The following is a 57671-nucleotide window of genomic DNA, read 5'->3' as shown; positions in this document are numbered from 1 at the left end:
TTTTTCAAGATTTCTGCCCTAGTAGCGCTTGTGCCGATCCCGCTGCTCTTGATCTGGGCTCTTAATTCCTCATCCTCGATCAGCTGCCCGGCATTTTCCATTGCCAGTATCATGGAGCCCGAATTATAACGCTTCGGAGGAGAAGTCTCTCCTTCCTTTATCTCCAGGGACGCAACAGATAAGACATCCCCTTTCTTCAGCGTTTTCACCGCCTCCAACATCGCATTGTCCAGATCTTGTTCTTCCTGCTTCTGTACAGTTTTTACAACTTTTTGATACCCTTCGTCCATAAGGACTTTAAAATTAGAAAAAAATGCTTCTCCCCGGATAGCAGTAACAATAGAAACCTTCTGATATACGGCAGGCGGATAAAAAATGCTCAAGAAACGCCGCACAATGCATTCATATACTTCTTTTGCTACACGAGAAAGCGGCTCCAGCGCCGCCAGCCCCTGTCCTGTCGGTATGATCGCGTAGTGGTCAGTGATCTGCTTATCATTGACATATCGCGTTTTCACCAAGTTTTTATAACTCCCAAATTTCAGTATGTCCTGCAAATAGGGAGCCGCCTTCTTATAGCGGGACAGACCGTTTAGATTTCTTGTGATTTCCTTCGCTACTGCTGTGGAAAGTACTCTCGCATCTGTCCTTGGATATGTCACCAGCTTTTTCTCATATAACTCCTGTACGATCCTAAGAGTCTCATCCGGACTCAACTTGAATCTTCTGGAGCAATCATTCTGCAGTTCAGCCAGATTATACAAAAGCGGCGCATTTTTCTTTTCCTTCTTTTTCTCTATAGACTGTACAGTACATGTCACAGACTGTCCTTCCGACAGATATGCGATCAATTCTTCTGCCTTTTCTTTTTTCTTAAATCCGTTTTCTTTATACAGATCATACAATTCAAAATACCGCGATCCCTGTACTGCCCTCCATTCTCCTTCAAATGTTCTCTCCTGCGTACAAATGGTGCTTATAACACGATAAAACGGAGTCTTTATAAAGTTCCGTATTTCTCGTTCTCTACGCACGACCATCCCCAATACACACGTCATCACTCGGCCAACCGATATGACCGCATATTTTGTATGTAAGTAATCTGAAATACTATTCCCGTATTTTAAAGTCAGCAGCCGGGAAAAATTGATCCCCATCAGATAATCTTCTTTTGCCCTCAAATAAGCCGACGCGCTCAAATTATCATAGGCCGACAGATCCTTTGCTTCCCGGATTCCCCGCAGGATCTCCTCTTCTGTCTGGGAATCGATCCAGACACGAAGTCTTTTTTTGCCCTCCACGTGTGCCTCTTGCTCCACCAGTCGGTAAATATATTCTCCTTCCCGTCCAGAATCGGTACAGACATAGATTTTTTCTACATCCCGCCTTGTCAGGATCCCCTTTACGATTTCAAACTGCTTTGCGACATTTTGGATCACTTCATATTTAAATTTCTCCGGTATAAACGGCAGAGTATGAAGACTCCACCGCTTCAGAGCCGGGTCATATTCTTCCGGATAACTCATGGTGACAAGATGACCGACACACCAGGTCACGATCGCATCCTCTGCTTCCAGATAGCCATCCCGTCTTTTTATATTTAATTTCAATGCCTTTGCAAATTCCTGTGCCACACTCGGCTTTTCTGCTATATATACTGATTTTCCCATTCTTTCTACTGCTGTCCTATCGCTTCAGCCAACGCCTTATCTTATCAAGCGCTGTCATTTTTTTCTTCGGACATACCCGCCTGAAATTCATCGCTTCCTTCATAAATATCTCCTGCGAATTGACAGCTCTTTCATCGCCTTTCTTCTTTCTGTATGTGCCGTCGCTTGTCATTTCTCTTGCCTTTACATTATCCGACAGCATAATATTTAAATTCCGTATCAAACGTTTCTTAATATCTTTGTCATAGATTGGGCAGGCAATCTCTACCCGTTTTTCCGTGTTTCTTGTCATCATATCCGCAGACCCGATATAGACATTTGCCGCTTCCCCGCTTCCAAACACAAACACTCTCGGATGCTCCAGATACCGGCCCACGATACTGGTCACTCTTAGATTCTCCGTCTTCCCCGGTATTCCGGGAAGGATGCAGCATATTCCTCTCACGATCAGATCAATGCGCACGCCTGCCTGAGAAGCTTTTGCTGTCTTGCGTATAAAGTCGATATCCGTAACCGAATTCATCTTCATCACAATCCTGCCCTGGCTTCCTTTTTTGATTTCTTCCTCCATCAAAGCGAGTACTTTCTGTTTTAAACTGGTCGGTGATACGATCAAATGCTGATAGGCGCCATTTAAATTACCGATCGACATATTCTTAAAAAATACAGACGCATCCTCTCCGATCCTCTGATTTCCCGTCAGAAGTGAGTAATCTGTATACATTTTCGCTGTCTTTTCATTATAGTTGCCTGTACCGATCTGCGTAATATATTTAATTTCACCTTTGCTGCGATATGTTATCAGACAGATCTTGGAATGTACCTTATACCCCTCAAACCCATAGAGGACTCTGCACCCGGCCTCCTCCATCCGTTCTGACCATTCTATATTATTCTGTTCATCAAAGCGGGCTCGCAGCTCGATCAGCACCGTCACTTCTTTTCCATTCTCTGCCGCTGCACAGAGATACTCCACCAACCTTGCCTTTTTTGCCAGACGATAGATCGTAATTTTGATCGTAATGACATTTGGATCGACGGATGCCTCCTTTATCAATTTTAAGAATGGCTCCATACTTTCATATGGGTAAGACAAAAGAACATCTTTTTTCTTTACCTGCGCTATCACACTTCCTTCTCCTAATAGAGGACAGGGCTGAGGCGTGAACGGTTCGTCTACCAAAGAACGTTTCATAGTCGGCGGTACTTTATCTGCGATTGCAAATATATAGTCTAATTTCATCGGCATTTTTGTCCGAAAAATACATTTCGGCGTGATATTGAATTTATCGCAAAAATACTTTTCCATTTCTTTGTTGAGCGGACTTGCCGTCTCCAGACGCACCACCGCCATACGTCTTCTCTTATTCAGCGTTTCCTGCATGATGTACCGAAAATCTTCATTATCTGCATACGCCTCATCATCCGGAGACACGTCTGCATTTCTTGTCACACAGATATAGTTTTCATTTGCTACTTCATATTGTTCAAATACAAGACTTAAATACTCCAATATCACCTTTTCCATACGTATATACCGTATGTCATGCCCAGGCAGATACAAAATATCGGAGATAAATTGTGGAACGGGAACTACACCTATCATAGATTTACTTTCCATTTTCAAATCCGCCACCACATAGATTTCTTTATTCAGCAGATGGGGAAACGGATGGTTAACATCTACGATCTGTGGCGAAAGCACCGGCAGTATCTGTTCCTTGAAATATTTCTTCACATACTTCTTTTCCTGTGCTTCCAGTTCCTTAAAATCCAAACCGCACACACCATACGGATGAAGCTGTTTTTTTATCTCCGCATAGGTCTTGTCTCTCTCTTTATACAAAGGAGCCACTGCGGCATATATCGCGTCCAACTGTCCGCGTGGCGTCAGTCCGGACTTAATATCCACCTTTTTATGATCTGCTTCTTCCATTGCATATAGGCTGCCTACACGTATCATAAAAAATTCGTCTAAGTTGCTTGTAAAGATAGCGACAAATTTCATCCGTTCCAAAAGAGGCACACTTTCATCCTGCGCTTCCTCTAAGACTCTCTGATTAAAACGAAGCCACGACAACTCTCGGTTCTGCGTATACTCTGGTTTTTCTCCCCGCATATTTATCCCTCCAGATATCTCATCATATTGTCCAGATTCTCCTGCATCAGATCATATCCATGTTTATAAAATGCTGTCAAGTTCTCTTTATTCCTTTCCAGCCTTGCCACCGGCTTTACAAGTGGCCGCAATACAAATATTTTTTTCTCTCTTTCCAGATGTTCCAGATAATTCATCGTTTTATTATACTGAAAACTCCTGCGCAGGATCGTGCGTACCAGATTCGGATAAGATTTGTAAGCTCTGCGATATACTTTTTCCATTCCCCTTGAGATAACTTTCTTCCGATACCCGGCATTTCTCGTCAGTATCACAATGATCTTCTCATTCTCCATTTTCTGAGCCCGCAAGATCGGCACCGAATCTGCCAACCCGCCATCCAAGTACGGTACCCCTTCTATATTTACAATCGGCGTCATAAGAGGCAGACTGCAGGAAGCCCGGCATATTTTCATAAACCGCTCTTTGTCTTTTCGCTCCTTCATATATTCAGCCTTTCCTGATATACAGTTAGTTGTTACCATCTCACATTCTATTTCTGACTGAAAATATGTATCATAATCAAATTTAAGTGTTTCATTGGGAAATGTATCAAAGAGCAGATCCATATTCATTAAACTTTTTTCCTTGACAAACCCCCGCACCCCGTTATAATAACTGCCTGATCTATCCGTCGGTATCATACAGTCTCTCGTCCTTCCCGGCTGCCTGGATACATAGTCCGCTGCATTACAAGCTCCCGCAGAAACACCGATCACATGTGACATATATATATCCTTCTCCATCAGATAATCCAGAATACCCGATGTAAATACACCTCTCGTTGCTCCGCCTTCTAAAACGATCGTCGCTTTTACCATATACATCCCTCACTTTTTCTTTTCATTATATAACGTTTTGTATAAATCGCAAACCACAAATATTGTTAAATTTTTTTAAATCGCTGTAAACCTTGCTATTTAGCCCTGTCTCATGGTAATATAGGCGGTGGAAAAGATTGCCCGAACGGGCAGACTCTTACGTGTCAGAAGGGCGTTTCTTTGCCCGGCATTATATGGAAAAGGAGAAAGAATATGATCAGTGCAAATAATATCACACTCCGCGTCGGAAAAAAGGCGTTGTTTGAAGATGTTAATATCAAATTTACAGAAGGCAACTGTTATGGTTTGATCGGCGCAAACGGAGCCGGAAAATCTACCTTTCTGAAGATTCTTTCCGGACAGCTCGAGCCTACCAAAGGAGAAATCGCCATCACTCCCGGTGAAAGACTTTCTTTCCTGCAGCAGGATCATTATAAATATGACGAATATCCTGTCTTAGATACCGTCATTATGGGAAATGCACGGCTCTATGAAATCATGAAAGAAAAAGAAGTCATCTACGCAAAAGAAGACTTTACCGATGAAGACGGCATACGCGCCAGTGAATTAGAAGGCGAATTTGCAGCTATGAACGGCTGGGAAGCTGAATCAGACGCCGCGACTCTCTTAAACGGACTTGGGATCGACACAGAACTTCATTATAAATACTTAAAAGACTTGACTGGTCCGGAAAAAGTGAAAGTACTTCTCGCACAGGCTTTATTTGGCAATCCAGATATACTGCTTCTAGATGAACCTACCAATCACTTAGACCTGGATGCTATCGCATGGTTGGAAGAATTTTTAATCAATTTTGACAATACGGTTATTGTCGTATCTCATGACCGATATTTTCTAAATAAAGTATGCACACAGATTGCAGATATTGATTATGGAAAAATCCAGCTCTACGCCGGCAACTATGATTTCTGGTATGAATCCAGCCAGCTCCTCATCCGCCAGATGAAGGAAGCCAATAAGAAAAAAGAAGAAAAGATCAAAGAGCTTCAGGAATTTATTTCCCGTTTCAGTGCCAATGCATCCAAATCAAAACAGGCAACTTCCAGAAAGCGTGCCCTTGAAAAAATCGAACTGGATGAGATCAAGCCATCCAGCCGCAAATATCCATATATTGACTTCCGTCCAAACCGTGAGATTGGAAATGAAGTACTTACGGTAGAAGGCCTCTCAAAGACGATAGATGGAGAGAAGATATTAGACAATCTTTCTTTTACCCTGGGACACGACGATAAAGTCGCATTCGTCGGCGGCAACGAACTGGCAAAAACCGTACTGTTCAAGATTCTGATCGGAGAAATGGAACCAGATGAGGGAACCTATAAATGGGGGATCACCACCACGCAGGCCTATTTCCCAAAAGACTTTGGCGGAGAATTCGACAGCGATTATACCATTACTGAATGGCTGACCCAGTATTCTGAAAATAAAGATGTCACTTATGTACGCGGCTTTTTGGGAAGGATGCTCTTCTCCGGTGAGGACGGCGTCAAACGTGTGAAAGTCCTTTCCGGCGGCGAGAAAGTACGCTGTCTGCTCTCAAAGATGATGATCTCAGGCGCAAATATTCTCCTTTTGGATGAACCGACCAATCATCTAGATATGGAAGCGATCACCGCGCTGAATAATGGAATGATAAAATTCCCCGGCGTACTTTTATTTACTTCACGCGATCATCAGATCGTACAGACAACTGCCAATCGTATCATGGAAATCGTACCGGGCGGAAAACTGATCGATAAGATCACCACCTACGACGAATATCTGGAAAGTGATGAAATGGCAAGAAAACGCCAGACATACTCCATACAGGCAGAAGAAAACGACTGAATATAAATTTAACTGACGAACTGCCTTATAGAGAAAGAGTAAAATTTATTATAGAAGGTAGATTCCTCAATTAAATTTCAGAAAAAAAGACGACTTCACGTTGTTGTACATCTCCAATCGGAAGGGAATAGATACTTCTGCTTGGAAGTTTGTAGCAGCGTGAAGTCGATTTTTTAAAACAGGAACATGAACTTAAGCGGCGAAAGTGTATGCATGAAATGTGCACTCATTCGAGCATACCGCAACACATGCCTTTCAGGCAGGCGTGCTATGCACGATAAGGTATGTTTTGCGTGAGCGAGGAATTTCGGTGCAACCCTGACGAGCGATGTAAAATACACATTTCATGCGCCCTTTTGTCGTTTGACTTCATATTTCTTTTGAACGCTTCCGCAGTGTCAGCTCAATTTCGCTTCCGCTTCATTTCGCTATCGGCAGTCGCCGAATGAAAAGGAACAGTTCACACCCTGTTTACATGCAAGCATGACACAGGGCATGAACTGTTCCTTTTCGCACTGCTTGTTGCTACGTTAAATTTATAAATAATAGATTATGTTTTCTTTTAAAATCTTTGGGATGCCATTGACGATTTCTACAATTGTTACTGCACAATTCGGCGGAACTTTATATTTCCAAAAATCAGCCGGTTCTGTATTGTTTCTGATATGGTTTAATAAGGAGGTCATTGCGGCTCCATGAGTCGATACCAGTATGTTTTTTCCTTCCAAGTCCTTTCGAGTACACATTTCTATCAAAAAATTTCTTGTTCTTTCATTCACTTGCATGATCGTTTCTGCATTTTTCGCGGGGATAAAATGTGCCGTATCGTTAAAGAACTTTTGAAATTCTCCACTTTTTTCATCTTTATCTTCCCCTGCACAGCACATACCTTCATACTCTCCAAATCCCATTTCTTTTATCCTATTGTCTTCATATAATGGAGCCGCTTGTTCTCCCAATATAATTTGCGCAGTCTGTTTTGCTCGTTTTAGCGGACTTGTATATGCACAGTCAAACCGGATGTTCTTCAATCCCTTCGCTGTTTCCTCCGCTAAATATTTTCCATATTCATTTAACGGAATATCTGCATGCCCCTGTACTTTTCGTCTTTTATTCCACTCTGTCTCTCCATGCCGAACAATATATAAGGTTGCCATTTTCATTCCTCCGTTTTCTGCAGGCAGCTTCAACACTCCTGCCTGTTTTCTGTTTTTAGGATTTCTGTCATACATCGCTTTTTAGTATAAACTTTTCTTTTCATTTTTGCAAAAAAGATTTATACTGTTATCATCAAAATAGAAAGGAAAATTACAGTTCACGCTGTAACAGACAATTTTATATGAAAAAAATAACCAGTTTTACAGTAAATCATTTAAAACTAGTCCCCGGTGTCTATGTCTCACGGAAAGACTTCTGGGAGGGAACCTGTGTTACTACCTTCGACATCCGCATGACTTCTCCCAATGAAGAACCCGTCATGAATACAGCAGAAATCCATGCGATAGAACATCTGGGAGCAACCTTTCTGCGAAATCATGAAGATTTCAAGGAAAGTGTACTGTATTTTGGACCTATGGGATGCCGTACTGGTTTTTATCTTTTACTCTTTGGGGAGCATACTTCCCAGGATATACTCCCGCTCTTGAAAGAAATGTTTGCGTTCATCGCAGGATACCAGGGACAGCTTCCTGGTGCAGCACCCAGAGACTGCGGCAACTATCTGGATATGAATCTGCCTATGGCAAAATACCTTGCCAAAAAATATTTAAAAGAAGTCCTTCTGGATATACAAGACGAGCAGATGTTCTATCCGGAATAGCCTCTTCTTCTTTATTTTCATCTATATACATGTAGAACAGAAATACAGCGCTGTATGCGAAACAGAACTTCTTTTTCACAACAGCGCCTTTTATTTTTTCTTTTTCAAAATTTTTGTCCGAATATAAAAATACGTTTTTTCTTCTCCCTCTTCTGCCAGCATACGCAAAAGCTTTTCTAAGAGTGCCTGTGTCTGCGGATGTATAAGATACTCGCCCTTTCCGCCCAGATAATACTCAAGAGGTGCAGCGTCTGTATAACTTGCGCCTCGATATACCTTACAAGCGGCGATCCGGTCCAAAAACATCTCTACTACATATTTCACAGGCATTTTCATACCGACCATCCCCTTATCTCCATCGGTTCCATAGTCAATCCAATACTCATAATGATGTTTGTTTCTTCCTTTGTGGTGAAGCCACGCTGAAGAATATCCGATTGCCTCCCGTTCTGCATTATTAGGACTTCTTGTTCCTTGATAATATTTACATCCCACCTTAAATTCTGTAAGACTGTACTTAGATAGATCGTGCAGCAGCCCCTGCCGGTACAGTCCCACTCGGAAACATTCTTTCATAACCAAGATTTTATGTCTTGTAATTGTACAAAAATGCTGTAATGCTTTCATCCTTATACTGTCCTGCTTTCTATTTTCCTACCAGAAATACGACAGTCCTTTCCTCCAATTCTATCGTTCTCTGATCTTCTAATAATTTTTCCTCCTGCTCCTTCCTGCATGTATAAAATACCCTGTACCATTTCCTGCCTCCGGTAAGAGCCGGAAGTGCAAAAGTATGCTTCAGCCAGTGCATATTATAGGCAGCGAAACATATATCTTCCTCTTTCTCATCACAGTAGAGTACTCCCAGCTGCCTGCTGGATACTTGATTTTGTACCTGCCAAGCATTCTCTCCATGATAAGATACATCCGGTATCCCACATGCCGTCCTGTCTATTCCCCGCACTGCTTCTTCTCTGTGTATGGAACTATGCGCTTTGCGCAGGGCGATCAATTCTTTTACGTACCGGAACAAAGAAGCGTCTGTCTTTAATTGTCCCCAGTTTAGCCATGCCAGTTCATTGTCCTGACAATAGACATTATTATTTCCTTTCTGCGAATTATAAAATTCATCTCCGGAAAGTAAACAGGGGGTTCCCTGTGCGGTAAGAAGAAGATAAAATGCATTCCGCACCTGGTTTTTACGGAGCTGTATCACGCTTTTTTTTCTGCTTGGTCCCTCTGCCCCGCAGTTCCAGCTATAATTATAGTCCGGACCATCCTGGTTTTTTTCACCGTTTGCCTCATTGTGTTTTCCATCATATGATACGAGATCCCAGAGAGTAAAGCCATTATGAGAAGTAATATAATTACACTTTCCATCTTCCCGGGAACAGTGCCGAAGCGCCCAAATGACAGCATCTATCATCCCTTCATCACCTTTTAAAAACCGGCGCATCACATTCTGGAATCCGTCATCTTTGCATAAGATTTTTCCGTCCTTTAAAAGCGGGTCTTTTTGCAGCATCTCCCATGGCACATGATATGGATTTACAAGGAAACCGTCCACATGATATTCCAACATATAATATCGCAGACATTCCAATGCCGTCTGCGGAAGAATCTCAGAATCAAAGGGCATCTCCAGTATCACTTCTATGCCTGCCCTATGGCATTCTTTTACCATATCTTTCAATTCTGCCACCGCATCGTTTCCTGCCGCATAAGATGCTTTCGGCGCAAAAAAATATCCCGGACCATATCCCCAGTAATTCGTGTATCCTTTGGCAGATTCTGCAAATTCATAAACCGGCATACATTGAATTTGATTGATCCCCAGTTCTTTTAAATATGGAATTTTTTCAATCACACCCCGGAATGTTCCTTTATGCTTCACTCCAGAAGATCTGTGCTTTGTAAACCCCTTTATATGCAGACTGTATGCGATCACTTCGTGATACGGCAAATAAAGCCTTCTGTCCCCTTCCCAATCATACTGCCGATTTACAAGCCGTCCACGCCTTAACGGATTTTTCTTTTCTTTTGCATCCTCTGTATATGTCAGTTCTTTCGCAAAAGGATCTACCCAGATCTTCTCTCCTGTCCTGTAAGCATATTCATATTCGCCGGGGAACACGCTTTCTAGTGCAAGAAAACGAATCTCTCCCATGCCTTCTTTCTGTTTCATGTCAAATGTATATGCCGGATCTTCTTCCCCTGCTTTATATACGCTGAGAATACACTCTTTTCCTGCCGGTACGCTAACGGAAAAGTTCACTCTGTCTTCTTCTACTGTTACACCTAGTGGAAACGGATGCCCCTGCACCTTTTTCATCATTTCCTGCTTATCCTTTCTTACTGCCAGCCATCAGTTCCATACATCTCTACGTTCTCTCTGTCGATAAAAAACGTCTCTATATGTACCTCTTCTTCGAAATCTTCTCCGTCCGCGATTGCTTTTGCCGTCTCAGCCGCAGTTTTGCCTATATTGATCGGAGACTGTGCTCCGGTACCTTCCATCGGATTCACCCCTTCCGCCAATAACTTTTTCACTGCTGGAGAGCCATCTATTCCATAGATCAAAATATCCGTCCGTCCGGCAGACTTTACTGTCTCATATACTTGCAGCGCCATTTCATCATTTCCGCACATGACAGCATCGATCTGTTTATTCTCTGCCAGCACTTCCTGCATGGCTGTTTTAATATCCTGCTCGCTGCTGTTGATCCTCTCCAAAACTTCAAATCCGCCTTCTGCAACCGCTTCTTCAAAGCCTGTGATCCTCTCATTAACAGAATTGATTGCAGGACATTCTACGATGATGACACTGCCCCCATCCGGTTTTGTCTCGATCAGATCTTGCCCGCAGACATACCCGGCATTTCTATTGTCTGAACCGATATATGCGTCGACCAGCTCTGTTTCTTTTACCTCTGTATCAAGATTGATCACAGGTATATCCGCTTCTTTCAACGCTTCCAATGCCGGTGTGATTTCTTCCCAATCGACCGGACATAAAATAACCGCGTCTACCTCTTCCTCTATCAACTCCTGGATCTGTGTAATCTGTGCCTGTACATCCCCTGACGGATTTTTGACAAGGAGGCGAGCTCCCTGCTCTTCTAAAGATGTCTGGATTGCCGCTTCCAGCGTCTCATAAAATGGATTCGACAAATTCATACAGCTAAATCCGACAACAAGTTCTTCTTGTTCTTCACTTTCTTCCTGTTCATCTGTCTCCACCACCGCATTATCTTCAGGAGTACCGACATTTTTCTTGCATCCACCCGCAAAAACAACAGCTGCCAACGCCACTGCCAGTACTCTCACAACTCTTCCTTTCATCCCGCTGTTTCCTTTCTTTATTTCTGTCCACTCTTACATTCTACCCTATTTCAGAGGATTGTCAACTGATTAACCTCTATGTTTCCCTTGCTTTTTTATATTCTATCTGTTAGAGTTTTATTAGCAATACTCCCCTATTAAATGTGAGGAGATCAATACAATAAAGGAGAAAAACAATGAACGAAAATGAAGCGCTCACTGTCACACTGACACTGGATAATGATGAAGAACTGGAATGCGCGGTACTGACTATATTTGAAACAGCCGGGCAGGAATATATCGCCCTCCTTCCTTTAGACGAAAATGGAGATAACGAGGATGGACAAGTCTATCTATACCGCTTCTTTGAAGGGACATCCAAGGAACCTGAACTGGAAAATATCGAAGACGACGAAGAATTTGAACGTGCGTCTGAAGCATTCGACGAATGGTTGGATACCCAGGAATTTGAAGAACTTGACCTAGATAGTCTCGAGTAGGTCCTGCACAAAACGGGAAGGAGATACCTCTTTCCCATTTTTTTGTTTTACATAACAAATCTTCAAGATTTCTTCTGCTCTTGTCATTGCTACATAGAACAGACGCCTTTCTTCCTCTGTTTCTTCCTCGCTTTTTGCTTTTTTATAGGGAATCTGCCCCTCATTTGCCTCTATGATAAACACCGTATCAAATTCAAGTCCCTTTGCGGCATGTACTGTCATCAAATGGATACCTCTTTGTTCTTCCTGTCTTTTCTGCTCCTTTTTTCGTAAAACTTCTGTATACTCCGCCACATGATCAAACCATTCTTCAAGAGTGGCAAAAGGTCTTGCGGCTTCCTCTATCTCCGCCAGTACCTCAAACAGATCTGCCGCATGTATATTCCTTGTCTTCGCATACTCTCTCAAAAAATCATCATATCCTATTTTCTTGCGCAGATATTGGATTGCCGCATAAGGCGCCATTTTTGAAAGCATCTTTATATCCCATTCAAACTGGTCGATCCGATCTTGCATCCAGTCCTTGTCGAAATAAAACTTCCGCAGTTCTTCGAAAGAAGCTTCTCCCTGAGAAAGGCTTTCTCTTGACAAATAGCGCTTAGGCCGGTTCATGATCTGTAAAAATTCTCCCCGCAGTCTGCTGCCGTTTGCCATATGGAAATATGCCTGTATATCTTTTCCGATAAAATGATTATACAGATTAGGAAGATGTTCTTTCATCTGAAAAGGGATCTTCTGTTCTAAAAAGTTCTCCACCACCGGCCTGGCATCTGTATGGATACGGAACAGAACAGCCATCCGTTCCCAGGCAATCCCTGCTTTTCTTCTCTTTTTTATTTCTTCTGTAATATATCTGCCCTCCTCCACCGGATCCTTCAATTCCTGCACATGCACGCTGGTCCCCTTTTCCTTTGCCGCACGCAGTTTCTTCTCAAACCGTACTGTATTTTTGCCGATCACTTTCAGAGAATTTTTTACAATATTAGCAGAAGAACGATAGTTAATGTCTAGAAGAATCTGTGCTGCCTGCGGAAAATCTTCTAAAAATTCAAACATGATCCTCGTATCTGCCCCACGAAACCCATAAATAGCCTGGTCGTCATCTCCCACCACAAACAAGTTATTCTCCGGCAGCGCCAGCATCTTTATCACATCATACTGTATACGGTTAATATCCTGAAATTCATCGATCAAAATATAACGAAATTTCTTCTGCCACTGTTTTAAAATATCCGGCCGTGACAAAAACAACTCTCGGCATAACAAAAGCATATCATCAAAATCAATTTTCCGCCATTTTTTCTTCTGCGCTTCATACGCATGATAAATTCCGTAAAACGCATCTGCATCGCATTTTGACGAATGAAATTCTTCTATAGCCAATCCATTATTCTTTACTGTTCCAATCTCTGAAACAATTCCTTCCAGAAAATCTTCTTCATCAAAAACTTCCATTTTCTGCCGACTGATCACATCTCTTAAAATCTGGTATTTTTCCTCTTCCGAAAGAATATTTCCGGAGCCTATGCGATAAGCCCATTTCAATATTCCATAATAAATACCGTGAAATGTTCCGGCAGTGACAGGTATAGTTCTTCTCCCCATGACCTCACACAGACGTTTTTTCATCTCTGCCGCCGCATAACGGGTAAAAGTAACGACCAGAATTTCTTCTGGTCTTACTTTCTGTTCCTCTATCAGGAATTTTATTCTGTTTACGATCGTTCTTGTTTTCCCCGACCCTGGTCCCGCAAGCACGAGACAAGGTCCGTCTTTTATCATCATTGCTTTTTTCTGTGCCTGATTCAATCTTCTGTCTTACTCCCCTTTATCCTTCCAGCTTCTGAATACCTGCCCGTATTCTTTTGAGAGATTCTTCTTTGCCAAGTACCTCCATGATCTCTGTAGCCCCGCCCGGCGTGTTCTGCTTTCCGGATACAGCTGTACGCAGCGGCCACATGACATACCCGATCTTATATCCATGTTCGCCGGCATATGCTTTCAGCGTCTCAAACAGGGCATCATTGCTGTAATCTTCCTGAACTTCCAATACCGGAAGTATCTGACGCAAAAATTCCAAAGAATTCTCCGGATTTGTTTTCATTTTTTTATGTGTATACAAAGATATGTCATACTCCGGTACTTCTTCAAAGAATTGAATCTGTTCTTTGATGTCCGGCAGGATCTCGATCCTTGTTTTGATAAGCGCCGCAATCTTCTCCAGATCATATTCTTTTGTGATAACTTCCTGTATATAAGGCTTCGCCAGCTCATAGAAACGTGCAAAAGGCATTGCCTTTAAGTACTCTCCGTTCATCCATTTTAGTTTAACGGTGTCAAATACTGCCGGCGACTTGCTCATATGTCGGTAATCAAAAGCTTCTACCAATTCTTCCAGAGAAAAAATCTCACGATTATCAGACGGACACCATCCAAGCAGCGCAACATAATTGACCACTGCCTCTGATATATATCCCTGCTCTATCAAATCTTCATAAGAGGCATGTCCGCAGCGTTTGCTCAGCTTCTTATGATTTTCGTCCGTGATCAAAGGACAATGTACATACACCGGCACTTCCCATCCAAACGCCTCATACAGCCGGTTATATTTTGGAGCTGAAGATAAATATTCGTTTCCTCTTACTACATGCGTGATTCCCATCAGATGGTCATCTACTACATTTGCAAAATTATACGTAGGAAAACCATCTGATTTGATCAAGATCATATCATCCAGTTCGCTGTTTGGAACGGTAATATCCCCATATATCTCATCATGAAAAGTCGTTGTTCCTTCGTTTGGCACATTCAGACGTATCACCCATGGCTTGCCTGCTTTAAGATTTGCCTCTACCTCGTCCGCAGTAAGTCCAAGACAATGTTTGTCATAGACTACAATATCTGTTCCATCTTCTGATACCGAGGTTTTTAGAGATTCCAGACGTTCCTTGTCACAGAAGCAATAATAGGCGTCCCCTTGCTCTACCAACTGTTTAGCATATTTCAGATAAATCCCCTTCGCGCACCGTTCGCTCTGTACATACGGCCCATATCCGGCATCCTTATCCGGTCCTTCATCATGATACAGCCCCGTCTTTTCCAATGTCCGGTAAATAATCTCCAGGGCACCGTCGACAAATCGTTCCTGATCTGTATCCTCTACTCTTAAGATAAAATCTCCTGCTTCATGCTTTGCGATCAAATACGCATACAGCGCTGTCCGTAAATTTCCCACATGCATCCTTCCCGTAGGACTTGGCGCAAATCTTGTTCTTACTTTATCACTCATTTTCTCTCTCCACTTTCTGTCTCTGTTTTAAAGTCATACAGTATTTTTTTCTTCCTGACTATGATGCTTCATCCCTGCTCATATTTTCTTACGAGTCCCGTTAAAAATGTATCGCATCTGGAATGAATACAGATATCTGCCTGTGTATCGGAAAAATGTTCCTTTGCCTTTACTAAAATGACTTTCTTCCCTTTATAATACTGCAGAAGCTGCTGGCACATAGAGGCATGTATGGGTGCTCCCAATACCAGTACCACATCCGCCTTTTCCATCTTGAATGCCGCCTTTGTCATCACCTCATTATCCACCATCTCTCCATACAGGATGATCTTTGGACGGATCGATACCAGGCAGTTTTCACATAAAGGAACACCTTTTGCATTTTTTATATATTCCACCGAATAACTTCTGCCGCATTTCGGACATATATTTTCATAGACTGTGCCATGCAGATTGATAACATCTGTGCAGCCCGCACGGTCTGCCAAGCCAAAGATACGCTTTGTAATGATCGTCTGTATCAATCCATAGTCCTGCAGTTTTTTTAAACTTTGGTAGCCTTTTCCCGGCAGCTCCTCTGCAATTTTTAGTATCTCTTCTTTATAAAATCGAAAGAAAAAGTCTTTTCTTGTTTCATAAAAAGCACTACTTATGATTTCCTCCGGACAATATCCGTATTTCTGTTCCAAGTCATAAGAGGCAAAGCCGTCTCGCAATGCCGGATACCCGTTTTCCAAAATCATTTCCACGCCCAGCAATACGACAGTATACTCACTGTTTTTCAGAATCTGAAGTATGTTTCTCTCCTTCATATCCTATCCTCCCCTGTTCTCCATTGAAAAAACACCACTAAATTGCTTCCAGACAACAGGAAATATCACTTTCCTCTTCTTACTTCTTATTATAGAACATATAAAGAGATAGTTCAACAAACAAAAAACCTGTTTTTGATACCTTATCGTGCAAAGCACGCCCGCCTGTAAGGCATGTGTTACGGGGTACCCGAACGGGTATACCTTATCGTGCATAGCACGCCTGCCTGTAAGGCATGTGTTACGGGGTACCCGGACGGGTATACCTTTTTTCTCTCTTTCCCACTATTTTAAACAATGTATCCACGATAAAAATCGCTAGCGCGATCACACCTGCAATCTCCAGAGTCTGCATCAGATAATACCCGCTTCTTTCACTGTTGTTTTGGATCAGATAATATGCTGTACGATACATGCCTGCTCCCGGAACTGTCGGAAGTATGCCCGCTGTCAGAAATACAGTAACCGGCTCTTTAAAAATCCTAGCAAACAAATGTGCCAGGAAAGCGATCGACAGCGCCGATAAAAAAGAGGATAGGACTACACCTAATCCACACTTTGTCCCTATCAGGTATACGAAACCTCCCACTGCTCCTACCGCACCGGCATGGATCAGATAATTTGGGGGAGTTTCTAGTAATATAGCAAACGCTGCGACAGAAAAGAAACACCCTGCTACACCTATCATCAGACTCATCCTGCCATTCCACCCCCTATCAGCAATCTGGCAAGCCACATGCCCGCGCCTGCTCCGATCGCAATTCCTGCCGCTGTCAAAAATGCCTCCAGCACACGTGCATTGCCGGACATATAATCTCCCTGTACGATATCTCTGACAGCATTTGTGATCGCTACGCCCGGAACTAACGGCATGATCGCACTGATGATCACAACATCTATATTTACTCCTGTCATTTTTATTCCTAAAAGGAATACCGCCATTACAACAACAAAAGAAGAAACCACATCAGAGATCAATCCATTTACTTTCCACTTCTTTGCAGCAGTAATAATAAGAGCCAACAACGCGCCTGCCAACGCCGAAAGAAGCATCTCCGGCATCTGCCCGCCGAACAACGGAGCAAACCCCGCCGGTATGATGACTGTAGCCAGATTATAATGCCATATTTTATATTTCTTCTTCTGAATACTTCCCAGGCCTTCATAGGCCTCCAAAAGCGTCATTTCTCCTGCGCAGTATTTCCTTGAGATCGCATTCACCTGCATGATCCTGTTTAAATTTGTACCGGAAGCCTTTACTCTATGCATCATGGTGACAGGTTCTATATCCGGATCATCGATCGTAGCCAAAATCCCGGTACGGAACACAAGCGCCTCGGCTGTCTGCGTCCCGGCTGTCTGTAAGATACGGTTCATCGTATCTTCTACTCTGTATGTCTCGGCCCCGCTTAACAGCATCAGCTCTCCCGCCAAAACTGCCGTCCGGATAACAAGCTTATAGTCCATCGACACATCACTCCTTGTTCAGATTAGAACGAACTTTCTACTGTCACATCATAACATAAAAACGCGTCCCGGTAAACGTCCTTCATCCCTTCTGGCACGACAATTGTGATTCCTGCTCCATTCTCCTCCCCAAATATAAATTTCCCTATTTCTGTCACGCCGCATACTCTCATGTCAATCTTTGAAATCCGCGTATGACAAAAAGAATACGCCGCAAAGCTTGTCACTGTTTCCGGAACAATATAAATCTCTGTCCTGCCGCTTGGAAAAGCGATCAGGCACCGCCCATCAGCGGTAAACAACACTCCATCCATACTTGTGTAGCTTCCGTGATCCGGTGCGGTTTCGATCCATTCCATCTCACGAAGTCCGAGAAATGCTCCTGCTTCAATGTTAGTGATATTTGATGGAATATACATTTCAATGGCACCTCCGGGAGCATCCATAAATGCACCTTTACGTATCCCTGTCACATGCTCTGTCGGAAGATCTAAAAGATACCCGTCATAGAGAACATCCGCTCCCGGCTCTATTCCACAGATCATACCGGTCTCATCCACCAGAAAACCGTTTACAGATGGAATCTTCTCTATATTTTCTCCATTATCCGGTTCTTCTGTATCCGTATCTTTTTGAGGAATATCCGGGACTGCAACTTCTTCCTTTTCGTGATCCGGTATTGTCACTACTGTTTCTGGCGCCGCAGGTTCTTCACTTTCAGGAAAATATGCAGAAAAATATACATTCTCTTCCGGTTCATTTTCCACAGTCTTCGGCACAGCCCTTACCGCAGCTTCCGCTGTTTCTCCGCCCATATCTCTGCCTATTTCTCCGACTCCTTCCACTGCCGCTGTCTCCATGATCCCATACAGATCTTTACACACTCCTTTTTCTGTATGTATAGCCACATCTTTGCCGTCAGATTCTGTTTTTGTCTTTCCCATCCCTGTATATCGGGGAAAACATTCTGCAAAATCATATGCAGCTGCAGCGAGGAAAAGCATAAACGATAAAATGCATATGCTTTCCACCAACCGGACATATATCCCCTTTAAATTCCATCTGTTATAAAACTTTTCACAATCTTCCATATTTCTCACCTATACCTTTCTTATGCTGAAACACCAAATACCAAATTAGCATAAGAAAAAGGAATGCTGCAATCTTTTGCAACATTCCTTTGCATAAATTTTTCTGATGAGGAATACGAAAGTATCGTTTGTGTCTATATCGTGATCTCTGCTTTCAATCCAAGTTCTTCTTCATTTGCTTTGAGCAAAGGCCCTATGACATTTTTCAAATATGCTTCCACCTGTTCCTGAGCACGTCCCACATATTTAGAAGGATCCATCGTCTCTTTTAATTCCTCCAACGTCATATTAAACGCCGGGTCTTTGGCGATCAATTCAAGGAGATTATTGTCTTCTCCTTTTTCCTTTACATTGCGTCCTGCTTCCATGGAAAGCTCGCGGATCTTTTCATGCAGCTCCTGTCTGTCTCCACCTGCCTTTACCGCATCCATCATGATATTTTCTGTTGCCATAAACGGCAGTTCTGCCATCAGACGTTTTTCGATCACTTTTGGATATACGACAAGCCCATCTACAACATTCATACACAGATCCAATATACCATCTATGGCAAGGAAGCCCTCCGGCACACTCAGACGTTTATTTGCCGAATCGTCCAATGTCCTCTCAAACCACTGTGTCGCAGAAGTGATCGCCGGATTCAGCGCATCGATCATAACATAACGTGAAAGAGAAGCGATCCGCTCACTGCGCATGGGATTTCTCTTATATGCCATTGCCGAAGAACCTATCTGTGTCTTCTCAAATGGTTCCTCGATTTCTTTTAAGTGCTGCAAAAGACGGATATCATTAGAAAATTTATGCGCGCTTGCCGCGATTCCTGCCAGTACGTTCAGCACTCTTGTATCTACTTTTCTGGAATACGTCTGCCCAGATACCGGATAGCAGGCTTTGAATCCCATCTTTTCCGCAATCATCGGGTCAATCTTATCGATCGTCTCTTGATCACCGTCAAATAGCTCCAGAAAACTTGCCTGCGTTCCCGTTGTCCCTTTGGAACCCAATAATTTCAGGCTTCCAAGTACATAGTCCAGATCTTCTAGATCCATCTCAAATTCCTGTAGCCAAAGTGTAGCCCTTTTTCCTACTGTTGTAGGCTGTGCCGGCTGAAAATGTGTAAAAGCAAGCGTAGGCTGCGCTTTCTGCTCCTCTGCGAACTTTGCCAGCTCTGCTATCACATTCAGCAGCTTTTTTCTCACCAATTTCAGCGCTTCCGACATGATGATCATATCTGTATTATCTCCTACATAGCAGGACGTTGCGCCTAAATGGATGATTCCCTTTGCCTTTGGGCATTGTACACCGTAAGCGTATACATGCGACATCACATCATGGCGGACAACCTTTTCCCGTTCTTTTGCCACATCATAATTGATATCCTCTGCATGCGCCTTCAATTCCTCGATCTGTTCCTCTGTGATATTTAACCCCAGCTCTTTCTCTGTCTCTGCCAGAGCGATCCACAGTCTTCTCCATGTTTTAAATTTCTTATCCGGAGAAAAAATATACTGCATCTGCCTGCTGGCATACCGTTCAGACAGAGGGCTTACATAACGTTCATTACTCATATATACCTCCACTATCTGATGCCGATCCGTTTGAATACTTCCTGATACGCATCCTCTACATTCCCCATATCTCTGCGGAAACGGTCTTTGTCCAATTTCTCATGTGTCTCTTTGTCCCACAGGCGGCAGGTATCCGGAGAAATTTCATCTGCCAGGATAATCTCTCCATGGTATCTTCCGAACTCGATCTTAAAGTCGATCAGCTCAATGCCTGCCTCGTCGAAAAACTTCTTTAATACATCATTCACCTTAAATGTATACTCGGTGATCTTATCGATTTCCTCTCTTGTTGCTGCTCCGATCGCGATCGCAAAATAGTCGTTGATCATCGGATCTCCGAGATCATCATCTTTATAGCTGAATTCCAGGGTAGGTGCCAACAATTTTTTCCCTTCTTCTATGCCAAGTCTCTTTGAAAAACTTCCGGCAGCCACATTTCTCACGATCACTTCCAGAGGCACGATTTCCACTTTCTTGACCGCAGTCTCCCGATCGCTCAATTCTTCTACATAGTGTGTCGGAACGCCTTCTTTTTCTAATACCTGGAAAATATAGTTTGTCATACGGTTATTGATGACCCCTTTTCCTACGATCGTCCCCTTCTTCTCGCCGTTAAACGCAGTTGCATCATCTTTATAGTCCACAATAACAATATCCGGATCTTCTGTAGAAAATACTTTCTTTGCCTTTCCTTCGTAAAGCTGTTCTAATTTCTTCATACGTTCACACCTGTCCCTTTCTTTTTTTCAATAAGGTTCAACACTGGGAAAAGCTCTGTCAAAACACAGACATTCCCACCGCATTTCTGATTATAATATAAGGCAGAGGGAAAATCAATATTCCCTCCGCCTTGCAGCGCCTGTATCTCATTATTTATTTTTTCGCAATTTAATAAGTTTTACTTATATACCGTACCTCATTTATTCATCTTTCTGATGTCAATTTTCCAAGGAATTCCTGTACCCTCACATTTTCCGAGCCAAACACTTCCTCCGGCTTTCCTTCCTGGACGATCACACCTTTATCCATGAAAATAATATGATCCGCTACTTTCTTCGCAAAATTCATCTCATGTGTAACGATCACCATTGTCATATGTTCTGCCGCCAGATCTTTGATTACTTTCAGGATTTCCCCTGTCAGTTCCGGATCCAAAGCAGAAGTCGGTTCATCGAAAAATAAAATATCCGGATGCATCATCAGCGCCCTGGCAATAGATACCCTCTGCTGCTGTCCGCCGGATAACTGATACGGATAGGCGTCTTCCTTATCAGAAAGTCCCATTTTTTTCAATAATTTCCTTGCTTCTTCATATACATCTTCTTTGCTTCGCTTCTGCACTTTGAGCGGCGCATCGGTAATATTTTTGAGTACAGAAAAATGCGGAAATAGATTAAAATTCTGAAATACCAACCCAAAATAGGACTGGATCTTCTTTTGTTCTTCTTTCCTTGGAAATACAGGCTTTCCGTTTTCCACCCAGGCAGCCTTGTTTCCCAGATAATAGATTTCTCCGCCGTCGATCGTCTCCAGCATGGTAGCGCACCGCAGAAGTGTGGACTTACCGGAACCGGACGGTCCAATGATCGCAAGTATCTCCCCTTTTTCTACAGAAAGTGAGATATCTTGTATGACCTGCACGCCATTAAAAGATTTCTTTATATGATTCATTTCCAGAAGTTTCATTCCATCTTCCTCCTATCGGTAGTAATTGAGGCGTTTCTCAAACAACTCCATCATTCCTGCGACCACATAATTGAATATATAGTAGAATACACCTGCAATAAAAAATGGAAGTACTGTCGTCTGTGCCGCCGCGATCTGTTTTGCTACAGCGAACATTTCCACATAGGAAAGAGCGTATACAAGCGACGTATCTTTTACGAGCGTGATCACTTCATTTGTCACAGACGGCAGCACGATCTTGACCACCTGCGGCAGTACGATCTTAAAAAATGTCTGTTGTCTGGAATATCCCAACAGTGCTGCGGCTTCATACTGTCCCTGGGGTATCGACTCAATCCCCGACCGGTAGATCTCTGCAAAATACGCGGCATAATTCAAAGAACAACCTATGATGATCGCAGTCAGCTTATACCCCCCTATATTCATCCCCCATAGGTAAAAAGGAGCAAAATACCAAACTAAAAGCTGAAGCATAAGAGGCGTTCCCCTCATGATCGATATATAGATCTTAACCAGCCAGCTGACTGGTTTCAGCCTGCATACCCTTCCAAAGTATACAACCATTCCCAACGGCAGGGAAAACACCAGCGTCAGAAAAAAAATCAGGCAGGTCTGCCCAAAACCTTTTGTCAATTGCAGTAACATTATCTCAAAACTCATGCATCTTCCTCCCAGACACAAGTATGCCCCCGGAATTTTCCGGGGGTATTCTTCATATTCTCAGTGCAGATTTATTTATTCCGCTTTCAGCGTCACCATATCAGCAATCTCATATTTTTCCGCCAATTCGGCAACTGTCCCATCATTTGCAAGTTTCTGAAGATCTGCATTTACTTTCTCACACAATTCTTCATTTCCCTTTTTAAATCCAATGGCATACTGTTCCTTATTCAAGGTTTCATCCAGTATTTTATATCCTTCCCCACGGGAATTGATCTGATATTTTGCCACTCCGATGTCAATCGCCAGCGCCTCCAAGGCCCGTGCCTGCAGTTCTGTAAAAGCAGTATTATAATCTGCGAACTCATTTAAAGAAGCAAATGTATCTGCCAACTCTTTTTGATCGCCATTCAATACATCCAACGCTGCGGAAGCCGCCTGCACACCGACTTGTTTTCCTGCTAGATCCTCCAGACTTTCAATTCCGGAATCTTCCGCCACTACGATGACCTGACTGTTATCTACATAAGGAACAGAGAATGTATAATCGTCCTCTCTTCCGTTCATGGTAAAGCCATTCCAGATACAGTCAATAGAGCCTGAATTCAGCTCCATATCCTTGGAATCCCAGTTAATTGGTTTCTTTTCTAATTTCCAGCCTTCCATATCGCAGACTGCCTGCGCAAGTTCCAGGTCAAACCCTGTGTATTCGCCATTATCATCCATATACCCATATGGTGGATACTCTGCATCAAAACCAACGACAAAAGTATCGTCATCATTGGCAGAAGAATCTGCCGAACTTTCTGTTTTTTTGTCTTCTTTCTTGTCTGCTTTGTCATCCGTTGTGCCGCCGCACCCCGCTGCCGCAAGTGAAACAGTCAATGCCGCCGCAAGTACAAAAGCCATTTTCTTCTTCATCCTACATCTCCTCCTTGCCGTGGCACTTTATCATATTAGTAATTGATTACTTTACCACGCTAAAATACATGGATATAATATCATATTTCTGCCTTTCTGTCAAACGCTTTATCATGTATGACTTCTTCTATGCCGACGCTTCCATTTCTCGATCCATTCACTCCCCGGCTCCTTTGGCACTTTCTGCATGATCTCTTCCATTTCTCTGCGCATCTGCGCATTGACTTCCACATATTCTTCATGTTTCGTCAACAAAATGTGATACTCCTCCAAAGACATATATTTATAAGAAGCATAGAGATACGGCTTTAACAGCGCCTGATCTGCGCATATCTGATAGGCTCTGTCATACATCTTCGCAGACTCCTGATATAAAAACAGGCGCCCGTAAGCCGCGCCCAGACACGCATAAATCTTTCCATAAAATTTTGTATCTACCGTCTCGTCTTTCTCGGCATTTAAAATAGCCTGATAAACAAGGATGGCCTCCTCTATCTCTCCACTTTCTAACAGGTTGTCCCCTTTATATTTCTGCCGCTCAATATCCTTTTGATTTTTCAAATGTTCCAAAACATTCTGGATCCGGATCATCTCCGGTTCACGGTAAATCTTTGAAGCTTTCAGGATAGTAAGGACAAACTTTTCCACTGAGCCTTTCAGACGGATCACATCTTTAAGCTGTTCAGCCAGCTCCTGCATTTCCAGTTCTTCTTCCAGCCACCTCAAGAGCTGCATGTTCATGATCGTATAATCGATCAAGTATAGATTATTGCACAGATAATAGCACAATTCTTCCAGTGTAAAAATCTTACAGTGGATCCGCGTGATTTCATATGGGTGAGTCGCATGTTTATCATGACAAAGAATTAAACTTCCCATCATTTCCTCCTAAATGTATGATTTTTTCTTCCTGGAAATCTGTCGGCGGGAAAAATTCTCCAAAACCGGCATCCCGCACCGTGATCTTGCAGGTTTTCTCGTCCAGAAACAATGTCTCGATCTGCAGACGCATAGAATATTCCGCTCGTTTTGGGAAGCTTTTCAATGAAATCTTCTCTGTCTTTAAACTTCCTTGGATCAGAGAATCTATATGAAACTCAATATCTTCCACATCTTCCAAAAGCACTTCCCATTGATTATTAGACTCGTACCAATGCGCCCCCCAGGAAACAATCGGATACCACATTTCCTGGCCGTCTACTCTCATATTTACCGTTATCTGATCTGTCAGTTTATCCTCTGACAAATAAACGGGATTCTCTATATGCATAAATAATTTTCTATAGGCGGTATAGCACGCCCCTTTGCTGTAAAGATTATTTCCTATAAACGCGCGCCTGCCATTGCACAAGACCCGCAGAGCCTTTGGATACCAGTTGTTTTCAAAACCTTCACCGGTCAAAAAGACAGAAGATACGATACGCTTGTCAAATACGCTTTCTATAAAACGACAGAACATCAGATCTGCTTCCTTTGCCTTGTCTTCATTGAGCACCGGATATACAGCCGCCAGCTCTTTCATATGCGCACTTGCCACCTCGTCTACTGTCACAAAAGTCGTCTTTCCGCCGCCTAATCCCGGTTTCAGACGCCTGAGCATATATGCCTTGATCTCATTCCGGTCGCAGCAAAACAGCGCGGCATCATACTGCCACAACTCTTTAGGCTGGTAGAACAGATAATTGCAAAAACTTTCTTTGTAATCCTGGATAAAAATATGCCGTTTGTCTATATTCATACGCACCGCAATGCCCCGGAGCATCTGTGCCAGTTCTTCTGTCAGCACCGGAACACTGAATACGATCCCGTCGATCTGTGGAAACTCTTTTAAAGACATCTGGATAAATTGAGATAAGAGCCACACGGCATCATAGGACTCTTCACCAAATTCAATCTTGTCTCCGGCAAGACTTTTATCCAACAAGCGGGTCACTGTAAATCCTTCCTTAATAGTAACCAGCCTTTTAGCTTCTTTTCCATATGCCCACGTATCTCTCAATTTTCCAATGATTAAGGGAATCTGATAGTTGTCCGTGTCTACTTCCAATGTATCCGGTTCTAGTTCTTCTTCATTATAGAAACTGATCTGGCATGTCTTTTCGTTAATCTCATACCCGATAATACTGCCCTGTCCCATAGGCAAACTGCCTCCTTAATACTGTACAAACATGTGCGCCGCGATCGCGCTTTCCACCGCATATGCACGCATCATCTTTTGTTTTTTTTCTTTGTCTTCCTCCAGCAAGATATCATTGAGCTTTCCATATCGCCCGCTCTCGCCCTTTTCTATCCTTCGCCCACAGCTTGCTTTATTGCTGCGGTAAGAATTCCCATCTATAGTTTCTTTAAAATAATATTTTAATTTTTCATGAGCGAACAGTACAAACTTTTTGACATACAGATTTTCATACATAGGCGTAAGCACCTCTGTAGAGTAATCGGCAGGTTCACTTCCTCCTTTTTGAAGCTGATAATACAGCATGACCCTGCTTCCTTTCTGCCCCTTGTATTCTATCAATGTCTTATCCCATAACTGCAGCTCGATGAGCCAGTCCTTCTCGTATGTAAGGAAAAACGGAAAATATATTTGTTTTCCGCACAACTCCTGTAAAAATTTTTTCAATGTTTTACGTGTCTGCGAACTATATTCCTTCTGGGCATAATACTTCAGCACTGCAATCTTACATATGTCAATGGTATCTTCGCCTTTTTCATATTCCCGGCATATAATGTCAATGACACTTTTCCCTATCTTACGTTCTTCCACAACATATTCTCTGGATACATAGGCAAGATATGCCTGCTGCAGCCTGAAATATGCCCCTTCCGCATAGTACTCCTCAAAAACAGCTACTTCTTGGAATACTTCCTCGGAAAATAACATCTGCGTTAAGATCCGTTCAGCCAGCTTATGCGTATGTACCTCATATTCTCTGGCCTCTCTCCAAAGCCACTTCATATCTGGAGTAGCCCCGCAGTAATAATTGGCAAGATAGGTCAGTATCACTTTATCATACTGCCCTTTTTTAAATAATTCAAAACAAATATACGTCAGGAAATCATCCGATTCATAGTTGCTCTCCCGGATCGTCTTGCTGCACAGGCTGAAAACTTCTTCCTCTGTATAACTTTCCATGCCATGTATTCGCACTGCTTCAAGAGTCAGTTCCTCCTCTTCTTCCTCCTCCTTGCTTCTTCTCAATCCGTTGATGAATTTCCTGCACATGTCCATATATCTAAGTTCATAGAACAGACGTTTGCTGTCATAAGGTATAGAGTCTGTATAATGTCTTCCATCCTTGCCTTCCCAGACAAGCCTATCTGTCTTGGCATACAAGAATACTTGCGTGCCATGATCTGTATATGGAACTTTCTGCGTAACCGTCCCATCCTCCGCTATCACATGGATAAATTTCATATTCGGTACTTTTGTCGTGATCTCATACGCATGGCAAATATCATACAACGCTTTTACACGTTCCGGATTCATAGAACGTTCCACGATAAAACGTTTATAAATAACTCTGAGCAGTTCATCAACATGCCGACGGTCTAACTGATTCCATGCAAAAGCTTCCATTTCATCCCTGTAATGCGCATAAATCTCACTTCCTTCATCCTCATACGTGATCAGATTCGCGTACAAAAAGGAACATTTATGATAATCCAAGTTATTCCCATGCATAAAATATAGATACACAGACCTTGGAAGGGGTTTATTGAAATATTGCGGATCAACTGCCGCCATATAATATTCATAGAGCTGCGCGATCTTTAATTCTGCCTCTACTGCCTTTTCATACCATTTAAAATACATGCTCTCCATGCGGCTCCCTTTGATCAGCAGTGTACAGATCGCAGTCAATATCATAGATTCTTCATACATTTCATAAGACAAGACCAACGTGTCATACAGATGTCTGTCAAAAGTTTTCAGCTGACTAGCAAGGTTTGCGGTATAAAGCGCCAACTCTTTTGTCATCAGCTTATGCTTAGCCGCAAAGAGCAATACCCGCACTTCAAACATTCCCAGCTTTTTCAGAGAGGTGCTCTTATCCCTAAAGCATTTGAACGCTTCCATATAAAACCAGATACTGTGTGACTTTTCTTCGTAGAACTGCTTTTCCAACGCCCGCAGTCTCTCACTGTAGATCTTGTACTCCGAATCTACATTTACAAGCATACATAAAATCTTCCAACTCTCTGGATGCTTCATAAATGATTTAGATAATTCTTCCGCTACCCTTCTCTGCCCGATGCTGTCATTACTCAAAAGAGTTGTCAGATACAGATAATAGGAGCTCATCTCCGCATCTTTGCCAATGGCAAAACGATTATAATTATAAGACTCCAAGAGCCACTTTGCTTCCTCCGGCATCCCGCCAAGAAGACAGATATGTGCATGTACCAGCAGATATACCTCTTTTTTACTGTCTACATCACGCAGATGTTCGATCCGCTTCAGCGCTTCTTTTGTCCAGGTATTTATATCCATTTTCCCAGCTTCATAACTTAGATAACTTTTCACGATCCCGGCAAATTCCTGGTCTGCTGCTCTGTGTTCTTCATCCCGCTTAACATTTTTTTCTACCACGATCTCATAGCAGAGCGTCTCGTACGCAGTTTCCAGCACGATCTGTCCAAAATTACTTCCGTCATGCAGATTTTCCAGTGTGATAAAATACTCCAAACGATAAGAATTTCCAATAAATTCTTCTGTCGTAATGCGTGTATGTTCTACAGAAAGAAAGTCCCCTTCTGTCTTGACATCGATTTCCTGGTACCCCCACGTATTCTTCTTGATCGTAAAGGTCTCTTTTCTTGCTTCCTCCAGGGAAATAAACGCACGGCTTTCTTCCTCTAAAGTCAAGAAGATTTTCTCTTTTTGTTTACACCCGACGAGAAATTCCTCCAGCGCATGCTGATTCAATTCCCATTTGCGCATATTGTCATACAATGCCTGTATCCGCTTGTCCTCATACTTCAATATCTCATAAAAATCTCTGGAGCGGAACAATTTTTCTGCCTCTGCCGGATCCCTAAAAGCTAACTTTTTAAAGTCTTCCAGACTCTGTACTTTACCGTAACGCGTCATAACAAAAGGTTTTTCAATGATCGCAGTAAACGCAATATCAAATTCCCCACCATTGCAGACGATCGTAAATTTCCCGTGCTCAACATGTCCTGGTACCAGACCTGTCCCGTCATATGTATAATAGATATTTACTGGATTCCCGTCAAAACCCTGCTCGTCACAGTGTACACGAAAAGAAGAGGGATATACAAGCCCTCTGATCGTTCCTTCTCCTTCATTTTGTAAGGAAAAGCTTCCTCTATATTCTTCCCCTTCCCCGACGCGCATGATAATACGTGTCTCCGGAAATATGATCTCCGGCTGTGGAATATGAAAATCTCCCTTTGCAAATCGTTTGATTTTATTCTTCAAGTCAGTCACCTACTCATATTTCTTCTATTGACATGGCACAGCGTCAGAACACTGACGCTGACATACTACAGTAAATTATAGCATTATTATAGTATATCTTGCAATGCTAGAATAGAAGATTTTCTTTTCGGATTGTATACATGTATTACGCCCTCAATATCATTGCAATAAAGTTAAGATCTTCTCTCCCGTCATTTTTTATTCCGTGCCCATGTCCACTCTCACAGAAAAAGACGTCCCCCGGTTCCGCTTTATATGCTTTTCCGTCATCCTCGTACATTCCTGTACCTGAAAGGATATAGTAAGTTTCCGTCTCCTCATAGTGTTCATGATGTCCTAGTTCACATCCAGGTTTTACGGTTATCCGGGAAAACATTTTACAATGTTTTCCCAGCTGCCCCATATCCAGCAGGGCTTCTTTCATGATAAATCCAGCTCCTCCATTTACCCGTTCCACTGTCTCGATTTTTCTCTCTCCTGCCTTCGTCATCTGTCCTCCTCCTTACACTATCCTTGATCTTCTGTACATAGGGCAGTACCTCATACATACAGCGCTTATAGAAAGAAACTGCCTTTTTCTTTCTACTCGTCTTTTTTCCCTTCCAGCGTCTGCTGTATGATGCTCCTCATCACATCTTCTGAAAGTTGCCCCTGCGCATAGCCGAAAATTTCTCCTTTTTTATCTATCATAAAGGTCGTCGGATACGCCGTAATGCCATAACGCGAAAAGACTCCGCCATCTACATCCATCACTACCGGATACGTATATCCATTCTCTTTCATAAACTGTATGATCCCTGCTTCATCCGTCTCATTTCCATATTCCGGTGCCGCGATTCCAAGGATCACTACTTCCTCATCTTCCCCTGTATATTCCTCATACAGTTTTTGAATATCCGGCATTTCTGCTCTGCAGGGCGGACACCAGGTCGCCCAGAAATTCAAAAATACAACTTTTCCTTTATAGTCTGAAAGCGTATGCTCTTCCCCATACTGATCTTTCAATGTAAAATCATGCTCCGCTTTTTTCTCCTGCCCATCTGCTTTCTGTTCCGCCTGTCTGTCTTCTTTCTCTGCAGTTTCTTCCTCCTTTTCAGAGACCGCCTGCGGTGTTTTTGCCCCGGAAAGATATCCCGTCACCGCATTCATTTTCCCGGTGAACATCATCAGTCCCATCAAGATCATCAAGACACCTCCGGCCTTCACCGTATAGCGCACCACATTTCCATGTTTTTTGAAAAAGGCCAGCACTTTTGCCGTAAACAATCCGACAGCAAGAAACGGCAGTACAAAACCAGCCGTATATACACCGATCAAAAGAAAGCCTGCTGCCTGTGTCTGTGCGCTTCCCGCCATCACAAGAACACTTGCCAGAGCCGGGCCTACGCAGGGGGTCCACGCAAAACTGAAAGTGAAGCCAAATAAAAGCGCCGTAAACGGAGACATGGTCAACTTTTCTAGATGGATCGGAAGACGATGTTCATTTCCCAATACTTTCGATTTTCCGAAAACACCGAGTTGATAGAAACCAAACAAGACGATCAAGATTCCTCCTGCTTTTGCAAACACCATCTGGTATTTATGAAGAAAGCTGCCCGCCGCCGAAACGCCGGCTCCCATCAGAAAGAATGCCGCGCTGATCCCCAGGACAAAGCAGACCGTGTTGAGCAATAATTTTCCTCTGTGTTTCGAAAAATCACTTTCCCCCTGGATCCCTCCGGAAAGATACCCCAGATATAAAGGGACCAGCGGAAGCACGCAGGGAGAGAAAAAACTCAAAAGTCCCTGTAAAAACACGGTAATTGCAGGAACACTTGCCTCTAATTCAAATCCCATTTTTTACCTCCTCATCTTCTATTTTCATGCCTGTTACTTTACCGGCTTAGAGTGTCCCTATTATACCATGCTTTTTCCTATCTTACAATTTTATAATACTCTCTGGATGTCACTGCAAATACGATTGCGTAGAACACGACAAACACCAATATTGTCACACCTGTACACGCGGCAAACAGCGGCACGTTGGTAAGATACATGATTTCCAGAAGTTTAGCCATAAGTTTAAACGCAACGGCCAGATGCAGTACTGCGCCTGCTAAAGGCAGAAAGAATACGGTCATGACCTGGCTTTTTATAGAGCGCACGACTTCCCGCTTATCCATGCCGACTTTCTGCATGATCTGATATCGTTCCCGGTCACTGTACCCCTCTGATATTTGTTTATAATAGATGATCAGTACCGTTGCCATCAAAAACAGCGCTCCTACAAAGATGCCCAAAAACAAAAAACCTCCGTCGATCTGAAGAAAATCTTCTTTATGCTCCTGCCGTATCTCCGCAGCTGCACTTTCCCCGATTTCTTCTGAAAGCCTATCTTCCATATTTTTCATTGCATTGCGCATCGCCTCTTTTTCCCCGATCAGATCAAATTCGATCGTATAGCTTAAACCATTTGCCCCTTCCAATCCATAGGTTCGCACCAGATTTTCTATTTGTGCTTCATCCGACATGACCACATAAATGGTTTTGATCACCGAAGACAATGTGCTGTTTTTCACTGCGGTTTTTGTATTTTTTGCTTTGACTTCATATGTTTTGCCGTCCAGTTTAAGCGTATCTGCTGTATATGCCTTAGGACCCGATACGAAAACAAGCGCCTGCTCCTTTGAAAGTTTTTCGTTCTTGCCTTGCAGGGCGTTATAATCGGCGACTGTAAGCATCAGCAAGCAATAGTAATCTTCTGCCACATTAGAAATCTCCCCTTCCACTTTTGTCATATCTACTTCTATCGTATCCTTGCCGTCAAACATGCATGCAAGACTTCCCGACGTATATTCTGCCAGATTTTTTATCTTAACATTTTCCGACTCTGCTTCTTCTTTTACAATCTGATCCGCCTTCTCCTTCATCCCTTCTTCCGGCATATAGAGCTCTGTTTTAAAATCGGTCGGATACCGTGTAGACACAATATCGTCTATTCCTACATACAGCGATACTGTCATAGAGATCAGAACCAGTACGATCGTACTCATGATACAGATATTTGCAAGTCCCACGGCATTTTGCTTCATACGGTAGATCATACCGGAAACAGAGATAAAATGCCGTGTCTTATAATAATATTTTTTCTTCTTTTTTAATATTTTTAAAAGAGCGATACTCCCTGTCATAAACAAACAGTATGTCCCTATGATGACTAATATGACCGCTATAAAAAACTGGAAAATAGCCACCAGTGGGTCTTCTGTCGCAAGAGCAATATAGTATCCACCCGCCAGAGTCATAATTCCAATGAGCACGAACAACCACTTTGTTTTTGGTTCCTTCTCTCCCGTATTTTCGCCTTTGAGTAAATCGACCGGCTTTACGCGGCCTACCTGAAATAGATTCGTAAGAAGCGTTGCCGCGAAAATCCCTAAGAACAGAAGCGCTCCCTGCAAAAGTGCTGCGGGTTCAACCGAATAGCGCAGCGGTACCGGAAATTGTACCATCTTTAAAAGAAGCAAAAACATCAGTCTGCCAAACAGCATCCCCATCGAAAGCCCCGCTGTCAAACTCACAACTATCGTGATCAGCGTCTCGCAGACCTCCATCTTTATCAGATTTCGTTTGTCCATCCCCAGTACCTGATATACGCCAAATTCCTTTTTCCTTTGTTTAATGAGGAAACTATTCGTATAAAACAGAAAAACAGCGGCAAAAATCCCGGTTACCCAAACCGCGTATTTTAAGATCACCTTGAGGCTTTCACTTCCATTCATCTGATCCAGCCCGGAGTTTCTGGCCACAGCACTCAGACAATAAAACATCATGATCGTGATGATGCATGTCAAAAGATATGGAATATAGGTCTTATGATTTTTCTTTAAATTTGTAAATGCAAGCTTAAAATAAAATGCTATACTCACTTTAACTCACCCCCTGTTGACAGGACGGTAAGCGCAGCCGTGATCTTCTGATACATTTCTTCATTCGTCTGGCATCCTCTGTAGATTTGATGGAAAACCTGCCCGTCTTTGATAAACAACACTCTTTTTGCGTTGCTTGCCGCTTTTACACTATGTGTAACCATCAAGATCGTCTGTCCATTCTGATTGATCTGAGTAAATAACTGCAAAAGTTCATCTGAAGATCGTGAATCCAAGGCTCCTGTCGGCTCGTCTGCCAAAATCAGCTGCGGTTTTATGATAAGCGCTCTTGCAACTGCCGCTCTCTGCTTTTGTCCTCCCGATACCTCATAGGGATATTTCTTTAGAATATCCATGATCCCCAGTTGTTTTGCGATCGGCAGAAGACGTTTATGCATTTCTTCATATTTCTTACCGGCCAGGACTAACGGAAGATAAATATTGTCTTCCAGCGAAAATGTATCCAGCAGGTTAAATTCCTGAAATACAAACCCCAGATTCTGTCTGCGAAACGCCGCCATCTCCCGATCTTTTACCTGACTGAGATCCCTTTCCTTTAAATAAACTCTCCCACTGGTCGGTTTATCTAATGCTGCCAGAATATTAAGCAGTGTCGTTTTTCCCGAACCGCTCTCCCCCATGATCGCCACATACTCCTGTGGTTCCACAGAAAAGCTGACATCTTTTAAAGCCTGGACTTTATTTCCTCCAAATCTTGTTGTATAAATCTTCTTTACATTTTTTACCTCTAATAGTGCCATGGTATACCGCCTTTCTTCATTTTCTTCTCAAGGATCCGGATGTAAGACACGCTGCATACTGCCGGATCTTCTTACATTATAAAGAAATACGCTTTTGTCCTGCCATAGCCTTCCCTTACAATCTCCATACCAATCCTTACATTTTTGTCATATTGGACAAAATTTTTTATTCTTCACAGTGTAGTTCCCTGCGCGACAGACCTATTTTCACTTTGGTCCCTTTTCCCTGGACAGAATAAATGCGGATTGTATGATTTAATTTTTCACAGACCGATTTACATAAATACAATCCGATTCCTGTAGATTTCTTATCCTGCCTTCCATTATATCCGGTAAAACCTTTTTCGAATACACGTGGAAGGTCCTCAGCGCTGATCCCGATCCCTGTATCTTCTATTACAAGCACACCGCCTTCTTTTATATTCTGTACTTCTGTCTCCTGCGTACTTTTCTGTACACAGCGATCTTCAGATTCCAAACCTTCCTCTGGTTCTGTATAGATGGAGATAGAACCCTTTTTTGTGTATTTTAGAGCATTGGATAAAATCTGTTCCAGCACAAATACCATCCACTTTTCATCAGTAAGCACCATCCGGCTGCACTCTGTATAATTTAATTTTATCTTTTTTAAGATAAACATTTGTGAATATTTACGCACCGCCTGCTTTACCAGTGTATCTGTTCTATACCAATAGAGCAGCATATCAGAAGAAATATCTTCCATTCGCAAATAGGTAAGGACCATTTCCACATATTGTTCTGTCTTAAACAATTCTACTTTTAATTCTTTTACTGCCTCTTTCCTTTGCGCTCTATCGTTTTCTTCCATGGTTTGGAGTAGCAGATTCATTGCAGAAATGGGTGTTTTGATCTGATGTACCCACAGTCCATAATACTCCTGCATCTCCTGACGCCCGATGCGCATTTCAGATTCCAGCCTGTTCTTTTCTTCATATAGTTCCATCATTCTTTCCTGGTACGTCTCTTCTATCGTATCATCAGCCTTGGGAAAATCTCCCATTTCGTCCGGCATTCCTTTTACCGCTTGAAACAATTTTCCATAATGCCTCCTGTAACGGATAACCCCCGCTGTCTCTGCCAAGACACAAAAAAAGCTTCCCAACAAGACCATATAGCCTAACGCGTCCTGCCTGATATTATATAAATACAGGACCAGATAAATCAGCCCCAAAAAACCAAAATAAAACAAGAGCCTTTTCCAGCATTTTTTTACATACGCTATACTTGTCTTTTTCATTCTATCAGATACCCGATTCCTTTCTTTGTCTTAATAAATTCATATAAACCGATTTCTTCTAATTTTCGACGTATCCTTGTCACATTGACAGTCAGCGTGTTGTCATCGATAAAGGTGTCGCTTTCCCACAGCCGCTGCATCAATTCTTCCCTTTCTACGATCTTCCCGGCGTTTTCCATAAGCACCTTCAAAATTTTAAAATCATTTTTTGTCAACTCTATCTTTTCTTCTTGATACGTCAGTGTAGCGTCACTTAGATTTAAAAAAGCGCCTCCCCTCTCCAGAAGATTCGCCTGCCCTTGGAAGGAGTACGCTCTGCGGAGTATTGCCTGGATCTTCGCTGTCAATACATTTAGATCAAAAGGCTTTTCGATAAAATCATCGCCCCCCATATTCATTGCCATGACAATATTCATATTATCACTGGCAGAAGAAAGAAAAAGGATCGGGACACTAGAATTTTTTCTTATTTCTGTACACCAATGGTATCCGTTATAAAAAGGGAGCAAAATATCCATCAAAACCAACTCTGGTCCGAAAGAGACAAATTCTTCCATCACATTATGAAAATCCCGTACAGTACATACGGTATAATCCCACTTTTCCAAGTGCCTTTTCAAACTCTGTGCAATTGTCCTGTCGTCTTCTACTATTAAGATCTTATACATATGCGCCTCCTGTTTTTTCGCTCTATGAGCAACCGTGTGAAATCTGTTTTTCATTATACTCTATCTCATGAGTATTCAACAAGATGTACTTTTTAATTTATTTTCCACATACCTCTTGACTTTATATATTATACTTTATATAATATATTTAAATTTAATATATATTTTTTCTTTATATATATTAAAAAATCATATAGAAAGGACCGGTGTACTATGACATTTACTCCAAACGCACCTATGCTGGATTTTCTCGTCTTATCTGTCATTGCCGAAGGAGACACGTATGGGTATCAGATAAGCCAGATCATCAAACGGGTTTCCAATACAAAGGATTCTACGCTCTACCCGATTTTAAAAAGGCTTCAGGAAAATCAATTGGTAGAAGCTTATGACATGCAGTATCAGGGACGAAACCGTAAGTATTATTCTATTACAGACAATGGCCGCAGACAGCAGCAAGCTCTTATAAAAGAATGGGAAACATACAAAGCGATCATAGACGACATCATAAAGGGAGGGATTACAAATGACTAAAAAAGAGTATATGAGACAACTGGCAGGAAAACTACGCCGTCTTCCAAAAGAGGATTATGACAAGGCGCTTGCATATTTTGATGAATATTTTGAAGAAGCCGGTCCTGAAAATGAACAGCAGGCGATCACAGATCTAGGTTCTCCTGAAGAAGCTGCCAAAGAGCTTATCATGCAGCTTGCTGGACAAAATAGTAAAGAACCGCCAAAGACAATGAAAAAGGGGATTTCTGCTGTCTGGGTAGGTATCCTGGGCGTATGCGCCGCACCTATCGCGCTGCCGCTCGCACTTGCCATTATCATCGTGGCAGTGGCTTTGCTCATCACTGTATTTGCTGTTCTGCTTTCTCTCATTTTTTCCGCAGTGGCTGTTGCGGCAGGCGGAATACTGAGCATATTAGGCGGAGTGATCCTCTTGTTCCGCACATTTCCTGACGGACTGTGCAATTTAGGGATAGGAATCTTTGCTCTTGGCGCAGGGATCCTCTGCATATATGGCACTATTTTCCTGACTACATGGTTTCTGAGAAAGATGACTTGTTCACTCGGAAAAATCACAAAAGGAGGACGTAAAAAATGAAAAAAACAACCAAACGCATGCTGCTTCTCTCCTGTTCCTTAATGGCTGCCGGACTTCTTTTCACAGGTATCGGTTTTGCAATCGGAGGGCTCCCCGGTATTTCCTGGTCTAAAAAAGGAATCGCTTCCGCGTCATCTCAAACGGAATACAGACAGGAAAAAGAAAAAACACAGCCTTTTAAAAATATAAAGATCGACATAGATTCTATGGCGGATGTCTGCCTTCTTCCTTCAGATGATCAAAATTTTTATGTGGAATATGTATTAGACGGAGACTACAATACACCTTCCTGTGAAGTAAAAAATAATACGCTATATCTGGGCCAGGACGGTACTTCTCTTTCTTTTAGCTTTGATTTTAATTGGCAGGCAACACAGACAGACGCTTACTGCAATGTATATATTCCCAAAGATGTCCCACTTGGAACTCTAGATATTTACAATGATGCGGGCAATCTTACCATTTCCTCTGTCTCCGCCGATACAGCGTCTATGTCTCTTGACTTTGGAGACTTAACAATGAAAGATTCCTCCTTTAAAGATCTGACTCTGGAAATGGATAGCGGAGATATTTCCGCAAAATCTGTCCATGCGGAGGTTCTTTCTCTGGCAAATAACTTCGGAGATTCTACACTGAAAGATTTCTCAGGTAAGGAAGCCTCTGTATACATAGACTCCGGAGATTTCCTAATGGAAGCGGCCGCATTAGATTCCTTTACCGGAGAAAATGATTTCGGAGACATCGAGCTTCTGCTCGCCGAACCACTTGACAGCTACTCCTTTGACCTGGCCGCCGACTTTGGAAATATCCTGCTTCCAGAAAATGCCGCAAAGGGATATTACTCTAAAGAGGAAGATGGAGAAGACTACTATAAGACTGAAGGAAAAGCAGATAAAGCAATCCATATCACAGTAGACTCCGGAGATATAGAAATCAAGACTTTATAGATTTAAGGAAGCAACAAGCAGTGCGAAAAGAACAGCTCACACCCTGTGTCATGCTTGCATGTAAACAGGGTGTGAGCTGTTCCTTTTCATTCGGCGATAGCCGATAGCGAAATGAAGCGTAAGCGGAATTGAGCTGACACTGCGGAAGTATCCAAAAGAAATAGGAAGTCAAACGACAAAAGGGCGCATGAAATGTGTATTTTACATCGCTCGTCAGGGTTGCACCGAAATTCCTCGCTCACGCAAAACATACCTTATCGTGCATAGCACGCCTGCCTGAAAGGCATGTGTTGCGGTATGCTCGAATGAGTGCACATTTCATGCATACACTTTCGCCGCTTAAGTTCATGTTCCTGTTTTAAAAAATCGACTTCACGCTGCTACAAACTTCCAAGCAGAAGTATCTATTCCCTTCTGATTGGAAGAGACAGCGAAGAACCACTATGTCAGATAAGCAGGGCATTGACAGGAGCGTTCCGAATACAGTTCGCCTGGTTCTTAGCGCAGTACATCTGCGTGTCCCAATGGACACGTCGATGTTCTGTGCTTAGAATCACTCGAACGGATGAGGTAAAGCGGGTCCTGTCCTGTGTTCTGACATAGTGTTTCTTTGCGTACCTTCTATAATAAATTTTACTCTTTCTCTATAAGGCAGTTCGTCAGTTAAATTTATAGTTTTCCTTCCCACTCTTTTTCTTTAAATCCTACCAAGACTTCTTTTTCTGTCACAACTATGGGACGTTTTACAAGCATCCCGTCTTGTCCCAGTAACTCCAGCTGCTCTCTCTCACTCATGGCAGTCAGCTTTTCTTTTAACTGCATTTCTTTGTAGAGTTTTCCGCTTGTATTAAAAAACTTTTTCAACGGAAGGCCACTTTTTTTATACCATTCTTCAATTTCCGCCGCTGAAGGATTCTCTGTTTTAATATCTCTTTCTTGAAATGAAATATTCTTTGCCTCCAGCCATTTTTTTGCTTTCTGACATGTACTGCATTTTGGATAATATACAAATAGCATCGTTCTCTCCTCTTTCATGTTTTGTGCCGGTATACAGGAATAAAGTTTTCCACTGTTCCAGTACTATTCTCTACTATAATTCATTTTTCCTCTAATTACAATTCTTCTCTTTCTATTCTCGCGCAAATATAGCTAAGAATAATTGGTAAAATAGTTTTTGTACGAAAACAGGTAACTATCTTGCTAATTTCAACTTTTATGTTAAAATAGAAACGGCAGTAAAGCTTATCAGTACTATTTTAAATGTTAAATCTCGGGGGTTTGACAGTTGAATAAAGAAAAAAACCTTACAATGCCTATAAAAAGGCACTTTTTTTGTCAAATTTTTTAAATTTATTAGTGCTTGTTTGTGCTAGTTGTGATATAATAAAAAGAAAAGAGGTTTTTTATGTACGTAAATATCACAGGTAGTGCAAACAACAAAGATGTATATATTTATCAGTCCTTCCGCAAAGAGAATGGAAAAACTTCCTCCCATATCTATAAAAAATTGGGAAAGATGAACGATCTCCTCGCACAATTCGACAATGATAAGGATAAGATGATGGCGTGGGCCAGAAACGAGGCAAAGAAAGAAACCGAACTTTATAATCTGAAAAATGGAAAAGTATCAGTGGACTTTTCACAAGGAGCTCGCATCCTAAAAAATGAACAGCGCCTTTTTAATACCGGATATCTCTTTCTCCAGTCTCTGGTTACAGAGCTCCGGCTGGATAAGATCTGTCGGTCGATCAAAAGTCGTCACAAGTATCAGTATGACCTGCTCGCTGTTTTTACGGATCTGATCTATGCACGCATTCTCCATCCTTCCAGTAAACGTGAAAGCTATGAGTACTGCAAAACTCTGCTGGAACCACCAAAGTATCATTTGCAGGATGTTTACCGCGCCCTTTCTGTTATTGCAGAAGAATCCGATTTTATACAAAGTGAGTTATACCGGAATTCCAACTTTGTCCATCCCCGGAACAAAAAAATCCTGTACTATGACTGCACAAACTTCTATTTCGAGATCGAGCAGGAAGATGAACTACGCAAATACGGCAAAAGCAAAGAACACCGACCAAATCCGATTGTCACCATGGGATTATTTATGGATGCGGATGGAATTCCTCTGTCTTTCGATATTTTTCCCGGAAACCAGAATGAGCAGACCACTTTAAAACCGTTAGAGCAAAAGATCATCCGGGATTTCAACTGCAGCGAATTTATTTTCTGTTCAGACAGTGGATTGGGTTCTCACAACAACCGCCGCTTCAACAGTTTCAACCACAGGGCTTATGTAATCACACATTCCCTGAAAAAAATGAAGGCGGAAGAGCGAAAAGAAGCGATGAATCCCACACAGTTCCGCAAGATAGGAGCACAGAAGTTCATCGACCTTCGTACACTGGATGAAACAGATGAAGAAATCTATAACTCCGTTTACTATAAGGAATATCCCCTTATAACAGGAGATATGGATGAGACACTGATTGTTACCTATTCTCCGAAATATGCTGCTTACCAGAGAAAGCTCCGGGAATGTCAGATTGAACGGGCACAAAAGATCTTGGATTCACCAGGAAAAAAGAGAAAAGGAACAAACCAAAATGACCCTATGCGGTTTGTAAAACGTACGACTGTTACCAAAGATGGAGAGATTGCTGAAAAAACAGTGTATGGACTTGATCAGGAACAGATAGAAAAAGAAGCAATGTATGATGGGTTCTACGCAGTAGTGACGAATCTGGAAGGAGACGTGGGTGATATCATCCGGATTAATCAGCAGCGTTGGGAAATAGAGGAAAACTTCCGGATCATGAAAGATGAACTCGGCTCCCGTCCCGCATTTGTCCGCCGAGAAGATCGGATCAAAGCCCATTTCATGACTTGCTATATCAGCCTGATTATTTATCGGCTCTTAGAGAAAAAGATTGGGAACAGATTCACTTGTGACCAGATCATCCAAACTCTGCGGGCCATGAATATGACCTTTTTAAGTGCTGCCAGTAGTTATATTCCTTCGTATACTCGCACGGAACTTACAGATGCTCTGCATCAGAGTTTTGGATTCCGTACGGATTACGAGATCATTACGAAAGCCTCTATGCGAACAATCATTAAAAATACAAAAATTTTAAAAAGACCTGAAATATAGCACATATCGATGCAAGACAAGAAACGGCTACACCTCCCATATTTACTGGGTTTGTAGCCGTTTTTTTCTCTTCTAACTGTCAAAGACGGGACTATAATTCATTTTTCCTCTAATTACAATTCTTCTCTTTCTATTCTCGCGCAAATATAGCTAAGAATAATTGGTAAAATAGTTTTTGTACGAAAACAGGTAACTATCTTGCTAATTTCAACTTTTATGTTAAAATAGAAACGGCAGTAAAGCTTATCAGTACTATTTTAAATGTTAAATCTCCCACGACAGTCTGCTAATGAGTAATATCTACATGTCTGCCAGGCTTATTGTCTAGGAGAATAAAAGGAGGATCCTATATATGCACAATTACAGAAAAATCACTGAAGATTTATACTGGGTAGGTGGAAACGACAGACGTCTAGAGTTGTTTGAAAATATTTTTCCACTCTCTAAAGGCGTATCTTACAATTCTTATCTATTGTTAGATGAGAAAACCGTTCTTTTAGACACTGCAGACGCCGCGATCAGCCGGCAGTTTTTGGAAAATGTCACAGCGGCTTTGAATGGCCGCCCTTTAGACTATCTCATCATAAACCATATGGAACCGGACCACTGTGCCTTGATCGAAGATCTTCTTTGGCGCTACCCTGATTTGAAGATCATCGGAAACATAAAAACCTTCCCTTTTATCCATCAGTTTTATGATCTGGAAACAGAAGGTAAAACAATCACAGTCAAAGAAGGGGATTCTTTAAATTTCGGCAGACATACTCTGCGCTTTGTCATGGCTCCTATGGTACACTGGCCGGAGGCCATGATGACCTATGATGAAACAGATAAGATTCTCTTTTCTGCCGACGCATTCGGAACTTTTGGAGCGTTAAACGGAAATCTGTTTACTGACGAGATCGACTTTGACCATGGCTGGCTTGACGAGACAAGACGATATTATACAAATATCGTCGGCAAATACGGTATGCAAGTACAAAATGTCCTGAAAAAAGCGGCCGGACTGGATATCAGAATGCTCTGCCCTCTCCATGGACCTATCTGGAGAAATAATCTCTCCTATATTCTGGAAAAATACGATCTGTGGAGTAAATATGAACCGGAAGAAAAAGGAGTCATGATCGCCGCAGCTTCTATGTACGGCAATACGGAAAACATGGCGGAAGTATTTGCTTCCTTTCTTGCAGAAGCAGGCGTAAAAAATATTTGTTTCCATAATATTTCCAAGACCCATGTTTCTGAGTTAATTTCCGATACCTTCAAATACAGCCACATCATCCTGGCCGCTCCTACTTACAATAACGGCATCTATCCTCTGATGAACACGTATCTGGAAGACATGCAGGCGCTGTCTGTCCAGAACAGGACCTTTGCCGTACTTGGAAACGGAAGCTGGGCGCCCCAGTCTACCAAACTGATGGAGGCAAAATTGAAAGAAATGAAAAATACTCGTCTGATCACAGATAACTTTACGATAAAATCATCTTTAAAAGAAGATCATATGGAAGCTTTAAAAGAACTGGCTAAAAAAATAGCTGAAGAACTTAAATAACTATAGCTTAAAAACTCCAATAGATATTTCTTCATTTTTTTAGAATTTAATGGTATAATGTACAGCATATACAAAGGAGGAGTTATTATGAAGTTAGTCATTACAATGAGCCGCCGTTTTGGAACCGGCGCAAGTGTTATTGCCGCTGAGCTTTCCAAACGGCTTCATATTCCTGTCTATGATAAAGCTGCCATTGAGCAGCAGCTAAATGACCATCTGTACGAAAGCGAAGCGCAGGCCATACGCAAACTTGCCGAACACCCCTGTATCATACTGGGACGCTGCGCTTCCGATATCCTCAAAGACAAATGGAATGTACTGAATATTTTTGTATGTGCAGATAAGGAAGACCGTATCCAACGGATTATGGCTCTATATTCTCTTTCTTACGAACAAGCAAAAGAATTAGTAGAAACGACAGATGCACAACGTGCCGCTTACTACTACGAACATACAGGAAAAACCTGGGGAGATGTAAATGATTATCACATGATTCTGGATACATCCCAGTTCGGGGTGGATAACTGTCCTGATATCCTAATGCATTATTTTGAAAAAATGGAATATATCTGATATCTATCTATTCTATACGTATGAAGTAGAGATATTTCAGGTTTTATGTAAGAAAAGACACCGCTTCTCTTTTTAGAAAAGCAGTGTCTTTTCTTCTCACAACGGAACTTTCTGCTATTCCATTGCCTCGTCTGTATATTCTTCCTGACTTTCGACGATCGTCACACCCTGATCTTCAAAATCTATTTTCTTCCAGACATTCTTATGCACTTTAATCTCAGTATCTTTCCGCCATTGTTCCATAAGAGAATTATACTGTTCCTGCTTACGTTCCTCCACGATACTTGTCTTTTTCGCGTCGGTTGCCTCTCTGTCCAAAAGGCTGGTCAATTTCGCCACATAAATACCGCCGTCTGTCACGATCGGTCCTGTAATGTCTCCTGCATTTTCCAAAGCATCTGCCGCTGCCACCAGATCTGCATGAGGACTGGTCGATTCCGCGTCAAAGGTAGCCGTCTGCACCTCTATTCCTGCATTAGCTGCTGCTGCCTCTATATTTTTTGCCTCGTCCGCTCCCAAAGCATCTGCAAATTCCTGCGCTGTTGTCTGCAATGCTTTCTTTTCCTCCTCTGTCAGCGCAACCGTGTTCCCGCTTTCATCGGCAGATGTATAGGAAAAGAATACATACTGCATACTTTTCTGCGCAGCTTCCTCATCTGAAACCTCCGTATCCACGTCCGCTGTCATCGCAGTCCGCATCCGAGCCTGTATCGTCGCCAGCTTCAATACTTCTTCTATATTTTTCTTATACCCGGATACCATATCCTTATCTTCCAAGGTATTATCCTCGTCAAATATACCCGCGGCCTTTTCCATCGCCTTTTTATCTTCTTCCGTGATACCTATCTCGTATTCCTCCGCATGCTGGGAGAGGATATACATATTCTCCAGATTTTCAAGGATCGTCTCCTTCGTCGTCTCCTCATATGTCTTATCTTCTCCGGATGCCTGCGTCCACATCTCTTCCGGTGTAGTTCCCATCATCCCTGCATAATATGTCTCATACTGGGCCTGCTGCATTCTTGCATAAAAATTTGCTACGCCAAAGGTAATCTTTTCCTTTCCCACTTCCGCAACAACTGCGTCATCTCCGGGGCCGCTGCATCCTGCAAGTCCGATTACTAGCAAAGCGGCCGCTGCCGCTGCGATAACTATTTTCTTCCTGCACGTTTTCATAACATCCTCCTAAGTAGATTTCTCCGGTCAGAATATCCCCTGACATCCCGGATAACTTATATATTATACCTTGTTTTTTACAGACAGACAACCCTTTGCAAAATTTTTACTTCCCTTTTGAAGTTTTGCTTTATTTTTCCTCTGTTTTCAGCATTTCCATATCTGTCAACAGCTTTTTCACCACATCCAGTATGGAGTCTGTTTTCTTTTGCCCATTTCTTCCTTTCTTCACATACAGAAAATAGGGAGGTTCCTCATTTTTAAATGCCAGACTGCCTGCATATCTTTTCAAGAGCTCCGGTATCTTTCGTGGATCCAATCTTGCTTTTTCATACATCGTAAGCTTTAACTCATCTCCTTTTTGTTCTACAGAGGTGATATAACATGAATGTGCCAGGGCCTTCAGCCCCGCGATTGTTAAAAGCTGCTGCACACGTTTGGGAATATCCCCAAAGCGATCCAAAAGTTCCTCTGTCATGTCTTCCAGCTCTTCTTCATTTTCAATCCCCGCAATTCGTTTATATATATCCAGCTTCTGATATTCATTTGGAATATACGATTCTGGTATATAAGCGTCTACATTTAAATCCATTGTTGTGGTGAACACTTCTTCTTTTGCTTCTCCCTTCAGCTGCCGTACTGCCTCACCGAGCATTTTGCAGTATAGATCATACCCTACCGCCGCCATATGTCCATGCTGTGCCTCACCAAGCAGATTGCCGGCTCCGCGAATTTCCAGATCCCGCATGGCGATCTTAAAACCAGAACCCAGATCAGTAAATTCCCGTATCGCCGCCAAACGCTTCTCCGCCACCTCTTTTAATAGCTTATCTCTGCGATACAAAAGAAAGGCATATGCCATACGATTTGACCTGCCTACTCTTCCGCGAAGCTGGTATAGCTGTGAAAGCCCCAAACGGTCTGCGTCATGAATGATCATCGTATTCGCATTGGATATGTCCAAACCTGTCTCAATGATCGTCGTACATACTAACACATCGATCTCTCCATTGATAAAATCATACATGATATTTTCCAACTGACGTTCATTCATCTGCCCATGCGCGAAAGACACGGTCGCTTCCGGCACCAGTTTCTGTATCCGGCCTGCAATATCCGCAATATCTGTCACCCGGTTATATACATAGTACACCTGTCCATTACGGGAAAGTTCCCGCACGATCGCCTCCCGCACCATCTCATCATTATATTCCATCACATAGGTCTGGATCGGCATCCGATCCATAGGCGCTTCTTCAAGCACACTCATATCCCGTATGCCGATCAGGCTCATATGAAGTGTGCGGGGGATTGGTGTGGCAGTCAGGGTTAAGACATCTATATTTTCCTTTAACTTTTTGATCTTTTCCTTGTGCGTGACCCCGAAACGCTGTTCTTCATCTATGACCAGCAAGCCCAGATTTTTATACTGCACATCCTTAGACAATACGCGGTGTGTACCGATCACGATATCCACCAGTCCCTTTTTTAAATCCTCCACTGTTTTTTTCTGCTGCTGTGTTGTCTTGAACCTGCACAATAGGTCGATACGCACAGGAAAATCTTTCATCCGCTGGCTAAAGGTATTATAATGCTGCTGTGCCAAAATGGTCGTCGGCACCAGATAGACAACCTGCCGTCCCTCCTGCACCGCCTTGAATGCCGCCCGTATAGCAATCTCCGTCTTCCCATACCCTACATCTCCGCAGATCAGGCGATCCATGATCTTGGTACTTTCCATATCCCGCTTTGTATCTTCAATGGCATGGAGCTGGTCTTCTGTTTCCTCAAAGGGAAACATCTCTTCAAATTCTTTTTGCCACACTGTATCTGGTTCATAGGCATATCCTTCGGACTGCTGCCGCTTCGCATACAATTCTACCAGATCTTTCGCCACCTCCTGTACAGCTCCCCTGACCTGCTTTTTCGTCCTGGCCCACTGGCTTGTTCCCAGCTTATTCAGCTTCGGCTTTTTCGCGTCTGCCCCTGCATATTTCTGGATCAGATCCAACTGTGTTGCAAGAATATATAAACTTCCCCCATCTGCATAGGAAATTTTCATATAATCCTTTGTTACTTTATCAATCTCTATTTTTTCAATTCCCTGATAGATCCCCAGTCCGTGATTTTCATGGACAACATAATCTCCCACTTTCAAGTCAGTAAAAGCCTGTATTTTTTGCCCTTCATAAGCACGGCGTTTTTTCTTTTTCTTCTTTTTTCCGAAAATATCTGTTTCGGAGATCACCATGAATTTCAACAGCGGATATTCGTATCCTTCCGCCACGTGACCGTATGCTGCCATGATCTCACCGGGCTCTACTTCTCTGTCCATATCTTCACTGTAAAAACTGCTCAGATCATAATCCCGCAAATCCTCTGCCAGCCTCTTTGCCCTCGTCCGTGAACCAGACAGAAGTACCACACGGTATCCTGCTCTTTTCAATCTTTTTAAATCCCGCGTCAGCAATTCAAAACTATTGTTATACGGATTCACTCCTTTTGCTTGGAAACTAAAGGACGCACGCACTTTAAACGGACCACATTTCGATTCCAGCATCGTAAACGCAATGCCAAAATACCGGTTCATTTTTTCTGCAATTTTTTTCACCGGAAAGACCGTAAGTTTCTCTTCTGTCTCACCTGCATACGTATCCGCTCTTTTCTCCTGGCTGTGAATATATTCTTCCTCCGTCTCATTGGCATGCTCCATAAGGCGGAGCGGTTCATCTAAAAACAGCAGACTGTCCTCTCTTGGAAAATACGCAAGAAAAGAAACACTTTTCTCCGCCTCTTCCAGTCTCTCCTTTGCCGGATAAATCACTACTTCATCCAGGTTCTCTACAGAACGCTGGCTTTCCACGTCAAAGGTCCGTATAGAATCAATCTCATCTCCCCACAATTCAATCCGTACAGGCAGTTCTCCCGTCAGAGGATAAACATCCAAGATACCGCCGCGTACCGCAAACTGCCCCGGTCCTTCTATCTGTTCTTCTCTTTCATATCCCAAGACAGAAAGCTTTGTTTGCAATTCTGAAAAATCCACCGTATCTGTATTGGTAATATGCACTCTTCTCTTTAAAATTTCATCCGGAGACGGCAAGCCATCCAAGAAAGCATCCATTGTAGTGATCACAGTAACAGGATCTGCCGTTTTCTTTTCTATCAATGCACGCAGCACTTCCATCCGTCTGCTCACCAGAAGGCTGCCTTTGATATCTGCCTGGTAAAACAAAAGATCTTTTGCCGGATATAAGAAGACATTTTCCTCCAGAAACCGATATTCTTCATATGCCTTTTTTGCTTTCTCCTCACTGGAAAAAGCGATGATCTTGTATCCAAAACCATCGCCAAGCGCATACATCAGATGTGTCTTCTGTGAATTTACACATCCAGAAATCTGTATCAATCCTTCTTCTTTTCTTCGCTCTTTTTTTATTTTTTGATAATCCGCAAGTTCGTTAAGCGGCGCTAAAAAAGCCTGCATGTCCTCTACTCATCCTTCTTTTTCCTATTATATTCGTTCATTGCCGCCGCCATTTCACCGGAGAGGATCAATTCTGCTGCCGAAACCGCATGTGCATAGCCTTCTTTCATTTTCTCCTTATCTTCTCCGGAAAAATGTCCCAGCACATACTCTGCCAGATCCTGCCTCGGAGGCTTCTGCCCAACGCCTACCTTGATCCTTGGAAAAACCTGATCTCCTAAATGGGCAATGATATTCTTGATCCCATTGTGTCCCCCCGCACTTCCTTTTGCCCGAATCCGTATCTGTCCCGGATCCAGACTGATATCGTCATAAATAATAAGGAGTTCTTCCGTTTCATCTATCTTATAATAATCTACCAGACTTCGAATGCTCTCCCCGCTTAGATTCATATATGTCTGCGGCTTAACCAGAAGTACTTTCTGTCCCGCTATGATTCCTTTTCCTATATAGGCTCTATGTTTTTTTATGTCTACCGCTATATTATATTTTTCTGCCAGCGCATCTATTACTTCAAAACCGGCATTATGCCTAGTTCCTTCATATTCTCTTGTTGGATTTCCCAGTCCTGCTATAATAAACATTTTCTATCACCTCTCACTTTACGGATACCATTTTACAGGATAGCCTCTTGTTTGTCACGTAAAGATACGAATATTTTTCTTTTCTCCGTCATACACTTATAAAAAAAGGATCCTGCTCTTTGACGTTCTTCTCCTGCAACGGATGACAGCCGCAGTACGACTTCCTCCGCTGCAGTACGATCTTTGAAGAGCATTGTTATGGCAGAAAATACCGTTTTCACTGCCATAAAAAAATACATTGGGAGGTTACTCTATGGGTTCCAAAACAAAAATCATCGTCCTGCATATGAAAGAAATCATCTATACCGTTGTCTTTGCGGCACTTGCCATTCTCTTGATCATCCTGCTTGTGGTCATGTTCAGACCGGATGGAAATGAAAAACATGCAGACGCGAAAAAATATACTCCGGGTATCTATACTTCTTCCCTCACTCTAAACAATACAAACCTGGAGGTAGAAGTATCCGTAGACGAATCTCGAATCAATTCCATTCGGTTCTCCAATCTGGATGAAGCAGTAGCGACGATGTTCCCTCTCATCCAGCCTGCCATAGAAGATATCGCAGAACAAATCTATGATACTCAATCTTTAGAAGGCATCACACTTTCTAAAGATACACCGTATACCTCGCAGATCATACTGGATGCAATCAGTGAAGCCCTTGAAAAAGCCGCAGTCAGATAACTGCGGCCTTTCTTTTTTTAACCTTCTACGATCAGATATTTTCCATCCGGAAGAGCAAAAACTTCAGATGCTTCCTCTAATTCTTCCTTGGACATTTCTTCCACATCAACTCCACTCTCTTCAAAGTATTCTTTTACTTCATCCAGAGAGTCTACAACCACTGCCATGCAGTCCTCCAGAAATGCCTCTGCCTCCTCTAGTGTCTCCGCAACAGGTTCGTCAAATAGCTGAGACTGCTTCTTCAAAAAAGTAAGCAAACATTCTTCATCATACTCATTCATACCCTTTTTCCTCCTTCTTCTCTATCAGCTGTACGATCTCATCCGGTGAACTGACAATGCAGCCTGCTCCGATTTTCTCTAATTCAGCTGCTCCTCGAAAGCCCCATGCCACTCCAACTGTCAGCATATGGGCCGCCCTGCCTGTGGCAATATCCACTTCTGAATCCCCGATATAGACCGTCTCCTCAGCCGCAGCTCCCAAACTTTCTGCTATCGCAAGCGCTGCAGAAGGATCCGGTTTTCTGGGAACCCCTTCCTTCTGCCCCTGAATCCAGTCAAACATTCCTTTTCCAAACAGCTCTTCGACAACTTTTCCAGCCTGGACATCCGGCTTGTTTGACAGTACGGCCAGTTTTATATTCCGGCTTTTAAGTGTATTAAGAAGTGTCTTTATTCCTTCATAAGGTATTACATGATATGTGCAGTTTGCGTCAAATATACGTCTGTAGCGTTCCATACCTTCCTCAATGCGCCCCTTTGCGCTCCCGCCGCCTGACTCGATGGCTTTTTCCATCAGTACTTTTGCTCCATTGCCGACAAATCTCCTGCACTGATCCTTTGTAATATAAGGCAGCCCCATCTCCTTTAACGTTTCATTCACCGAAAAAAGCAGTGACTCCAAAGTATCCGCCAGTGTCCCGTCTAAATCGAAAATACAAGCTTTGTACATCTTTTTCGTTCATCCCTTCTTTATCTTACTGACAATCTATGAATATCATAGTATGAAGTTTAGGAAATTTCAACTAAGAAAGGGACATTTTTTCTTCTTTTTTCTTTCGTACTACTCTTGCTACTTTCCTAAAAGATATTGCCGCATTATCTTCAGTGCATTTTTTTCCAGACGGCTTACCTGCGCCTGTGAAATTTTGATTTCTTCCGCCACCTCCATCTGTGTTTTTCCTTCAAAAAACCGCAAGGTGATGATATACCTTTCTCGTTCATTCAGACGCTCCATCGCCGCCTCCAACGACAGTTCTTCGATCCAGTTTTCTTCCTTATTCTTCTTATCACTTACCTGATCCATCACATACAGTGTATCCCCACCGTCGCTGTATACCGGTTCCTGCAGACTCATAGGCATCTGGATCGCATCCAGGGCAAAGACAATGTCCTCCTTAGATATTCCTATTTCATCTGCTATCTCCTGTACAGTAGGCTCTTTTAAATACTTCTTGATATATCCTTCCTTTGCATAAATCGCTTTATAAGCCGTATCCCGCAAGGAACGGCTTACCCGGATAGAATTATTATCCCGCAGATAACGCCGGATTTCCCCTATGATCATTGGCACCGCATAAGTAGAAAACTTCACCATCCTGTCTGGGTCAAAATGATCAACCGCTTTCATAAGTCCCACACAGCCGATCTGAAATAAATCGTCCGCATTTTCATTGCTGGCTGCAAATCTTTTGATCACGCTTAAAACCAACCTCAGATTCCCTTTGATATATTCTTCTCTCGCCTGTTCGTCACCTTCTTTGATGCGCACGAACAGGGCTTCTTTCTCTTCTTCCTTCAAAAGAGGCAGTCTGGATGTATTCACTCCGCATAATTCCACTTTATTTAACGCCATTTTAAGAATCCTCCTAGAAACATTTTCTAGTAAAATGATTCTCACTGCGGACGCAAGATATGCGGAAAGAAAGAAAATTTTATAAACTTTTAGTCCTTGACAAAAGAGAATGGTCTGTATTTCTTCCGAATAAAATATCCTTCTTTCGGCAGAAATACAGACCATCTATCTTTTTTTATTTTTCAGACACTTATTTTTTTCTATCCCATTTTTCTGCAAGATTCTGTATCTGACTTTCAAACCTTGCTGCGTCTTTGTTGGATAATCCTCTATTTCCTGCGATCACATCCAGCAGATGCCTTCCGGCTCTCAGCAGACGCTCATAAGCAGAATCTGACTTTCTCTGCTCTGCCTTCTTTTCCTTGACTGGGATCCGTACTCCTTCGTTTAAGATCTCGTTCGTAAGTAAATCTGCCTGCCCGCACGGATAAGGAGCCCATGCTTTTATTCCAAGTTCTTCTTCTATCGTACCGGCAAACTCTTCCGTCACTGTATCTTCTCCGTGGACAACAAACACGTGCTCGATCGGACTTCGAAAGCCTTTAAGCCAGGCAAGGAGTCCGTTTTTGTCTGCGTGACCGCTGACCCCGTGCAGACTTTCAATCCGGCACCGCACCTCTATTTCCTCTCCGAAGAGCTTCACATTTTTTTCTCCTTCCAACAGACGGCGTCCTAATGTTCCGTTTGCCTGATATCCCACAAACAGCACCGTACACTCCGGTCTCCACAGATTATGTTTCAGGTGATGGCGGATTCTTCCTGCATCGCACATTCCGGACGCAGAAATGATCACTTTCGGCTTCTCTATAAAATTGATCATTTTAGAATCTTCACTCGTTGTAGAAACTTTAAGCCCCGGAAAAACGAGCGGATTCACTCCCGCATTGACCAATTCCATAGCCTCCGTATCAAAGCACTCCCGCATATTTCTTGTAAATACCTTTGTTGCCTCGATCGCAAGAGGACTGTCCAGATATACTTCAAAATCCGGAAATTCACTCAACAAATTATTTTCTTTGATCTCCCGGATAAAATACAGCATCTCCTGCGTCCTGCCTACAGCAAAAGAGGGGATCACCACATTGCCGCCCTTTTCAAATGTCTCTTTTAATATTCGAGTAAACTCTCCCACATAATCAATCTTTTCGGTTGTATGCAGCCTGTTCCCATAAGTAGATTCTATCACGACATAATCCGCGCTCTCTGTATATCCAGGGTCTTTGATGATGGGCTGGTCGATATTGCCCACATCGCCTGAAAATACAATCTTCTTTGTTATATCCCCTTCTGTCGCCCACACTTCTATGCTGGCAGAACCAAGCAGATGTCCCACATCCGTAAAACGCACCTGGATCCCATCACATACGGTGATCCGCTGTCCATATTGGCAGGGAACAAGCAATTCTATTGCATCCAAGGCATCCTGCATACAATAGATCGGTTCGTAGACAGGCGCACCTGAACGTTTCCCTTTTCTGTTCCGCCACTCTGCCTCAAATTCTTGGATATGCGCGCTGTCACGAAGCATGATGTTGCATAAGTCTGCTGTAGCAAACGTTGTGATGATCTGCCCTTTAAAACCATCTTTTACCAGTTTAGGCAGCATGCCGGAGTGATCGATATGTGCATGTGTCAAAAAGACATAATCGATATCCGACGCTTTCAGGGGAAGGCCCGGATTCTCATATAGATCCGGTCCCTGCTCCATCCCATAATCTATCAGGATGTTTTGTCCCGCCGCTTCAAGAAAATGACAGCTGCCCGTCACTTCATGGGCTGCTCCTATAAAGTGCAATTTCATAAGCTTCACCAACCCTTTTTTCTTATTGTATCACCTTTTTACGGGATATACACCCTTTTATTCAAACTTCACCAACTCTCTTTTGAGCCTCTGCATGATCTTCTTTTCCAAACGGGAAATATAGGACTGCGAAATCCCAAGCAGATCAGCCACCTCTTTTTGTGTCTTTTCTTTTCCTTCCGGATTATCCAGCCCAAACCGCATTTTAATGATCATTTTCTCCCGGCTGGACAGCTTGTTGATCGCGCGGACCAATAACTTTCTCTCTGCTTCATTTTCCAGGTCTTTATAGATCGTATCTTCTTCTGTCCCTAATATATCTGAAAGCAGCAGTTCATTTCCATCCCAATCTACATTTAGAGGCTCGTCGATTGAAACTTCCAGTTTTGTTTTATTGTTCCTGCGCAGATACATCAGGATCTCATTTTCAATACAACGGGAGGCATACGTTGCCAGTTTGATTTTTTTCATCGGATCAAAAGTGTTGATAGCTTTGATCAGGCCAATCGTCCCGATGGAGATCAAATCTTCCACGCCGACACCTGTATTATCAAATTTCTTTGCTATGTATACGACAAGACGCAGATTATGTTCGATCAGAAGCTTCTTCGCCTCTTGATCATATTCAGAACCTAATCTTTGTATAACCTCATTTTCCTTTTCTATATCCAACGGAGCAGGAAGCACTTCCGATCCACCGATATAGTGTATTTCTTTGCGGTTTGTAAATAAAAGACTTCGGAAATCCGGTATTACCTTTAATTTAAATTGCTGTGGTACAGCGACTTTTATAATCATCTTATATTCCTCCTAATATGTCAGGATTTAACAACATCTGATATTCATCCTGCTTATCTATTCTTTCTTCTCCGATCCCAAGTACTGGGTTTGACACCCATTTTTCTTCCTCTGCGCAAATACACATTTTGTCTATCTGAAAAGCAGGCATTACACTTTCTTTGCCTACACATCGGTATGGTATATAGTGAAACCCTTTCAACGGTTCTTCTCCGCACAGCTTTCTCGCGGCTTCTTTATCTATAATGCTTACGGATTTTCCAGTCACCGGATCTTCCAATGTATTCCCTGTATCTAGCAGAGCTTTAAATTCATGTTCTCCCGTATCCGTCTGTACGATCACCTTGCATATATTTTTTTGTTTTCTTTCCATCTTTCTCAACATTTCCCACCCCTTTACCAACAGACAATAACTGCCAGCAGCAACAAAGAAAAACAGGCTTGCCGTTCTCATATAAGGACGGAAAAAATGGAGGACTCCGCCGAACAGGAAAGAAAAAAGATATAAAAGACATATATTTTTAAACAGTGCCTTTATTCCTTTCATCTTGATACCCGTTTTCAGCATAACGGTATTCACCAGCATATGATAAAGTAAAAATTTAACAGTTCCTGGAAGCGGCAGAGAAATCACTATGCAGGTAAGAACGCTTCCCACCGCGCTTCCCCCAAAAATACGTCTATGTGTCGTTCCACTTTTACGTATTGTATGAATCGCAAGAAGAAGCAGGGAGTCCATCATAAAGTTTTCTAAAAATAACACGTCTATGTATACCTCATAGTACATGTTCCACCTTCTTTCTCCTTGGTACAAATCGATTTAGCACTCAAGCACTGCCTATTATAATCTTGTTCTTTTTGAAAATTTGTCAGATACTGACATAAGATATGGAATATATTTCGACAAAAAAAACAGCCTGTCCACTTTCTGGACAGGCTGTCTGCTTTATAGACTACTGTTTATTTCTTAAAGAAATCCGGTATTTTAATAGACTGCTCTTTTACATTACTAGACGGTGTCCTTGGCTGCTGCAAAGTCGGCATTGTACCGCCTGTTGTCCTTTTCGCAAAGCCTCCAGCAGTCCTTTCTCCGTCAGAAGTTCTTCCAAGCATATCGCCTGACGGCAGGATAGAACCTACTTTCTGCTGTCCTTCCAATCTTGCCTTCAGCTTGGAAGCGCTCCCGCCCACATTATGTAATCCAGTAGCAATAACTGTAATCCTTGCTTCATCAGATTTTGTATCATCATACATAGCACCAAAAATGATATTTGCGCTCTCGCCGGCAAGTTCCTGTACATAATCTGCCGCGTCAGAAGCATCCATCAAAGTTATATCACCGGAAATATTGATGATCACATGGGAGGCACCCTGGATCGTTGTCTCAAGCAGCGGACTTGCAACCGCCTGCTTTACCGCCTCCAGTGCCTTGTCATCTCCACGTCCTTCTCCGATACCGATATGCGCGATCCCCTTGTCCTTCATGACCGTCTGGATATCTGCAAAATCCAGATTGATAAGAGAAGGAACATTGATCAGATCTGTAATTCCCTGGATACCTTGCTGCAGTACCTCATCTGCTTTCTTTAGGGCTTCCGGCATGGTCGTCCTTCTGTCTACCACTTCCAATAACTTATCATTCGGGATAACGATGATCGTATCTACATTTTCTTTTAATCTGTCAATCCCCGAAAGCGCATTAGACATTCTCGTCTTGGATTCAAAGCGGAAAGGCTTTGTCACAACTCCGACTGTCAGTGCCCCCTGCTCTTTTGCGATCCGTGCTACGACAGGCGCCGCACCTGTACCTGTTCCGCCGCCCATGCCGCAGGTTACAAAGACCATATCCGCACCTTTTAATGCAGCAGATATCTCCTCTGCGCTTTCCTCTGCAGCTTTTTCGCCTACCTCCGGCTGTGCGCCTGCTCCAAGCCCTTTCGTAAGCTTCTCTCCAATCTGCATTAGCGTAGGTGCCTTGCATAACTGCAGTGCCTGTTTATCTGTATTCACCGCTATAAATTCCACACCTGCAATCTGCTCGTCGATCATACGGTTTACCGCGTTATTTCCGCCGCCGCCGACACCGACAACGATAATTCTTGCAGCTGCTTCTGATTCATTCGTTTTAATTTCTAACAAGAGTATTTCCTCCTTTGTCGTCCTACTAATTTTTTATACATCCCTATATTGAACGATATAATCCAATAAGTATATAATATAGTTTTTTCAGCAAATAATCAATAGATTTTTTTGTATTTTCTTGCATTTTCACACACTTTTTATTCTCTTTTGCCTATTCTCGGGGGTTTGACAGTTGAATAAAGAAAAAAACCTTACAATGCCTATAAAAAGGCACTTTTTTTGTCAAATTTTTTAAATTTATTAGTGCTTGTTTGTGCTAGTTGCGATATAATAAAAAGAAAAGAGGTTTTTTATGTACGTAAATATCACAGGTAGTGCAAACAACAAAGATGTATATATTTATCAGTCCTTCCGCAAAGAGAATGGAAAAACTTCCTCCCATATCTATAAAAAATTGGGAAAGATGAACGATCTCCTCGCACAATTCGACAATGATAAGGATAAGATGATGGCGTGGGCCAGAAACGAGGCAAAGAAAGAAACCGAACTTTATAATCTGAAAAATGGAAAAGTATCAGTGGACTTTTCACAAGGAGCTCGCATCCTAAAAAATGAACAGCGCCTTTTTAATACCGGATATCTCTTTCTCCAGTCTCTGGTTACAGAGCTCCGGCTGGATAAGATCTGTCGGTCGATCAAAAGTCGTCACAAGTATCAGTATGACCTGCTCGCTGTTTTTACGGATCTGATCTATGCACGCATTCTCCATCCTTCCAGTAAACGTGAAAGCTATGAGTACTGCAAAACTCTGCTGGAACCACCAAAGTATCATTTGCAGGATGTTTACCGCGCCCTTTCTGTTATTGCAGAAGAATCCGATTTTATACAAAGTGAGTTATACCGGAATTCCAACTTTGTCCATCCCCGGAACAAAAAAATCCTGTACTATGACTGCACAAACTTCTATTTCGAGATCGAGCAGGAAGATGAACTACGCAAATACGGCAAAAGCAAAGAACACCGACCAAATCCGATTGTCACCATGGGATTATTTATGGATGCGGATGGAATTCCTCTGTCTTTCGATATTTTTCCCGGAAACCAGAATGAGCAGACCACTTTAAAACCGTTAGAGCAAAAGATCATCCGGGATTTCAACTGCAGCGAATTTATTTTCTGTTCAGACAGTGGATTGGGTTCTCACAACAACCGCCGCTTCAACAGTTTCAACCACAGGGCTTATGTAATCACACATTCCCTGAAAAAAATGAAGGCGGAAGAGCGAAAAGAAGCGATGAATCCCACACAGTTCCGCAAGATAGGAGCACAGAAGTTCATCGACCTTCGTACACTGGATGAAACAGATGAAGAAATCTATAACTCCGTTTACTATAAGGAATATCCCCTTATAACAGGAGATATGGATGAGACACTGATTGTTACCTATTCTCCGAAATATGCTGCTTACCAGAGAAAGCTCCGGGAATGTCAGATTGAACGGGCACAAAAGATCTTGGATTCACCAGGAAAAAAGAGAAAAGGAACAAACCAAAATGACCCTATGCGGTTTGTAAAACGTACGACTGTTACCAAAGATGGAGAGATTGCTGAAAAAACAGTGTATGGACTTGATCAGGAACAGATAGAAAAAGAAGCAATGTATGATGGGTTCTACGCAGTAGTGACGAATCTGGAAGGAGACGTGGGTGATATCATCCGGATTAATCAGCAGCGTTGGGAAATAGAGGAAAACTTCCGGATCATGAAAGATGAACTCGGCTCCCGTCCCGCATTTGTCCGCCGAGAAGATCGGATCAAAGCCCATTTCATGACTTGCTATATCAGCCTGATTATTTATCGGCTCTTAGAGAAAAAGATTGGGAACAGATTCACTTGTGACCAGATCATCCAAACTCTGCGGGCCATGAATATGACCTTTTTAAGTGCTGCCAGTAGTTATATTCCTTCGTATACTCGCACGGAACTTACAGATGCTCTGCATCAGAGTTTTGGATTCCGTACGGATTACGAGATCATTACGAAAGCCTCTATGCGAACAATCATTAAAAATACAAAAATTTTAAAAAGACCTGAAATATAGCACATATCGATGCAAGACAAGAAACGGCTACACCTCCCATATTTACTGGGTTTGTAGCCGTTTTTTTCTCTTCTAACTGTCAAAGACGGGA

General features: G+C 42.5%; 50 protein-coding genes (1 of these 50 only partly in view). 11 read left to right on the top strand and 39 right to left on the bottom strand.

Translation table 11 applies throughout. The annotated features are described in order from the left end of the window. The 3 genes in view from topB to BN3282_RS11075 are tightly spaced (at most 16 nt apart) and all read right to left on the bottom strand, a layout consistent with a single transcriptional unit that may run on beyond the window. Window positions 1-1670: the 5' portion of a DNA topoisomerase III gene (gene topB / locus BN3282_RS11085; RefSeq protein WP_059069182.1), read on the bottom strand. 328 nt of this gene lie to the left of the window's left edge; 1670 of the gene's 1998 nt are visible here — the first part of the coding sequence; the start codon lies at window positions 1668-1670; its stop codon lies beyond the left edge, outside the window. Between the two features lie 16 nt (window positions 1671-1686). After that, the gene (gene ppk1 / locus BN3282_RS11080) at window positions 1687-3789 is read right to left on the bottom strand and encodes a polyphosphate kinase 1 (RefSeq protein WP_059069180.1); all 2103 of its coding nucleotides are present in this window, start codon (window positions 3787-3789) and stop codon (window positions 1687-1689) included. A gap of 2 nt (window positions 3790-3791) precedes the next feature. After that, entirely contained in the window at window positions 3792-4655 is an 864-nt protein-coding gene (locus BN3282_RS11075) for a patatin-like phospholipase family protein (RefSeq protein ID WP_059069178.1), read from the bottom strand. Window positions 4656-4862: 207 nt separating this feature from the next. Between BN3282_RS11075 and BN3282_RS11070 the strand changes: the two genes are divergently transcribed. After that, on the top strand, window positions 4863-6497 hold the full coding sequence (locus BN3282_RS11070; protein WP_059069177.1) for an ABC-F family ATP-binding cassette domain-containing protein: 1635 nt from the start codon (window positions 4863-4865) through the stop codon (window positions 6495-6497). A 536-nt stretch (window positions 6498-7033) separates the two neighbouring features. Here the strand turns inward: BN3282_RS11070 and BN3282_RS11065 are convergent. Next, window positions 7034-7654 carry a histidine phosphatase family protein gene (locus BN3282_RS11065; protein ID WP_059070413.1) on the bottom strand — a complete coding sequence of 207 codons (621 nt, stop codon included), beginning with the start codon at window positions 7652-7654 and terminating at the stop codon, window positions 7034-7036. A 182-nt stretch (window positions 7655-7836) separates the two neighbouring features. Here BN3282_RS11065 and BN3282_RS11060 point away from each other — a divergent pair, with 182 nt between their 5' ends. After that, window positions 7837-8316, top strand: a complete 480-nt coding sequence (locus BN3282_RS11060; protein ID WP_059069175.1) for an S-ribosylhomocysteine lyase — start codon at window positions 7837-7839, stop codon at window positions 8314-8316. Window positions 8317-8406: 90 nt separating this feature from the next. Here BN3282_RS11060 and BN3282_RS11055 read toward each other — a convergent pair whose 3' ends face one another. Genes BN3282_RS11055 through BN3282_RS11045 form a run of 3 tightly spaced genes read right to left on the bottom strand, consistent with a single transcriptional unit; the run spans window position 8407 to window position 11658 of the window. Then, a complete protein-coding gene (locus BN3282_RS11055) occupies window positions 8407-8943 on the bottom strand; it encodes a DUF5662 family protein (protein ID WP_059069173.1) in 537 nt (178 codons plus the stop codon). A gap of 19 nt (window positions 8944-8962) precedes the next feature. Beyond that, the gene (locus BN3282_RS11050) at window positions 8963-10648 is read right to left on the bottom strand and encodes an alpha-amylase family glycosyl hydrolase (RefSeq protein ID WP_059069170.1); all 1686 of its coding nucleotides are present in this window, start codon (window positions 10646-10648) and stop codon (window positions 8963-8965) included. A 20-nt stretch (window positions 10649-10668) separates the two neighbouring features. Further along, entirely contained in the window at window positions 10669-11658 is a 990-nt protein-coding gene (locus tag BN3282_RS11045; RefSeq protein ID WP_059069168.1) for a substrate-binding domain-containing protein, read from the bottom strand. 176 nt (window positions 11659-11834) lie between these two features. Here BN3282_RS11045 and BN3282_RS11040 point away from each other — a divergent pair, with 176 nt between their 5' ends. After that, on the top strand, window positions 11835-12137 hold the full coding sequence (locus tag BN3282_RS11040) for a DUF1292 domain-containing protein (RefSeq protein WP_059069166.1): 303 nt from the start codon (window positions 11835-11837) through the stop codon (window positions 12135-12137). Here the strand turns inward: BN3282_RS11040 and BN3282_RS11035 are convergent. The 20 genes from BN3282_RS11035 to BN3282_RS10940 all read right to left on the bottom strand — a co-directional run bounded on the left by BN3282_RS11035 (window position 12120) and on the right by BN3282_RS10940 (window position 35672). Further along, window positions 12120-13922 carry an ATP-dependent helicase gene (locus tag BN3282_RS11035; protein ID WP_059070410.1) on the bottom strand — a complete coding sequence of 601 codons (1803 nt, stop codon included), beginning with the start codon at window positions 13920-13922 and terminating at the stop codon, window positions 12120-12122. The genes BN3282_RS11040 and BN3282_RS11035 overlap by 18 nt on opposite strands. A 43-nt stretch (window positions 13923-13965) precedes the next feature. Continuing rightward, complete coding sequence (gene gltX / locus BN3282_RS11030) at window positions 13966-15426, bottom strand: glutamate--tRNA ligase (RefSeq protein ID WP_059069163.1); 1461 nt, start codon at window positions 15424-15426, stop codon at window positions 13966-13968. Window positions 15427-15494: 68 nt separating this feature from the next. Beyond that, window positions 15495-16238: an SIR2 family NAD-dependent protein deacylase gene (locus BN3282_RS11025; RefSeq protein WP_059069162.1), complete on the bottom strand. Its 744-nt coding sequence runs from the start codon at window positions 16236-16238 to the stop codon at window positions 15495-15497. Between the two features lie 241 nt (window positions 16239-16479). Then, entirely contained in the window at window positions 16480-16935 is a 456-nt protein-coding gene (locus BN3282_RS11020) for a threonine/serine exporter family protein (RefSeq protein ID WP_059069159.1), read from the bottom strand. Continuing rightward, complete coding sequence (locus BN3282_RS11015) at window positions 16932-17705, bottom strand: threonine/serine exporter family protein (protein ID WP_059069157.1); 774 nt, start codon at window positions 17703-17705, stop codon at window positions 16932-16934. The genes BN3282_RS11020 and BN3282_RS11015 overlap by 4 nt, the downstream gene beginning before the upstream one ends. Before the next feature lie 23 nt (window positions 17706-17728). After that, complete coding sequence (locus tag BN3282_RS11010) at window positions 17729-18796, bottom strand: leucine-rich repeat protein (RefSeq protein WP_059069155.1); 1068 nt, start codon at window positions 18794-18796, stop codon at window positions 17729-17731. A gap of 134 nt (window positions 18797-18930) precedes the next feature. After that, the gene (gene purB / locus BN3282_RS11005; RefSeq protein WP_059069153.1) at window positions 18931-20364 is read right to left on the bottom strand and encodes an adenylosuccinate lyase; all 1434 of its coding nucleotides are present in this window, start codon (window positions 20362-20364) and stop codon (window positions 18931-18933) included. 11 nt (window positions 20365-20375) lie between these two features. After that, window positions 20376-21083 carry a phosphoribosylaminoimidazolesuccinocarboxamide synthase gene (gene purC, locus BN3282_RS11000; RefSeq protein ID WP_059069151.1) on the bottom strand — a complete coding sequence of 236 codons (708 nt, stop codon included), beginning with the start codon at window positions 21081-21083 and terminating at the stop codon, window positions 20376-20378. A gap of 205 nt (window positions 21084-21288) precedes the next feature. Further along, window positions 21289-22050, bottom strand: a complete 762-nt coding sequence (locus BN3282_RS10995) for an amino acid ABC transporter ATP-binding protein (RefSeq protein WP_059069149.1) — start codon at window positions 22048-22050, stop codon at window positions 21289-21291. A 12-nt stretch (window positions 22051-22062) separates the two neighbouring features. After that, window positions 22063-22710 (bottom strand): amino acid ABC transporter permease, encoded by a 648-nt coding sequence (locus tag BN3282_RS10990; RefSeq protein WP_059069147.1) that lies wholly within the window; start codon window positions 22708-22710, stop codon window positions 22063-22065. A gap of 75 nt (window positions 22711-22785) precedes the next feature. Next, window positions 22786-23631, bottom strand: coding sequence for an amino acid ABC transporter substrate-binding protein (locus BN3282_RS10985; protein WP_059069145.1), 846 nt, complete (start codon window positions 23629-23631; stop codon window positions 22786-22788). A 111-nt stretch (window positions 23632-23742) separates the two neighbouring features. Then, window positions 23743-24510 carry a hypothetical protein gene (locus BN3282_RS10980; RefSeq protein WP_059069143.1) on the bottom strand — a complete coding sequence of 256 codons (768 nt, stop codon included), beginning with the start codon at window positions 24508-24510 and terminating at the stop codon, window positions 23743-23745. Continuing rightward, window positions 24485-25768, bottom strand: a complete 1284-nt coding sequence (locus tag BN3282_RS10975) for a DUF5716 family protein (protein ID WP_059069141.1) — start codon at window positions 25766-25768, stop codon at window positions 24485-24487. The genes BN3282_RS10980 and BN3282_RS10975 overlap by 26 nt, the downstream gene beginning before the upstream one ends. A 15-nt stretch (window positions 25769-25783) precedes the next feature. Continuing rightward, complete coding sequence (locus tag BN3282_RS10970; protein ID WP_059069139.1) at window positions 25784-29077, bottom strand: DUF5717 family protein; 3294 nt, start codon at window positions 29075-29077, stop codon at window positions 25784-25786. A 145-nt stretch (window positions 29078-29222) separates the two neighbouring features. Further along, window positions 29223-29567, bottom strand: a complete 345-nt coding sequence (locus tag BN3282_RS10965) for a cupin domain-containing protein (RefSeq protein ID WP_059069138.1) — start codon at window positions 29565-29567, stop codon at window positions 29223-29225. A gap of 92 nt (window positions 29568-29659) precedes the next feature. Continuing rightward, on the bottom strand, window positions 29660-30913 hold the full coding sequence (locus BN3282_RS10960) for a cytochrome c biogenesis protein/redoxin (protein ID WP_059069136.1): 1254 nt from the start codon (window positions 30911-30913) through the stop codon (window positions 29660-29662). Window positions 30914-30990: 77 nt separating this feature from the next. After that, window positions 30991-32985 (bottom strand): ABC transporter permease, encoded by a 1995-nt coding sequence (locus tag BN3282_RS10955; RefSeq protein ID WP_059069134.1) that lies wholly within the window; start codon window positions 32983-32985, stop codon window positions 30991-30993. Beyond that, the gene (locus BN3282_RS10950) at window positions 32982-33746 is read right to left on the bottom strand and encodes an ABC transporter ATP-binding protein (RefSeq protein ID WP_059069133.1); all 765 of its coding nucleotides are present in this window, start codon (window positions 33744-33746) and stop codon (window positions 32982-32984) included. Before BN3282_RS10950 ends, BN3282_RS10955 begins: the two co-directional genes overlap by 4 nt. Before the next feature lie 166 nt (window positions 33747-33912). Then, window positions 33913-35004, bottom strand: a complete 1092-nt coding sequence (locus BN3282_RS10945; RefSeq protein ID WP_059069131.1) for a sensor histidine kinase — start codon at window positions 35002-35004, stop codon at window positions 33913-33915. Next, window positions 35001-35672 carry a response regulator transcription factor gene (locus BN3282_RS10940; RefSeq protein WP_059069129.1) on the bottom strand — a complete coding sequence of 224 codons (672 nt, stop codon included), beginning with the start codon at window positions 35670-35672 and terminating at the stop codon, window positions 35001-35003. Before BN3282_RS10940 ends, BN3282_RS10945 begins: the two co-directional genes overlap by 4 nt. 213 nt (window positions 35673-35885) lie before the next feature. On the opposite strand from BN3282_RS10940, the gene BN3282_RS10935 reads away from it, so the two are divergent. Genes BN3282_RS10935 through BN3282_RS10925 form a run of 3 tightly spaced genes read left to right on the top strand, consistent with a single transcriptional unit; the run spans window position 35886 to window position 37730 of the window. After that, on the top strand, window positions 35886-36206 hold the full coding sequence (locus BN3282_RS10935) for a PadR family transcriptional regulator (RefSeq protein WP_059069127.1): 321 nt from the start codon (window positions 35886-35888) through the stop codon (window positions 36204-36206). Further along, window positions 36199-36783 (top strand): DUF1700 domain-containing protein, encoded by a 585-nt coding sequence (locus tag BN3282_RS10930; protein ID WP_059069125.1) that lies wholly within the window; start codon window positions 36199-36201, stop codon window positions 36781-36783. Before BN3282_RS10935 ends, BN3282_RS10930 begins: the two co-directional genes overlap by 8 nt. Then, the gene (locus tag BN3282_RS10925) at window positions 36780-37730 is read left to right on the top strand and encodes a DUF4097 family beta strand repeat-containing protein (RefSeq protein ID WP_059069124.1); all 951 of its coding nucleotides are present in this window, start codon (window positions 36780-36782) and stop codon (window positions 37728-37730) included. Before BN3282_RS10930 ends, BN3282_RS10925 begins: the two co-directional genes overlap by 4 nt. Before the next feature lie 669 nt (window positions 37731-38399). On the opposite strand, the gene BN3282_RS10920 is transcribed toward BN3282_RS10925, so the two are convergent. Beyond that, on the bottom strand, window positions 38400-38747 hold the full coding sequence (locus BN3282_RS10920) for an arsenate reductase family protein (RefSeq protein ID WP_059069122.1): 348 nt from the start codon (window positions 38745-38747) through the stop codon (window positions 38400-38402). A 388-nt stretch (window positions 38748-39135) separates the two neighbouring features. Here BN3282_RS10920 and BN3282_RS10915 point away from each other — a divergent pair, with 388 nt between their 5' ends. From BN3282_RS10915 to BN3282_RS10905, 3 genes are all read left to right on the top strand, one after another. Further along, window positions 39136-40884, top strand: a complete 1749-nt coding sequence (locus tag BN3282_RS10915; RefSeq protein WP_059066375.1) for an IS1634 family transposase — start codon at window positions 39136-39138, stop codon at window positions 40882-40884. 352 nt (window positions 40885-41236) lie between these two features. Then, a complete protein-coding gene (locus BN3282_RS10910; RefSeq protein ID WP_059069120.1) occupies window positions 41237-42439 on the top strand; it encodes an FprA family A-type flavoprotein in 1203 nt (400 codons plus the stop codon). Between the two features lie 87 nt (window positions 42440-42526). Further along, on the top strand, window positions 42527-43012 hold the full coding sequence (locus tag BN3282_RS10905) for a cytidylate kinase-like family protein (protein ID WP_059069118.1): 486 nt from the start codon (window positions 42527-42529) through the stop codon (window positions 43010-43012). A gap of 114 nt (window positions 43013-43126) precedes the next feature. Here BN3282_RS10905 and BN3282_RS10900 read toward each other — a convergent pair whose 3' ends face one another. From BN3282_RS10900 to BN3282_RS15225, 4 genes are all read right to left on the bottom strand, one after another. Further along, complete coding sequence (locus tag BN3282_RS10900) at window positions 43127-44188, bottom strand: SurA N-terminal domain-containing protein (protein ID WP_059069116.1); 1062 nt, start codon at window positions 44186-44188, stop codon at window positions 43127-43129. A 130-nt stretch (window positions 44189-44318) separates the two neighbouring features. Next, entirely contained in the window at window positions 44319-47675 is a 3357-nt protein-coding gene (gene mfd / locus BN3282_RS10895) for a transcription-repair coupling factor (RefSeq protein ID WP_059069114.1), read from the bottom strand. 5 nt (window positions 47676-47680) lie between these two features. Then, window positions 47681-48259 (bottom strand): aminoacyl-tRNA hydrolase, encoded by a 579-nt coding sequence (pth, locus tag BN3282_RS10890; RefSeq protein WP_059069112.1) that lies wholly within the window; start codon window positions 48257-48259, stop codon window positions 47681-47683. A gap of 32 nt (window positions 48260-48291) precedes the next feature. Continuing rightward, window positions 48292-48486, bottom strand: a complete 195-nt coding sequence (locus BN3282_RS15225; RefSeq protein ID WP_205408544.1) for a hypothetical protein — start codon at window positions 48484-48486, stop codon at window positions 48292-48294. Between the two features lie 26 nt (window positions 48487-48512). Between BN3282_RS15225 and BN3282_RS10880 the strand changes: the two genes are divergently transcribed. Beyond that, window positions 48513-48944 carry an FMN-binding protein gene (locus BN3282_RS10880; RefSeq protein ID WP_059069108.1) on the top strand — a complete coding sequence of 144 codons (432 nt, stop codon included), beginning with the start codon at window positions 48513-48515 and terminating at the stop codon, window positions 48942-48944. Between the two features lie 17 nt (window positions 48945-48961). Here BN3282_RS10880 and BN3282_RS10875 read toward each other — a convergent pair whose 3' ends face one another. The 7 genes from BN3282_RS10875 to ftsZ form a co-directional block, all read right to left on the bottom strand. Next, on the bottom strand, window positions 48962-49225 hold the full coding sequence (locus tag BN3282_RS10875; protein ID WP_059069106.1) for a hypothetical protein: 264 nt from the start codon (window positions 49223-49225) through the stop codon (window positions 48962-48964). Then, window positions 49218-49895, bottom strand: coding sequence for an HAD family hydrolase (locus tag BN3282_RS10870; RefSeq protein WP_059069105.1), 678 nt, complete (start codon window positions 49893-49895; stop codon window positions 49218-49220). Before BN3282_RS10870 ends, BN3282_RS10875 begins: the two co-directional genes overlap by 8 nt. A 120-nt stretch (window positions 49896-50015) precedes the next feature. Then, complete coding sequence (gene sigG / locus BN3282_RS10865; protein WP_059069103.1) at window positions 50016-50798, bottom strand: RNA polymerase sporulation sigma factor SigG; 783 nt, start codon at window positions 50796-50798, stop codon at window positions 50016-50018. 190 nt (window positions 50799-50988) lie between these two features. Next, on the bottom strand, window positions 50989-52599 hold the full coding sequence (locus BN3282_RS10860) for an MBL fold metallo-hydrolase RNA specificity domain-containing protein (RefSeq protein WP_059069101.1): 1611 nt from the start codon (window positions 52597-52599) through the stop codon (window positions 50989-50991). Window positions 52600-52656: 57 nt separating this feature from the next. Next, window positions 52657-53397, bottom strand: a complete 741-nt coding sequence (gene sigE / locus BN3282_RS10855; RefSeq protein WP_059069099.1) for an RNA polymerase sporulation sigma factor SigE — start codon at window positions 53395-53397, stop codon at window positions 52657-52659. Between the two features lies 1 nt (window position 53398). Then, entirely contained in the window at window positions 53399-54184 is a 786-nt protein-coding gene (locus BN3282_RS10850) for a sigma-E processing peptidase SpoIIGA (protein WP_059069097.1), read from the bottom strand. Between the two features lie 173 nt (window positions 54185-54357). Further along, window positions 54358-55536 (bottom strand): cell division protein FtsZ, encoded by a 1179-nt coding sequence (ftsZ, locus tag BN3282_RS10845; protein WP_059069096.1) that lies wholly within the window; start codon window positions 55534-55536, stop codon window positions 54358-54360. Window positions 55537-55831: 295 nt separating this feature from the next. Between ftsZ and BN3282_RS10840 the strand changes: the two genes are divergently transcribed. Next, on the top strand, window positions 55832-57580 hold the full coding sequence (locus BN3282_RS10840; RefSeq protein WP_059066375.1) for an IS1634 family transposase: 1749 nt from the start codon (window positions 55832-55834) through the stop codon (window positions 57578-57580). Window positions 57581-57671: the final 91 nt, after the last annotated feature.

Source organism: Mediterraneibacter massiliensis, from assembly GCF_001487105.1.
Taxonomy (GTDB): Bacteria; Bacillota; Clostridia; order Lachnospirales; family Lachnospiraceae; genus Mediterraneibacter; species Mediterraneibacter massiliensis.
This window is presented reverse-complemented; position numbering and strand designations above follow the sequence as displayed.

Excerpts from the sequence above, each read along its gene's own strand:
- BN3282_RS10980 (WP_059069143.1), bottom strand. The coding sequence starts at position 24,510 with ATGGGAAGTTTAATTCTTTGTCATGATAAACATGCGACTCACCCATAT.
- BN3282_RS11065 (WP_059070413.1), bottom strand. The coding sequence starts at position 7,654 with ATGGCAACCTTATATATTGTTCGGCATGGAGAGACAGAGTGGAATAAA.
- BN3282_RS10960 (WP_059069136.1), bottom strand. The coding sequence starts at position 30,913 with ATGGGATTTGAATTAGAGGCAAGTGTTCCTGCAATTACCGTGTTTTTA.
- BN3282_RS11045 (WP_059069168.1), bottom strand. The coding sequence starts at position 11,658 with ATGAAAGGAAGAGTTGTGAGAGTACTGGCAGTGGCGTTGGCAGCTGTT.
- BN3282_RS10920 (WP_059069122.1), bottom strand. The coding sequence starts at position 38,747 with ATGCTATTTGTATATTATCCAAAATGCAGTACATGTCAGAAAGCAAAA.
- BN3282_RS10935 (WP_059069127.1), top strand. The coding sequence starts at position 35,886 with ATGACATTTACTCCAAACGCACCTATGCTGGATTTTCTCGTCTTATCT.
- BN3282_RS10930 (WP_059069125.1), top strand. The coding sequence starts at position 36,199 with ATGACTAAAAAAGAGTATATGAGACAACTGGCAGGAAAACTACGCCGT.
- BN3282_RS11020 (WP_059069159.1), bottom strand. The coding sequence starts at position 16,935 with ATGAGTCTGATGATAGGTGTAGCAGGGTGTTTCTTTTCTGTCGCAGCG.
- BN3282_RS10925 (WP_059069124.1), top strand. The coding sequence starts at position 36,780 with ATGAAAAAAACAACCAAACGCATGCTGCTTCTCTCCTGTTCCTTAATG.
- BN3282_RS10880 (WP_059069108.1), top strand. The coding sequence starts at position 48,513 with ATGGGTTCCAAAACAAAAATCATCGTCCTGCATATGAAAGAAATCATC.
- BN3282_RS10915 (WP_059066375.1), top strand. The coding sequence starts at position 39,136 with ATGTACGTAAATATCACAGGTAGTGCAAACAACAAAGATGTATATATT.
- gltX (WP_059069163.1), bottom strand. The coding sequence starts at position 15,426 with ATGAGTGATAAAGTAAGAACAAGATTTGCGCCAAGTCCTACGGGAAGG.
- BN3282_RS10995 (WP_059069149.1), bottom strand. The coding sequence starts at position 22,050 with ATGAAACTTCTGGAAATGAATCATATAAAGAAATCTTTTAATGGCGTG.
- sigG (WP_059069103.1), bottom strand. The coding sequence starts at position 50,798 with ATGGCGTTAAATAAAGTGGAATTATGCGGAGTGAATACATCCAGACTG.
- BN3282_RS10840 (WP_059066375.1), top strand. The coding sequence starts at position 55,832 with ATGTACGTAAATATCACAGGTAGTGCAAACAACAAAGATGTATATATT.
- BN3282_RS11070 (WP_059069177.1), top strand. The coding sequence starts at position 4,863 with ATGATCAGTGCAAATAATATCACACTCCGCGTCGGAAAAAAGGCGTTG.
- BN3282_RS10950 (WP_059069133.1), bottom strand. The coding sequence starts at position 33,746 with ATGGCACTATTAGAGGTAAAAAATGTAAAGAAGATTTATACAACAAGA.
- BN3282_RS10940 (WP_059069129.1), bottom strand. The coding sequence starts at position 35,672 with ATGTATAAGATCTTAATAGTAGAAGACGACAGGACAATTGCACAGAGT.
- BN3282_RS11050 (WP_059069170.1), bottom strand. The coding sequence starts at position 10,648 with ATGAAAAAGGTGCAGGGGCATCCGTTTCCACTAGGTGTAACAGTAGAA.
- BN3282_RS10990 (WP_059069147.1), bottom strand. The coding sequence starts at position 22,710 with ATGAGTTTTGAGATAATGTTACTGCAATTGACAAAAGGTTTTGGGCAG.
- BN3282_RS11075 (WP_059069178.1), bottom strand. The coding sequence starts at position 4,655 with ATGTATATGGTAAAAGCGACGATCGTTTTAGAAGGCGGAGCAACGAGA.
- BN3282_RS10905 (WP_059069118.1), top strand. The coding sequence starts at position 42,527 with ATGAAGTTAGTCATTACAATGAGCCGCCGTTTTGGAACCGGCGCAAGT.
- BN3282_RS11055 (WP_059069173.1), bottom strand. The coding sequence starts at position 8,943 with ATGAAAGCATTACAGCATTTTTGTACAATTACAAGACATAAAATCTTG.
- pth (WP_059069112.1), bottom strand. The coding sequence starts at position 48,259 with ATGTTTATTATAGCAGGACTGGGAAATCCAACAAGAGAATATGAAGGA.
- BN3282_RS11060 (WP_059069175.1), top strand. The coding sequence starts at position 7,837 with ATGAAAAAAATAACCAGTTTTACAGTAAATCATTTAAAACTAGTCCCC.
- BN3282_RS11025 (WP_059069162.1), bottom strand. The coding sequence starts at position 16,238 with ATGAAGGAGAGAAACATACTTCAGATTCTGAAAAACAGTGAGTATACT.
- mfd (WP_059069114.1), bottom strand. The coding sequence starts at position 47,675 with ATGCAGGCTTTTTTAGCGCCGCTTAACGAACTTGCGGATTATCAAAAA.
- sigE (WP_059069099.1), bottom strand. The coding sequence starts at position 53,397 with ATGATTATAAAAGTCGCTGTACCACAGCAATTTAAATTAAAGGTAATA.
- BN3282_RS11035 (WP_059070410.1), bottom strand. The coding sequence starts at position 13,922 with ATGATGATAAAAGACGGACCTTGTCTCGTGCTTGCGGGACCAGGGTCG.
- BN3282_RS10965 (WP_059069138.1), bottom strand. The coding sequence starts at position 29,567 with ATGACGAAGGCAGGAGAGAGAAAAATCGAGACAGTGGAACGGGTAAAT.
- BN3282_RS10900 (WP_059069116.1), bottom strand. The coding sequence starts at position 44,188 with ATGAAAACGTGCAGGAAGAAAATAGTTATCGCAGCGGCAGCGGCCGCT.
- BN3282_RS10870 (WP_059069105.1), bottom strand. The coding sequence starts at position 49,895 with ATGTACAAAGCTTGTATTTTCGATTTAGACGGGACACTGGCGGATACT.
- BN3282_RS10860 (WP_059069101.1), bottom strand. The coding sequence starts at position 52,599 with ATGAAATTGCACTTTATAGGAGCAGCCCATGAAGTGACGGGCAGCTGT.
- BN3282_RS10975 (WP_059069141.1), bottom strand. The coding sequence starts at position 25,768 with ATGGGACAGGGCAGTATTATCGGGTATGAGATTAACGAAAAGACATGC.
- BN3282_RS10875 (WP_059069106.1), bottom strand. The coding sequence starts at position 49,225 with ATGAATGAGTATGATGAAGAATGTTTGCTTACTTTTTTGAAGAAGCAG.
- BN3282_RS10850 (WP_059069097.1), bottom strand. The coding sequence starts at position 54,184 with ATGTACTATGAGGTATACATAGACGTGTTATTTTTAGAAAACTTTATG.
- BN3282_RS15225 (WP_205408544.1), bottom strand. The coding sequence starts at position 48,486 with ATGGCAGTGAAAACGGTATTTTCTGCCATAACAATGCTCTTCAAAGAT.
- purB (WP_059069153.1), bottom strand. The coding sequence starts at position 20,364 with ATGAGTAATGAACGTTATGTAAGCCCTCTGTCTGAACGGTATGCCAGC.
- BN3282_RS10910 (WP_059069120.1), top strand. The coding sequence starts at position 41,237 with ATGCACAATTACAGAAAAATCACTGAAGATTTATACTGGGTAGGTGGA.
- BN3282_RS10985 (WP_059069145.1), bottom strand. The coding sequence starts at position 23,631 with ATGAAGAAGAAAATGGCTTTTGTACTTGCGGCGGCATTGACTGTTTCA.
- BN3282_RS11010 (WP_059069155.1), bottom strand. The coding sequence starts at position 18,796 with ATGGAAGATTGTGAAAAGTTTTATAACAGATGGAATTTAAAGGGGATA.
- BN3282_RS11040 (WP_059069166.1), top strand. The coding sequence starts at position 11,835 with ATGAACGAAAATGAAGCGCTCACTGTCACACTGACACTGGATAATGAT.
- ppk1 (WP_059069180.1), bottom strand. The coding sequence starts at position 3,789 with ATGCGGGGAGAAAAACCAGAGTATACGCAGAACCGAGAGTTGTCGTGG.
- purC (WP_059069151.1), bottom strand. The coding sequence starts at position 21,083 with ATGAAGAAATTAGAACAGCTTTACGAAGGAAAGGCAAAGAAAGTATTT.
- BN3282_RS11015 (WP_059069157.1), bottom strand. The coding sequence starts at position 17,705 with ATGGACTATAAGCTTGTTATCCGGACGGCAGTTTTGGCGGGAGAGCTG.
- BN3282_RS10945 (WP_059069131.1), bottom strand. The coding sequence starts at position 35,004 with ATGAAAAAGACAAGTATAGCGTATGTAAAAAAATGCTGGAAAAGGCTC.